Genomic DNA, 57505 nt, shown 5'->3' with positions numbered 1-57505 from the left:
CGCGGCAGAGGTCGTCACCTCATCGGCGGCAACCGCCTGCTCCAGACCGTGAGAATAGGCAAAGCTGCCCACCGGAAAGGCGGGCGACATCCACTGAACCAGCGTAAGAAGGCCGGTCACTCTTCTTCCTCGCCGTGCGAATGTCCGCCGTGGTGGTGCACATGGGTGTGGCTATGGGAGTGCGCGTGGGCATGCGCGTGCCCGTGATCATGGCCATGGTCGTGGTCATGCGAATGCGCATGTCCATGGTCGTGCGAATGGCCGTGATCGTGACCCATCGTGCGCCCATGTCCATAGGCGCCGCCCTCTGGGGTGAAGGGTTCCTCGACCTCGGCAACCATGGCGCCCAGCCCCGCCAGCATCCGGGCCAGAACGTGGTCGCGCTGGATCAGCAGGCGATCTGTCTCGATCTGGCACGGCGTGTGGCGGTTGCCGATGTGCCATGCCAGTCGCGGCAGGTGGTCGCCGGTGACGGATAACAGCCCCTCGGCCGCGGCTTCGACCGCGATCAGGCTGCCGTCCTCCAGAACGAAGGCATCGCCGTCGCCAAGGCTGACCGCTTCGGACAGATCTGCAAGGAAGGACATTCCGCCCGCAGTGGTGAGACGTTTGCGGCGCAGAAGGCGCGCATCATAGGTCATCACCACGCGGTCGGACGGTTCGGCCTGAAGCGGCCCGCGCTGGATCTCCAGCGCCTTCGGAAGCGCACCGCTCATTGGGCACCTCCTGTCGTGCGGACCGTGGTCCGTGCATCCCCTCGCGCCCGTGGGCGCGATAGGCATTGGTCAAGGCGCGCCGTCGGGCGCGACGACCTTAGTTCCAGGCGCGGCCGCTCATGGACAGCTTGGCCAGGCCCTCGCGGGTGTAGCCGCGAACGGCAAGTTGTTCGTCGGTCAGCGAGAACAGATCCTCGTAGCCCGAGGTGCCGAACCGGCGGACGAAGTTGGTCAGGCCCGACCGCAGCGCGGTGAAGGGCAGCATGTAAGTGGTGGTCATCTTGGCGCTCCTGCGCAATACGTGTGCAGTTTAAAAACTGCCCGCTATTTGCACAGTCCGCGACGTTTTGGCTAGGTCCGGGCACGGATACCCGCCTTGCCAAGGCTGCATGGCTCGCGCTCATTGCACCGCCTCTATTCTGATGTGGTTCGTGAAAAGGTCCGGCTCCGCACCCACCGGGCCGCTTTCGGCAAGATACGAGACGCCGAATTCCGTCAGGTAGTAGTAAACATCCTGAAACGGATCTCCAGCGCCGATGTAGACCGCTGTGACGGGGATGTAGTCATAGACGCAGTCCCCGAAAGCGATCCTGTCGGGCTCGCCGAAGCTGTAGGACTGTTCCTCGCCCTCGTCCGCGAAATCGCTTCCGCCAAGGCGCACGTCGACGTCCCAACCCTCGCCCGGCACCGGGTCGGGCATCTCGGCGTCGGACACAGGAAAGTTGACGATCATGCTGGGCCAAAAGTCCACCTGCCCTTCATCGATCGGCCACGATCGGGTCAGGTAAAGCCCGCGCACAAGACGCATCACGACACCGAAGCCTTCGGCATCCTCGAACCGCACGATGAAGCTGCCGTCCTCTTCAAGGCGGATCGTCTCGGTCTCGTTCAGGTCAGAGGTAAGCCGGATGCCCCCGGCTAGGTCAGCCGCAACCGGGCAATCCGCGCCATTGGGAACGCTGGCATCCGGCGGTGTCGCGGGCGGAGGCGCGTTGGATCGCCGCACGCCTTGGGCCGACCCCGGCTGGGCGGCAAGGGAAAGGACAGCGGCAAGAAAGACCGCGGCCAAGTCGTATCGCATGGTATCGCTCCCGTCAGACGGGGCGAGTGTCCGCGCATCCGGGCGCGGACACAAGGGGCCGAACCGGCCTTACATGTAGAAGATGTCGCGGTAGACGTGACGCGGAATATCTTCGCGCTTCAGGCCCATCGCGGACAGTTCCGTGTCGGTTTTCGCGTTCAGCTTCTGGATCTCGCCCATGCGCGACCGGGAAGCCAGGTACGCGTTGAAGCCTTGTCCAAGACTGGCGAAGAAATTGTCCATCATTGCGCGTGCGCTCCGTTCTTCCGGCGTTTCCCGGTGGATGCCGGTTAGCCTGTAAATGTCTGCCAAGGGAAACCTCGCTGGGTGACAGTCTGGTTTCCTCCCTTGATCAAACAAATAACCTCGCTGCGCCGCAGCGACAAATGCTGCCTCTGCGAAGCCGGTATTCGCGAGGGACATGGCAGCGACCCTGACCTATCGTTGCGATGTGACGGGGTGTGTGTGGGTTGGGGGGGGCTTGGTCGGGGTGTGGATGGGGTGAAACCCCATCCTACGGGGATGGCATCGTCGGTGGGGATTTCGATGGGGTCAAACCCCATCCTACGGCGATGGTATCGTAGGATGGGGTTTCACCCCATCCCGTACAACATCACCAAGCACGCCGGATAGGGTCTCACCCCATCCCCCCGACGCCCGTTCAGAACATGAAATACCGCTGCGCCATCGGCAGTTCTTTCGCCGGTTCGCAGGTCAGAAGCTCGCCGTCGGCGCGGACCTCGTAGGTCTCGGGGTTCACCTCCATCGACGGGGTGGCCGCGTTCATGACCATGTCGGACTTGCCGATCTTGCGGGTGTTCTCGACCGCGACCAGTTCCTTCGCGATACCCAGCTGGCCGCCCAGCCCGTTCGCGACCGCCGCCTGGCTGGCGAAGATCACCGCCGAGTTCTCGACCGACCGGCCGAAGGCGCCCCACATGGGCCGCGAGTAGACCGGCTGCGGCGTCGGGATCGAGGCGTTCGGATCGCCCATCTGCGCCATCGCGATGCTGCCGCCGATCAGCACCATCTCGGGCTTCACCCCGAAGAAGGCGGGCGACCACAGCACGAGGTCGGCGCGCTTGCCCGGCTCGATCGAGCCGATCTGGGTCGAGATGCCGTGCGCGATGGCCGGGTTGATCGTGTACTTGGCGATGTAGCGTTTGACCCGCACGTTGTCGTTCGCGCCGGTCTCGTCGGCCAGACGGCCGCGCTGTTTCTTCATCTTGTCGGCGGTCTGCCACGTGCGGATGATCACCTCGCCCACCCGGCCCATCGCCTGACTGTCGGACGCGATGATCGAGAAGGCGCCCATATCGTGCAGAATATCCTCGGCGGCGATCGTTTCGCGGCGGATGCGGCTTTCGGCGAAGGCCACGTCCTCGGGGATCGCCTTGTCCAGATGGTGGCACACCATCAGCATGTCGAGGTGTTCTTCCAGAGTGTTCTGCGTGAAGGGCCGCGTCGGGTTGGTCGAGGACGGAAGCACGTTCTGCTGTTCGACCACCTTGATGATGTCGGGCGCGTGCCCGCCGCCCGCACCCTCGGTGTGGAAGGCATGGATGGTCCGGCCCTTCATCGCCGCGACGGTGTTCTCGACGAAACCGGATTCGTTCAGCGTGTCGGTGTGGATCATCACCTGCACGTCCATGTCGTCGGCGACGGACAGACAACAGTCGATGGCGCCGCGGGTGGTGCCCCAGTCCTCGTGCAGCTTCAGCGCGCAGGCGCCCGCCTCGACCATCTCGACCAGCGCGCCGGGCTGGCTGGCGTTGCCCTTGCCCGCGAAGGCAAGGTTCATCGGAAACGCGTCCGCCGACTGCATCATCCGCGCCAGATGCCACGGCCCCGGGGTGCAGGTGGTGGCCAGCGTGCCATGCGCGGGGCCGGTGCCGCCGCCCAGCATCGTGGTCAGGCCAGAGTGCAGCGCGTCGTCGATCTGCTGCGGACAGATATAGTGGATGTGGCTGTCGAAGCCGCCAGCGGTCAGGATGCGCCCCTCGCCCGCGATCACCTCGGTCCCCGGGCCGACGATGATGTCCACGCCGGGCTGGGTGTCGGGGTTGCCTGCCTTGCCGATGGCGGCAATGCGGCCATCCTTCAGGCCGACGTCGGCCTTGTAGATCCCGGTGTGGTCGACGATCAGCGCGTTGGTGATCACGGTGTCCACCGCCCCGCCCGCGCGGGTGACCTGAGACTGGCCCATCCCGTCGCGGATCACCTTGCCGCCGCCGAACTTCACCTCTTCGCCGTAGGTGGTCAGGTCCTTCTCGATCTCGATGATCAGGTCGGTGTCGGCCAGACGCACGCGGTCCCCGGTGGTGGGGCCGTACATGTCGGCATAGGCGGCGCGGGAAATGCGGGTGGGCATGGTCTCTCCTCGTGGCAGTCGGCATCGGCGGCCAGCCGACGTCAGGATGCTGCCCGTCAGCTTGCCGATCCGGCGCGCCAAGGCAAGACGGGGCCACGGTTTTTCCGCCCCAAGACCCGGCACGGTGCGGAATTTCCTGATCCGGCGCGCGATTTCTTGGCGTTTGGCGGACCCGCCGAAGCCTTTCGGCGCCCTTACCCAAGGCCCCTGACGCCCCGCCGCCCGCGCCTCCGCATCGGGATACACGCCGCGTGTCGGCCAACCGAAACGCACCGCTCGAACCAAGTTGACGAGGCGTAAGTTTTCAAGTTACACTTACGGCATAACCGACTGGAAACAATCAAATAGTATTGCAGGACCGCGCCAGTCCGAGCCTGCACGTCTGGGAGGACACTGACATGCATAGCCGGATCCTGGCTGCGGTTTGCTTCGCGGCAACCGCCGGGACAGCCATTGCCGAACCAAGCGTCGAACGCGGTGAATATCTGGTGCGCGGACCGATGGGCTGCGGCAACTGCCACACGCCGATGGGCCCCGAAGGCTACGTGCCCGACATGGAACTGGCCGGGCGCCTTGTGGAACAGAACGACATGTTCACCGCCATCGCCCCCAACATCACGCCCGCGGGCCCCGTCGGTGACTGGTCCGACGAGGAACTCGCCCGCGCCATCCGCGAGGGGATCCGCCCCGACGGTTCGATCATCGGCCCGCCGATGCCTTTCGTCTTCTACCGGGGGATCGGCGACGACGATCTGATGTCGGTGGTGATGTTCCTGCGGACCCTCCCGGGCGTCGACAACGACGCGGGCAAGTCGACCTACAACATCCCCCTTCCCCCGGCCTATGGCCCGCCGGTCGAAAGCGTCACGCCACCCGAAGCCGCCGTGACGGTGGAATACGGCGAGTACGTCGCGGGACCGCTGGCGCATTGCATGGAATGCCACACGCCGATGGGACCGCAAGGCCCGATGGTCGACACCGATCTGGGACGCGGCGGGTTCGAATTCCACGGGCCGTGGGGCACCTCTGTTGCCAGCAACCTGACGCCGTCCGAGGACGGGATCGCGGGCTATTCGGATGACGAGTTGAAAGCGATGATAACCGAGGGCGTTCGCCCGGATGGTAGCCGGATGCTTCCGCCGATGCCCTATGGCCACTTCGCCGCGATGACGGACACCGACCTTGATGCGGTGGTGGCCTACCTGCGGCAGCTGCGCCCGCTGGCCGACACGGTGGAGTGATCCGAAGGCGGGTGCTCGCGCCCTGCCGCGACATGCCATTCTGCCTGCGAAACAGGCGGGCTGCCCGTGCGGCGGCCCGTGCTGCGTCCCTTCGGGCCCGGCTCCGGTGTTTGTGATTGGACAGCACGCGGGACGGCTTTGCAGGATCAACCCATGCGATACCTCCTGTGCCTTCTTGCCCTTCTGACCGCACCTGCCGCCCATGCGCAGGACTGGACGGACGGCAAGACCGAGGTGGACCTTGAACTGATCCTGATGGTCGACGTCAGCCGCTCGATGTCCCCGCGCGAGTTGGAGATCCAGCGGCGCGGCTATGCCGAGGCGCTGAATTCCGACGAGGTGTTCGAGGCGATGCAGTCCGGCCTGTTGCTGCGCGTCGCGTTGTCTTACGTCGAATGGGCCGGCTGGGGCGCGCAGCGGATCATCGTCGACTGGCGTCTTTTGGAGACCCGCGAGGACCTTGCCGCGTTTTCAGAGACGCTGACCTCCTCCTTCAACCCGTCGCTGCGGCGGACCTCGATCTCGGGCGCGCTCCTTCATGCGCGCGACAGCCTGGAGGACAACGAATTCATGGGCTTGCGGCAGGTCGTTGATGTATCGGGTGATGGACCCAACAATCAGGGCTGGGAAGTCCTGCGCGCCCGCGACGAGGTGATCGCCGAGGGCATCGTGATCAACGGCCTGCCGCTGATGACGCGCGAAGGCATGGGCGCGAACTGGAACATCGACGATCTCGACGCCTATTACCGCGACTGCGTGATCGGCGGCCCCGGGTCTTTCGTGATCCCGGTCTGGGACTGGGACGATTTCGCCGCCGCCGTGCGCCGCAAGCTGGTGCTGGAAATGGTATCGCGCCCCGGCCCGCCCGACGCCCCGCGCATCGAGAAGGTGGTCGAGGACAGCACCGACTGCCTTGTGGGCGAGAAGATGTGGCGCGAGCGGAACGGCGCCTGGATGCCCTGACGCGCGCCGTTCCCCCGGCGCGATGCGGCCCCGCACCCGGCACGATCCCGCGATGACCCGGCCCCGCCGTACAACCGACCCTTGCGCCCGCGCGCCTGCCTCGGCAAAAGGCTGGGCATGAGCACCGGACGCCTGACAATCGACCTGAACGCCATCACCGAGAACTGGCGCGCGCTTGACGCGCTCAGCCCCTCGACGGTGGAAACCGCCGCCACCGTGAAGGCGGACGCCTACGGCCTTGGGATAGCGCCCGTGGCGCGGGCGCTTGCCGCTGCCGGAGCGCGGACATTCTTCATCGCCACCGCAGAGGAAGGCGCCGCGCTGCGCGAGGCGCTTGGCCCTTCGGCGCGGATCTTCGTCTATGGCGGCCACATGGCAGGCGACACCGACACGATCGGCGACCTTGGTCTTGTGCCGATGCTGAACTCGATCGAGCAGATGACCCGTCACTTCGAGTCGCTGCCCGGACTGCCCTTCGGCGTCCAGTTGGACAGCGGCATGAACCGTCTTGGGATGGAGCCCGCCGAATGGGCCGCCGTGCGCGACATCACAATGCGGCAGGGCCCGCAACTGGTGATGAGCCACCTTGCCTGCGCCGACGAACCGGGGCACGAGATGAACCGGACCCAGCTGGCCAATTTCCACGAGATGACCCGCGGTCTTGGCGTGCCCCTGTCGATCTCGGCCACCGGCGGCACGCTGCTGGGGCCGGACTATCACTTCGACATGGTGCGTCCCGGCGTCGGCCTGTACGGCGGGATGCCGTTCGAAGACGCCGCGACCGTTGTGCGCCTGTCGCTGCCGGTGATCCAGGTCCGCGAAGTCGATGCGGGCGAGCCCGTGGGCTATGGCAACAGCTGGATCGCGGACCGCCCCAGCCGCATCGCCACCGTGTCGGCAGGCTATGCCGACGGCGTCCACCGCGCGCTCGCCGGCAAGGGGATCGCGATGTACCACGGCGCCACGGCCTGCCCCATCGTCGGGCGGGTGTCGATGGACCTGATCACCGTGGACATCACCGACCTTGACGGCGACCCGCAGGCGCTGGACCTGCTTAACACCATGCAGCGGATCGACGATCTGGCGGATGCCGCGGGCACCATCGGCTACGAGATGCTGACCGCGCTTGGGCCGCGCTACGTCCGCCGCTACACCAGCGCGGCTGCATGAGCCTGCTGTCGCCCGTCGCGGCCGTCGGCCGATCCACGCTGGCGCTGATCGCCGCCATCGGGCGGCTGGCGATCTTCGTGGGCGGCACCCTGTCCCACCTTGTCCGTCCGCCGTTCTACTGGCGCGAGTTCCTGTCGCAACTGCTGTTCATCGGCTATTTCAGCCTGCCCGTCGTCGGCCTGACCACGCTGTTCACCGGCGGCGCCTTGGCGTTGCAGATCTACGCCGGCGGCGCCCGCTTCAACGCCGAGGCCGTGGTGCCGCAGATCGTGGCGCTTGGCATGGTCCGCGAACTTGGCCCTGTGCTGGGCGGCCTGATGGTCGCGGGCCGCGTCTCGGCCGCCATCGCCGCCGAGATCGGCACGATGAAGGTGACCGAGCAGATCGACGCGCTGGTAACGCTGTCCACCCACCCGATGAAGTACCTGACCGTGCCGCGCGTGCTGGCCGCCACCGTGGCGCTGCCGTTCCTTGCCGCCGTCGGCAATACCATCGGCATCCTCGGCGGCTACCTCGTCGCGGTCCTGCGGCTGGATTTCAACGGCGCGACCTACGTTCAGACGACGGTGAATTTCCTGCAGGCGGGCGACGTGATCTCGGGCCTTGTGAAGGCCGCCGTCTTCGGCTTCATCGTCGCGACGATGGGCTGTTACCACGGGATGCGCTCGGGCCGTGGCGCACAGGGCGTGGGCCGCGCGACCACCGACGCCGTCGTCTCGGCCTCGGTTCTGATCCTTGCGTCCAACTTCCTTCTGACAGGGCTGTTCTTCACCCAATGATCGAGCTGCGCGACGTCCACAAGGCTTTCGGGCCCAAGAAGGTCCTTCGGGGGGTGAACCTTGAAGTCGACCGGGGCGAGTCGATGGTGATCATCGGCGGCTCGGGCACCGGCAAGTCGGTGGCGTTGAAATGCGTGCTGGGCCTTGTCACACCGGACAGCGGCCAGATCCTGCTGGACGGCGAAGACGTCACCAAGGCGCGCTCCAGCCGCGAACGCGACGCCTTCCTCGCCCGCTTCGGAATGCTGTTTCAGGGCGGCGCGCTGTTCGACTCCATGACCGTCTGGGAAAACGTCGCCTTCCGCCTGCTGCGCGGGTCGCTGAAACGGCCCAAGGCCGAGGCGCGCGAGATCGCGATCGAGAAGCTGCGCCGCGTCGGCCTGTCGCCCGATGTCGCCGACCAGTTCCCTGCGGAACTGTCGGGCGGCATGCAGAAACGCGTCGGCCTTGCCCGCGCCATCGCCGCCGAACCCGAGATCATCTTCTTCGACGAACCCACCACCGGGCTCGACCCGATCATGTCCGGCGTCATCAACGAGCTGATCCGCGAAATCGTGGTCGAGATGGGCGCGACCGCCATGACCATCACCCACGACATGACCAGCGTCCGCGACATTGCCGACAAGGTCGCGATGCTGCACGGCGGCACGATCCACTGGACCGGCCCCGTCGCCGAGATGGACAGCGCCGACGACCCGTACCTGCGGCAGTTCATCACCGGCGCGGCCGAAGGGCCCATCGAAGCGGTCCGCTAGGCTTCGCCGCATCGCGGCGCGCCGTTGCACCCCACCGGCAATCCGGCTATCCGTGCCCTCCAAACGACACTGGAAACGGAGACCGGCACCATGACCACCTCGCACGGGACAGGCCCCCTTCGCCTTGGCATCGCGGGTCTCGGAACCGTCGGCGCCGGCGTCATCAAGATCATCCAGCGCCGCGCCGACCTTCTGGCCGCCCGCACGGGCCGCGAGATCCAGGTCGTCGCGATCTCTGCGCGCAACCGCGACAAGGACCGCGGCGTCCGCCTGTCCGGCTACGACTGGGAAGACGATCCCATCGCCCTTGCCCGCCGCGATGACATCGACCTGTTCGTCGAACTGATGGGCGGCTCGGACGGTCCCGCCAAGGTCGCGACCGAAACCGCCATCGCCACCGGCAAGGACGTGGTCACCGCCAACAAGGCGATGCTTGCCCTGCACGGTCAGGCATTGGCCACCGCCGCCGAAGAGGCGGGCGTGGCGCTGCGGTTCGAAGCCGCCGTCGCCGGCGGCATCCCGGTGGTCAAGGCGCTGACCGAGGGGCTTGCCGGCAACGAGGTACAGCGCGTCATGGGCGTGATGAATGGCACCTGCAACTACATCCTGACCCGGATGGAAAGCGCGGGCCTGCCCTATGACGAGGTGTTCGAGGAAGCCAACGCGCTTGGTTATCTCGAGGCCGACCCGACGCTGGACGTGGGCGGCATCGACGCCGGTCACAAGCTGTCGCTGCTGTCCTCCATCGCCTTCGGCACGCAGGTCGACTTCCCCGCGGTCGAGTTGGAAGGCATCCAGCGGATCGAGTTCGCCGATATCGAACAGGCCCGCGACATGGGCTATCGCATCAAGCTGCTGGGCGTCACGCAGATGACCGGGCGCGGGCTGGAACAGCGCATGTCGCCCTGCCTTGTGCCCGCCGACAGCCCGCTGGGGCAGCTGGAAGGCGGCACCAACATGGTGGTGCTGGAAGGCGACGCGGTGGGCCAGATCGTGATGCGCGGCGCGGGCGCGGGCGAAGGCCCGACCGCCAGCGCGGTGCTGTCCGACATCCTCGACATCGCGCGCGGCATCCGCGTGTCGACCTTCGGCCAGCCCGCCAGCTCGCTGCAAAAGCCAAAGCCCGCCAAGGCCGCGGCCCCGGCGGCGTTCTACCTGCGGATGCAGCTGCAGGACAAACCCGGCGCGCTGGCGCGGGTGGCGACGGCCCTTGGCGAAGCGGGCGTCTCGATCAACCGGATGCGCCAGTACAGCCACCACGCCGAGGGCACCGCCCCGGTGCTGTTTGTGACCCACAAATGCCCGCGCGCGGCGCTGGACGCGGCGCTGTCGGGCATGAGCCGGACCGGCGTGGTCGAGGGCGAGCCGGTGGCGATCCGCATCGAAGAGGTCTAGGACCACACCCAGGCCAGCCACGGAAACGGCGCGCCGGTCCCGATCGGACCGGCGGGCAGACACAGCAGCAGGGCGGCGCGCCCGCCCCGCTGCGGCAGGTCCCGCCCCAGCGCCAGCCGCTGGAACGACAGGTTGGCCAGCAACGCCGCGAAGGCCAGCGCCACCCAGCGGCTCACATCCCACCCCACCACGTTCAGCACCAGTGGGCACACCGCCGCCAGCACCAGCAGGTCGGGCCGCCGCCCCCGGTACATGGCCGCCAGCACGGCCCCAAGCGCGGCCCAATACAGCGCCAGCAGCGCATACTGCCAGACCGCAAGACCAAGGTTCGGGTCCAACAGACCCCTGCCCCAGACGTGGCCCGCGATCCCCGCCGCCGTTTGCTCGGCCACCTCCGAGTTGCCGAACAGCAGCACGGCCAGCGCCGCGATGCCCGCCAGCAACAGCGGCGGCACCAGTCGGCGCCGCTGTCCCAGCGCCCAGCCCCCGGCCAGCACCAGCGGCACGCCGAACACGGCAAAGCCCTCGTGCAGCAGGATCGCCACCGCGCAGACCGCCCCCGCCAGCCACGCCCGGTGCCGCGCCACGGCCCACAAGGCCAGCGCCAGCAGCAGATACAGGAACGGATCGAACCGCCCCGCCTCGAACCCCGCCTGCACCGCGCCCAGCGGCCCGACCGCAACGGCGCAGCGCAGCCGGTTCACCAAGGCCCCCGGCGCCGCGTCGTGCGGCAGCGCCCGGTCCAGCAGCAGCACCAGCGCCAGCAGGGCCGCCGCCGCCAGCACCAGCATCACCGCCACGACACCGGCGGTCGGCAAGACCGACACCAGCGGACGCAGCACGGTGCCCACCACGGCGCGCTTCGCAAAGCCGTGGTCGATGTAGTTCACCGCGTAATGCGTCAGGTAGAACGCGCGCCACGTATCCGGGCCGCCATCGCGCAGCATCGCCGCCACCCGCTCGGCCGCCCCCGCCGCGAACATCGCGCAGGACAGCGCCACCATGTGGCGCGACACGATATCGACCGCACGTCGCATCCGGATCTCCCTTAGCCTCCAAACGCAGTTAGACGATCCCCCCCGCCGGTCCAGCGCGCCTGATGCTTCTTCTCTTCCGAAATACCTCGGGGGAGCCGCGCAACGCGCGGCGGGGGCAGCGCCCCTGCCCGCCTACCGATGTGCACCCACGTCAACTTGCACGATCCAAAAAGGGCGATTGTTGCCGATGTTAGCGACGAAACTGGCGCCCGCGCGCCTTGTCCTGTCATCTATTGCTGCTACCAATGCAACTGAACAAGTTGAAAGAACGCAGGTTTCCAATGCCGAACAAGAACAACGACATCGTCTTCCACGACCGCATGCTCTCGCTGGGGCTTGCCCGCGTGTCCGAAGCCGCCGCGATGGCCTCGGCCAAGCTGATCGGGCGCGGCGACGAGAAGGCCGCGGATCAGGCGGCGGTGAACGCGATGCGCGACCAGCTGAACCTGCTCGACATCAAAGGCGTCGTGGTGATCGGCGAAGGCGAGCGCGACGAGGCGCCGATGCTGTACATCGGCGAGGAAGTCGGGTCCGGCAACGGCCCCGAGGTGGACATCGCGCTGGACCCGCTGGAAGGCACCACGCTGACCGCCAAGGACATGCCCAACGCGCTGACCGTCATCGCGATGGCGCCGCGCGGCACGCTGCTGCACGCCCCCGACGTCTACATGGACAAGCTGGCGATCGGTCCGGGCTATCCGCAGGACGTGGTCAGCCTGCAGATGTCGCCCGCCGAACGGGTACAGGCGCTGGCCAAGGCGCGCGGCTGCGACCAGTCGGACATCACCGTCTGCGTCCTGGAACGCCCCCGGCACGAGGACATGATCGCCGAGTTGCGGTCGACCGGAGCCGCGATCCGGCTGATCACCGACGGCGACGTCGCCGGCGTGATCCACTGTGCCGAGGCGCATATCACCGGCATCGACATGTACATGGGTTCGGGCGGCGCGCCCGAGGGCGTGCTGGCGGCGTCGGCGCTGAAATGCATGGGCGGCCAGATGTGGGGTCAGCTGCTGTTCCGCAACGACGACGAAAAGGGCCGCGCCGCGAAGGCCGGGATCAAGGATCTCGACCGGATCTACACCCGCGACGACATGGTCACGCAGGACGTGATCTTCGCCGCCACCGGCGTCACCGACGGGTCCATCCTGCAGGGCCTGAAGCGCGAGCCGGAGTTCCTGGAAGCCGAAACGCTGCTGATGCGGTCGAAGACCGGATCGGTGCGCCGGATGCGCTATCGCAACCCGGTGTCGCGCCCCGCGACCGGGCGCTGACGCCGACGCGGTTGCGGGGGCTCTGCCCCCGCCGCTTCGCGGCTCCCCCGGGATATTTCAGGACAGAAGAAGCCCGGTCAGCCGATCCGGCAGTAGGCGGCCATTTCCGTGCAAAGGTGATCGAAGGTGACGCGCATCCGCGCGTCGCCGCGCAGGTCCTCGTGCATGGTGACCCAAGTCTCCAACGGGATCGCGACCCGGTCCGCGAACAGGCGGATGAGCCGTGGCGCGCGGGTGGCAAGGCCCAGTTGGCAGATGCCGATGCCCAGCCCCTGCCGGATCGCCTCGATATGGGCGATCTGGTTGTCGAGCCGATACGCGAAGCCCGCGCGGTCAAGCGGGAAGCCCGACGTCTCGAACCCCTTCAGCGCGGACAGGTCCCGGTCGATGCCGATCAGGTCGTGCGCGCCGAGATCCGCCGGCGAGGACGGGGTGCCGCGACGGTCGAGGTAGTCGGGATGCGCGAAGGCGCCAAGCGTCACATCGCCGACCCGCTTCGCCACCAGCGCCGACTGGACCGGGCGCACCATCCGGATCGCGATGTCCGCGTCGCGCCGCAGCAGGTCGCTGGGCGCGTTCGACAGCGCCAGTTCGAACTGCAGGCCCGGGTGGGCGGCGCGAAGATCGCGCAGCAAGGCGGGAAGCACGAAGGCCCCGATCACGTCGCTGGCGGCGATGCGGATCGTGCCGGTGAGCGTTTCGGCGTCTCCGTCCGCCGCGCGCATCGCGGCCGCCGACGCCGCCGCCATCGCCTGTGCGTGGGGCACCAGCCGGCGCGCGCGGTCTGTCGGCCTTAGCCCTTGCGGGGACCGGGTGAACAGCGGCGCGCCCAGCGACAGTTCCAGCTGTTCGATATGCCGCGCCAGCGTCGGCTGGGTCAGCCCCAGCGCGCGGGCGGCGGCAGACAGGCTGCCGTGATCCACGACTGCTAGAAAAGACCGGAAGTGATCCCAGGCGGGCGCTTTGTTCATATATTTTCGTATAGCAAAGCCACACATTCTGGCAATTTCTTTTACCTCGAGCTGGCGCCATCTGTCGGGTCATTCAGGAATGGAGACCGAGATGACCGAAACGACTGGAAAGACCGCGTTGATCCTGGGCGCCACCGGCGGCGCAGGGTACGAGACCGCGAAGGCACTGGCGGCGCGCGGGTGGCGCATCCGGGCGATGCACCGCGACCCGCAGAAGGTGTCCGCCCTGCTGCCCGATGCCGCGTGGGTCCCCGGCGACGCGATGCGGCAGGACGACGTTGTAGCGGCGGCCGTGGGCTGCGACGTGATCTTTCACGGTGTGAACCCGCCGGGATACCGCGACTGGGCCGGGCGCGTGCTGCCGATGGCCGAGGCCACGATCGCCGCCGCCCGCCGGACCGGCGCGCGGATCGTTCTGCCGGGCACCGTCTACAACTTCGGACCCGACGCCTTCCCGCTGCTGCGCGAGGACGACGCGCAGGCCCCGGCGACGCGCAAGGGCCGCATCCGGGTCGCGCTGGAACAGCGGCTGCACCGCGCCGCCAAGGCCGAGGGCGTGCCGGTGCTGATCCTGCGCGCGGGCGATTTCTTCGGGCCGCATGTGTCGGGCAACTCGTGGTTCACCAGCGCCTTGGTGAAGGCGGGCCGGCCCGTGCGGTCGGTGCTGTATCCCGGCCGCCCCGACATCGGCCACGCCTGGGCCTATCTGCCGGATTTCGCCGAAACCGTCGCGCAGTTGGTCGCACGGGACGACCTGCCCCGTTTCGCGCGGTTCCATCTTGGGGGCCACTGGTTCGACCGCGGCGTCGAGATAGCCGAGCGCCTGCGCGTGGTGGCCGGCGTCCCGGATGCACCGATCCGGCGGATGCCGTGGGCGCTGTTGCCGCTGCTGGCGCCGTTCTCGGTCACGCTGCGGGAACTGCGCGAGATGCGGTATCTCTGGCAGGTGCCGGTGCGTCTGGACAATGCCGCGCTGGTCGACCTCCTTGGGTCCGAGCCGCACACGCCGATCGACACCGCCCTGCGGCACGCGTTGCAGGGGATGGGCTGCCTGCCCCCTGCGGTCACTTCCGACTTCGCTGCGGCGTGAACAGGGGTGGGCCCAGCGGCACCTCGTGCGGGCTGTCGTCGAGGTGAAACTGCAAGCCGTGGCCCGCGCCCTCGGGCGGCAGGGCGCGGCCCTTCTCGATGCGCAGCGGCGGCGAGGCGACACCCAGTTCGGCCAGCCCCGCACCCAGCACGTTTTCCAGCACCAACGCGTTCGGCACCGCTGGCAGCAGGTGAACCGCCCATTCCGCCATGTAATGCGGCGCCACCGGGCGGCCCGCCGCCTCGGCCAGCCGCGCCGTCGCAAGCCACGGGGTGATGCCGCCGATGCGGGCAATGTCGGCCTGCACGATGTCCACCGCGCCTGCCTGAAGATAGTGGGCGATGTCCTCGGGGGTATACAGCGACTCGCCCACCGCAACCGGGATGCCGCAGCGGCGGCGCAGGGCGGCATGGCCCGCGATATCCTCGGCGGGCAGCGGCTCTTCCAGCCATTCCAGCCCGAAGCGATCGAAGGCCCGGGCGCGGCGCACGGCCTCTTCAAGGTCAAAACCCATGTTGGCATCCACCGACAGGCGGTCGTCCGGCCCGATCGCCTCGCGCGCGGCGGACAGGCGGGCAAGGTCGTCGGCGATGTCGGGCAGACCCACCTTGATCTTGAACCAGCGATAGCCCTCGGCCCGAAGCTGGGTCAGCCGCTCTGCCAGCGCGTCCGGCGGGGCGAGGTCGATCAGCGACGCGTAGGCGCGGATGCCGGGCGTCTCGGCGCCCGCCAAGCGCCACAGCGGCTGGTCGTCCGCCTGCGCGCGCAGCTCCCACAGGGCGGTGTCGATCGCCGCAAGCGCCAGCGTCGTCGTCGCCCCGAAGCCGGTGCGGTACAGGTGGCCCCGCATCCAGTCCCACAAGGCCGCCGCGTCGCCGCCATCGCGGCCCACCAGATGCGGCAGGCAGTCGTCGCGCAGCATCGCCGCCACAGCAGAGCCGCCGACACCGGCGGTGTAGGACAGCCCTGTCGCCTCGTGCGCGTCGGTGCGCAGGGTGACGGTGATCAGCTCGACATGGCTGACGACGTGGGTCGCATCCTCCAGCCGGGTGACGGGCGGTACGCGGAACAGGCGCACCCGCGCATCGCGGATCGTCATCTCTGACATGTCAGTGTCCTCCCTCTTCACATGTTGCGCCTTAACGGGACGTCCGGGAAGCCCCCGCTTGCCAATCCCCGCGCGGCTTGCGACATCCTTGGCATGGGTGATTTTCTGAACGTATCCGCCTCGCTGACCGGACGCCGCTGGGTCGGTCTGTCGGTCGAGGCCGAGCGGCTGGCCGAGGCGATGGCGCAGGACTCGCGCCTGCCCCTGTCGGTCTGCCGCACGCTGGCCCGTCTGGGCGTTCCCGCGCAAGACGCCGCGACCTACCTTGCACCGGCGCTGCGCGACCTGTTGCCTGATCCGCTGACGCTGAAGGACATGGGCCCCGCCGCCGCCCGCTTCGTCGCCGCCGTCAAGCGACGCGAGCGGATCGCGGTCTTCGCCGATTACGACGTGGATGGCGGCACCTCGGCCGCGCTGCTGCTGACGTGGCTGCGCGAGATGGGGCTGGCCGCGACGCTGTACATCCCCGACCGCATCGACGAGGGCTATGGCCCGAACGTGACCGCGATGGAGGCGCTCGCGCGCGACCACGACCTGATCGTCTGCGTCGACTGCGGCACCCTCAGCCACGAGCCCATCGCCGCCGCCAAGGGCGCCGATGTCGTGGTTCTGGATCACCACCTTGGCGCCGAGACGCTGCCGCCCGCACTGGCCGTGGTGAACCCGAACCGGCAGGACGAGGATGGCGACCTTGGCCACCTGTGCGCCGCCGCCGTCGTGTTCCTGATGCTGGTGGAATCAAACCGCCTGCTGCGCGCCGAGGGCGTGAAGGGCCCGGACTTAATGGGCTATCTCGACCTTGTGGCGCTGGCGACCGTGGCGGACGTGGCGCCGCTGATCGGTGTGAACCGGGCGCTGGTGCGGCAGGGGCTGAAGGTCATGGCGCGGCGCGCGCGGCCGGGGCTGGTGGCACTGGGCGACGTCGCGCGGATGGACACCGCGCCGACGCCCTATCACCTTGGCTTCCTGCTGGGCCCCCGGGTCAATGCCGGCGGGCGGATCGGCGCGGCGGACCTTGGCGCCCGGCTTTTGTCCACCGCCGACCCGCACGAGGCGCAGGCCTTGGCCGAACGGCTGGATCAATTGAACACCGAACGCCGCGAAATCGAGAATCGCGTGCGCGACGCGGCGCTGGAACAGGCGGCGGAACGCGGGCTGGACGGCCCGCTGGTCTGGGCCTCGGGCGAAGGCTGGCACCCCGGCGTGGTCGGCATCGTCGCCTCGCGCCTGAAAGAGGCCACCAATCGCCCCGCCATCGTCATCGGCACCGAGGGCGGCATCGGCAAGGGGTCTGGCCGGTCGGTGTCGGGCATCGACCTTGGCGCGTCGATCCACCGGCTTGCGGCCGAAGGGCTGCTGGAAAAGGGCGGCGGCCACAAGATGGCGGCAGGCCTGACGGTGGCAGAGCCGAAGATCGAGGCCGCGATGGAACGGCTGGGCGAGATGCTGGCGAAACAGGGCGCCGCAGACATCGGCCCCCGCGACCTGAACGTGGACGGCATTCTGATGCCAGGCGCGGCGACGATCGAGCTGATTGAGCGACTCGAGCAGGCGGGACCCTTCGGCGCCGGCGCCCCTGCCCCGCGATTCGCCTTTCCGGACGTCGCCATCGGCTTTCGCAAACGGGTCGGAGAATCGCATCTGAAGCTCAGCTTCGGCGACGGCATGGGCGCGAAGATCGACGCCATATGCTTTGGCGCCTTCGACGGCCCGCTTGGCCCGGCGTTGGAAGATCACGGCGGCGCGCGCTTCCATCTGGCAGGCCGTCTGGAGATCAATCACTGGCAAGGAAGACAGACGGTTCAGCTGCGTCTGGAGGATGCCGCAAGGGCAGATTGAAAAAGGTGCCGAAAGGCGAAAAAACCCTCTTGCGGCGACTGCGGACCTCAACTAGATAGCTCCCCACGCCACGGCATGGCCCGTTCGTCTATCGGTTAGGACGCCAGGTTTTCAACCTGGAAAGAGGGGTTCGATTCCCCTACGGGCTGCCACTTATTCCCGAAGAGCCTTATTTTACTGGCACCTGAGTCATCAGGTGTCCCACGGCTTTGGTTGCGTGGGACACCTCGTGCCTGACGAGCCTTCTCCGCACGATCGAAGCCGGACTCGGCAAGGCGCTCGCGGTCGACATCCTGGACGTAGGGCGCCGCCGACTTGAAGTCGGAGTGCGACAGTCGGGCGGCGATTTCGAAGACGTTCGCGCCGGACTGAGCCAGCTCATGCGCGGTCGCTTTGCGAACACCGTGCTGAGACCGGGCGGCACGCTTTTCGACCACCTTCTCACCCGTCTTCTTGTCCTCTACCTCGACGTCACGAGTCAGGCCGGCTTGTTCCACCCACTTTGCAATCCTGTTGCTGAGAGAGTTCTTGGACTCGAACGGCCGTCCGTGGGCGGTCAGGATGAAAGCATCTTCATGCATATCACCCAGTTCCAATTCTTCGACGAGTTCACGCATCATGGGCACCAGGACATATTTCGAGCCCTTCTTCTTCGGTTGCCACCCGAGGTAGGCGCGTCCGTCCTTGAGCTTGATGTTTTCTGGGCCGATGTCGAACGTATCGCCAATGCGTCCGGCCATGTTCTTGGCCAAGTAAAACCAGCGACGGGCCATTGTTCCACGACCGTGCTTCGCAAGGAATTTCGATTCGTCTGCTTCGGACCAGACCTTCGCGCCGCCCTTTCCTTTGTGGGGGCTGGTGACCCTGTGAACTGCAGAATCCCTCGGAAAGCCGTGATCCTCGCCCCAGAGATACGCGGCCTTCAATGCCTTCAGACATGTCTCCGCCGCACCAGTCCTGGGACCGAAACTGTTCCTGATAAGTAGGAACGCATCTTTGGGCATATCGACATGCAAGGCCCCCATGCGGCGGCCCTTGTGTTCAACTTTGCAGGCTTGCGTGAGGCCACGTACCCTGCTGGCCATAGTGTCCTTCGACATGGTCCCAGCGTTGACCATGTCAGACATGGCCGCTGAATACCTTTCACGAAGTTCATCGAGCGTTGCGCGAGCCGCTTTCTGGGGAGGCTGAACCTGAAGCTTCTTGCCACGCCGTGCGGCGTCGTAGTGGACCTCGAAGTCGGGGTGACCAGGTGCGACTGCCAGCGTGATACGTCGCTTCTTGTTACCAAGGACACGAACACGCCAACGCGGATTTCCGGCAGGCGTCTTCTCTGGCAGCAGGCCCGGGTAATCCACTTCCAGTTTCATTTCACGTCCTCGAACTTCTCGGGTTCATCTTCACCAACCAAAGCCGCCCTTTCAATTGCTCCGCAGGCGGGGATAATATCGACCCAGAATGAGCCATCGGGATCGACGCGCACATGGCCGGGTGTCAGACCCGCCGCGACAATCGCATCGAGAGCGTTGGCCATCGAGGCCTTGGATAGTTTTGCAGCAGGCATGTCTGGCTCCTCATTTTCGAGGAGATGCGGCGGTTTCCCGTCGCTCGGAGATGATCTTGACCAGGGTTTGATATCTGGAGTTGACCGGGGGCTGGATCGAGAGAAGGACCCGCGACTGAGTATGCAAACGCGGGCCCCGGGGACGCATCACATGCGCCGTGCGGCTTTCGCGAGGTCGCATAGACGCGCGGCATACCAGCGGAGTCCGGCGTCGATGTTGAGGCGCTTGTCAGCGTCAGCGGGCGACAAGTGAATTTCCTCAGCCCGTAGCGACAGCAGCGTGTCGCATGCTTCGTCGAGAGCGATCTGCAGTTCTGGTTCTGCACCTCCGGGCGCGAGGCAGCGCTCTATTGCAGCCCGCAACGCCGGCCCCGGGCCGGTCGGAAAACGCCGGAGAAGATCGTCGAGGCCTGTCCCGTGCCGGGCGAGAAAACTGCGCGTCAGGCGATGAGCTGTCGCGCGCGGCACGCCGGTCTTCGGATCGATGGTGATGAGTTCTTGTCTACCCATTCCGGGTCTCCCTGGCATCCGATGGGCTGCCCAATGCAGCCCGGAACTTTGTCGGTGCCGTTTTCTTCAAGACCCCGCCAGCAGGAGGTTCGGCGGGGCTGATCACTCGCGAGTACTTCGCCGGTGATCCTCGAGGGCATGCGCGGATGTTCCGGTCCGCTCGGTACATGCCCTTGATCGGTTCGGGCCTTCGTGGGGCCGCGACTTGCGAAGCCGGTCTCGCAAAAAAGACCGGCTTCGGAAACCGCGGCGCTGCGTCTCGGCGCTATTCCGAGAGGCCCATCTCACGGAAGTATCTCACCGCCGCGAGGCTTTCGTGGGCAGAAAGGTCCGCGGCAAACACGATCGTGCCTGGCGATGTCCACTTGGCACCAGACGTGCTTGTGAAGTAGCCCAGCACGCCGAGGCCCTTGACTGCGGTTCTGATGATCGAATCCTCGTCGAAGGGATGCTCGGTTTCCGCGACACCGACTTCCAGGGATACTCCCATGGCCTCGTAGAATTTCGCCACAGCGACGAGGGTGTATCGCGGCCGGCCGGGGTGTTTGTGCTCGCACCAGGCTTTTACCTGGCCAAGGTCACGCGACAGCTCAGTGCGCATCATCGCCAGCTTCGGATCCCAGGTCATCGGATGCCTCCTTGTCTCCGCGTCTCACCGAGATGGCGCGGCAACAAGGAGGCATCCGGCGAACGTTTTCCCGGCTTCGCCTTGCCTCCCACTCCTATCGATCATGTCTGTCCGACGGGAGAGGTCCAGGAGAGGGGCACCCTTTCTTGGCCGCGCGGGACGCGAGCAGGATGGGGTGTCGGGGAAGGAGTGCGGAACGACCTTCCTCGACCCGTCGGAGACGCCAGGGGGGTGTGCAGAGGGGGGAGTGGCGAACGACGACCCCTTGCCCGCCGGAGGCGCCTGAGAGGGTCACAGGGAGAGGCGGCGAGCGCTCTCCCTCCTGGGGTGTCCAGAGGGGGCGCAGCGCCCCTTTGGCCGGCGGTGTGTATGGAGCAAGCGCAGCGCAGAGTAATACACATAGTCGGTCCCTATGTGTATCGAGGAAGCCGATCCCGGTTGGCCTGAATACCGCCCGCCCGCGCCAGCGGGACCCATTTCCGCTTCACCTGAACCTCGGAAGGTGGAGCAAATGGAAGGACCTCAATTCGCGCATATCGAAACCTATTCTGCGAAAGGCAAGTCGGCCGCCAGTCCGGATGAGTTCTTCGGCAAGCGCAAGAATGGGCAGAAGGCTTGGACGGCACAAGAGATCATCGACGAACTCGAGCGCCTCGAGCACGCATCCCAGCATGTCATTCCCGGTCGTCCGGGCCCCGAGGTCATTCCCGGAGACGTCGACAATTTCGTCGATCTGCGGGAGGCACAAAGAAGGGCGGCGGCCGTCAAGACCACGGTCTCCTATGAACAACCTGATGGGTCGGTCATGCTGCGCGAACGCAAGATCCGTGCCGACACCGCCTCGATTTATGCAAGCGTCGTGTCCTTGCCGGTTCGAACAGAGGAAGCCCTTTCGGATCCGGTGGTGCGTGCTCGCGCGGCAAAGGTTCTCCAAAAGGCGATCAAGCACGACCGCGAACGGATCGAGAAAGCCGGGGGGCGTTTCATGATGGCGGTGGTGCACTGGGACGAAGAATTTCTGCACGCTCACATCATGGCGCTGGACCCCGAGCGCGGTTCGGTGAAGCATCTGCATCCCGGACATGCCGCGAAGGGTCGGGTTTTCACGGAAGCCGAAGGCCGCAAGCTCTCGAAGCGCCATGTCAACAAGCTGGGAAACATTGCCTACTGCGACGCCATGCGAGGATGGCAAGATGATTTCTACGCGGCCGTGTTCAAGGATGCCGGGCTGCTAAGATATGGACCGAGGCGTGAGCGCCTGAGCACTTCGGACTACAAGCGGGCGAAGGAGTCCGCGAGACTCCGGGCCGAGGACGAGCAACGGCGCACGGAGCTCGAAAATGCCGAGATGCGCATCACCGACGAACTCGAACGCGCGAAGGTCGTCGCCGCGACGGCGGAGCAGAAAGCGGAGGCGATCGACGCAGGCACCGCTGCCGTTCTCGACGAGAAGATCGCATACAGGCCTGCGACCTCGGCGAAGTCGGAAGGACTTAATTTCGGCCCGAATGCGCCCTCCGACCCGAAAGACCGCAATCAACTCGCGCGGCGAATTCAGCCGGCCTTCGATGTCGTCGTGAAGTTCGCAAAGAAACTGGCGTCGGTGAACCAGATGAAGACTTCTGCCGACAGAAGGGTGGCCGTTGCTGACTCGATGCTCGAGAATGTTCGCGCGAACCAGGCGCGGGTCGAAGACCGCGAGATCGAGGTGGATCGGTCCGAGACCCTATTCAACTGGAAATCCCGAGCTCTCGCTAAGGTCGTGAGCTCCATGAGAGGCTGGGTGCCGAAACCCGTACAGTTCGTCGTCGACGCGCTTGAGCGAGGAGAGGACCCGGTTGCCGAGAAGACGGCCGATGCCTTCCCGGGCGCCTGGAGCATTCCGAAAAATGCGGACCGAAGTGCGCTGCAGCTCGAGCTGGACGACATGACCAACGCATCCCTCTCGAACTGCTTCTCCGCGACGCAGGACGCATTTCTGTTGACCGACGGCGACAGTGATGGTGCGCTGCAAGGCACGTACGCGACTGCCGTCAGGTTGCTCTTCCACGAGGCGAGGCAGCGCGGTCTGGATCTTGAAACCGGACGCCATGATCCCGCGAAGGCTCTGAGCAAGGATCGCGCCCACCTGCACATCGATACGCCGCCGAAGCCGATACGGGTGAAACGCAAGGTTCGGGTTCGCCAGCTCGTCCGATAAGATCATCTTGGGGGCATTATTGGGAGCCGCCACCGGGCGGAGTGCCGCCCGGGGGCCAGCTAAGAGTCCGTCAGCAGTTTCCTGACCTGGGATCCGGCCAGAGATTCTGAGCGAAATCACTCGGCCGCGATGGGCTCGGGATCACCGTGCTTCTTCTCGCCAAGCTTGTCGTTGGGAAACATGTCCAGCTGGTTGTCGACGTTCTCCTCGGTCGCCGGCGGTGTGTCGTCGGCATCATCGGTCGGGTTCTTAGTCTTGCGAGGCGCCTTCGTCCGCTTCACCCGGCTGACGATGTCCTTCTCGCGCTCCATCAGACGCCCGTTGAGACGCGCGATTTCAAGCTGCGCGTCGTGCAGAGTGGCCTGGGCTTCGTCGAGCCGCTTTTCCAGGTCTTGGACCCGCATCTCCGCGTCGTCCCGCTCGTCTTCGACCAGCGCGCAGTTCGCGAGCGCCTCGTCGACTTCGCCTTTGAGGCGCTCGAGTTCGACGGCATGCGCCCGACGGTCCGATGCTGCGATCTCGTCCGCGAGTTCCCAGGACATCTGCCACATGGCGGCTGCGGCATCGCGAAAATCCTCGGGCATCTCCGGGGCGGCCCGGGCCGCCTGTTCCTTCGCCGCGATCTCCGCGGTGATCTGCTTCACCTTCGGAGAGATGTCCCGAAACGATCCGCCTCCGAGGAGGTCGCGCACCGCTTGGTTCGTGACCGGCTTGCCGTCGGCGGTAAGCTGTTGGATTGCGTCACGGACCTGCTTTTCCAGGGACGTGTTGTTCTTCTTTTGGGCCATGTCCGGCTCCCATTTTGGTAATGGTAAGCGCCGGTAATACCGTTACCTCGCGCTACCGCCCCGACGGGGTGGTGCTGAGGAGATGGGTCTACTTCTAATAGGCAAAAAACGCCGAAAAGAAAAAAGTCGGCCCGCCGACAGCCTTTCTTTTTTGCCTCCTGAAGGAGATGATCGAGGGCCCGGAGCCGTGTGACGCTGCCTCCCTCGGTCGAGCATCGCAGAGTCCGGTGTCCCTCTTCCGGTCACATGGTGCTTCCCGGGTTCGACGAAAAAGAAAATGCCGGGTTTCGCAAAAGTATACTTTGCGCCAGCATTCGAACCTCCGCACTGGGAGAATTGATCCCAACCCTTTTTCCGACGATAAATGGCGCAAGCAAATCAACCGACTGGCGACCCAACGCCAGGGAAGGGACGGCAGATGACCATCGAAAAGACGCTCTTCGCGGCGGCCGACAAGATGCGCGGGTCCATGGATCCGGGCGAATACAAGCACGTGGCCTTGGGCCTGCTCTTCCTGCGCTACATCGGCACCGCCTTCCAGCGGAAGTATGACGAGCTCCTGCCCGAGGGTGAGGAGGTTGCCGAGGATGTCGACGAATACCTCGCCGACGGTATCTTCTGGGTGCCCGAGGCGGCGCGCTGGAGCACGTTGGCCGCGAACGCCAAGGATAAGGGCATCGGGGTCAAGGTCGATAACGCCATGCGTGCGATCGAGGCCGACAACGAGCAGCTCAAAGGCGCGCTCCCGAAGGTCTTCGGGCGCGAGTCTCTCGACCCCTCCATCGTGACCGGCTTAGTCGACCTCTTCTCGAACATCGAGTTCGACGGCACGCCCCGGGACTTCGACCTGATCGGCCGCATCTACGAGTATTTCATCTCCGAATTCGCCAGCAACGAGGGCAAGCGGGGCGGCGACTTCCACACGCCGAAGCCGATCGTCGAGCTCATCGTCCAGATGATCGAGCCCGCGCGCGGCCGCCTGTATGAGCCCTGTCATGGGTCGGGCTCCTTCATGGTCCAGTCCGAGAATTTCCTCGAGGCGCACAAGTATCGCCGGGCCGACCTCGCCATCTACGGGCAGGAGCGGAACCACACGACCTACGGCCTCGCGCGGATGAACCTCGCCATCCGTGGGATCGTTGCGAACCTGCAATGGAACGCCGAGGGCACGCTCCTCCGCGATGCCTTCCCGGACGAGAAGTTCGACTACGTCATGGCCAATCCGCCGTTCAACATCTCCGACTGGTCCGGTGACATCCTGGCGGAGGACCGTCGCTGGAAATTCGGCACACCTCCGGTCGGCAACGCCAACTTCGCCTGGATGCAGCACATCTACGACAAGTTGGGCAGCACCGGCATCGCGGGTGTGGTCATGGCCAACGGCTCCATGTCGTCCATGTCGAGCGGAGAGGGCGACATTCGCCGCGCCATGGTCGAGGCCGAGGCGGTGGACGCCATGATCGCCCTGCCGGGACAGCTCTTCTACGGCACCCAGATCCCGGCCTGCATCTGGATCTTGGCGAAGGATAAGTCGAACGGCGTGGCGAAGGACGCCAAGCTGCGTGACCGGCGCGGCGAGGTGCTGTTCATCGACGCCCGCAAGATGGGCGCGCTGGTGCCGGGATCGCGCAAGCAGAAGGAACTGTCGCAGGAGGAGATCGCGCGCATCGCCACCGCCTACCACGCCTGGCGTGGAGAGCCGGACGCGGGCGCCTATGCCGACGAGCCGGGCTTCTGCAAGGCGGCCTCCATGGAGGAGATCGCGAAGCACAACTACGTCCTGACCCCGGGCCGCTATGTCGGCGCCGGCGCGGCCGAGGAGGACGGCGAGCCTTTCGAGGAGAAATTCGTCCGGCTGACGGCAGAGCTTCGGGCACAGTTCGCCGAGGGGCGGCGGCTGGAGAAGGAGATCGAGGCGCGGCTGGAGAGCCTGTCGTGACGGTCTCTGCCGCTATTGGGGAATTGCCCGACCACTGGAAGACCGCACGCTTGAAGGATCTGACATCCAAGATCGGAAGTGGTGCGACTCCGAGAGGGGGTGCAGCCACATACCTCCCGGCACGCATAGAGCACTCGTTGATCCGAAGTCAGTGCGTCCATGACCGGCAATTCGATCTCGACGCCCTTTCGTTCATCTCTCCCGAACAGGCTAAGGGCCTCCGAGGCGTCGAGGTGCGCAGTGGTGATCTTCTTTTGAACATCACCGGGGATGGCGTCACGTTTGGTCGTTGTTGCCTTGCTCCTGACGCTGCCCTCCCCGCAGTCGTCAACCAGCACGTGGCGATCATTCGTCCTGATCGTGCGAGACTGTCGCCTGGTTTCTTGCTGAGCTTTTTAACGCATCCAGAAGCAAAGCCATACATAGAGAGCTTCAACGCCGGTGGCTCGAGGCGGGCTATCACCAAGGGGCACATCGAAAACTTCGAGATACCATTGCCTCCGATAGCCGAGCAGGAGGCAATCGCGGCTCTACTACAGGCCCTCGACGACAAGATCGAGCTGAACCGCCGGATGAGCGCGACGCTGGAGGAGATGGCGCGGGCGCTCTATCGGTCCTGGTTCGTGGATTTCGACCCCGTCCACGCCCGCGCCCTCGGCCAGTCCCCCGCCCACATGGACCCCACCGCCGCCGCCCTTTTCCCCGACAGCTTCGGCCCCGACGGCCTGCCGAAGGGGTGGGAACGAAGGTCCCTCGATGATATCGTAGATTTTCTGAACGGCGCGGCCCTACAGAAATTTCCGCCCGAGGACGGAGCAGAGAGCCTGCCTGTCATCAAGATCGCGGAGCTTCGGTCTGGCATCACCTCAAAGTCCGGCCGCGCCGGGCTTCAGGTCCCGGAAAAATACAAGATCAGCGATGGCGATGTCTTGTTCTCGTGGTCGGGTTCGCTGCTTCAGAAGGTATGGACAGAAGGCCCCGGCGCGCTGAACCAGCACCTGTTCAAGGTCAGCTCCGAGGTCGTCCCGAAATGGTTCCATTTCTTCGCGGTAGATCAGCACATGGAGGAGTTCCGACAGGTTGCCGCGTCGAAGGCAACAACGATGGGCCATATCCAGCGGCATCATCTCAAAGAGGCGATGATTGCGATGCCGGAAGACGATGCTGTCGTTGCCGCGGCGGGAGAATTGATCGGCCCCGCCTTTGAACGTGCAATTTCCGCCGACCTTGAAAGCCAGACTCTGGCGACCCTCCGCGACAGCCTTCTGCCGCGCCTCATGTCCGGCGAACTCCGCATCCGCGAGGCCGAGAAACGGGTCGAGGAGGTCGTCTGATGAGCGTGGCGGCCGGGGATCTGCGGGCCTATCTACGCCTCTTGGCGGGCCAGATTTGGCATGATCAGGATGATGCTTTCCACCATGGCCTCACCCTGCAGGAAGAGACGCTCACCGAAACGTTGTTGTTAAAAATGGCGAGGGACTTCTCGCCTCTTGGGCTTGAGGTCCTGATGTTCAACAAAGGCCAGGAGGGCGAGAACGGCGCCGACTGGGAATGGTTCTTCGATGGTCCGGAGTGTTCAGTCGGATTCCGTATTCAGGCGAAGGTATTGAAGCGGGGCGAGGGCTCGCCGGGAAAATACGCGCAACTGGGCAAGCCTGCGGGTCAGACGCAAAAACTAATCGATGACGCCAAGAAATACGGGCTGAACCCGATCTACATTTTCTACAATCACCGATGGGTTCAGAATCATCATCTTTTCGGTCCGTCGGTTCAGCCGGACTGGTTCGGCAGAAGCTGTTGGGGGTGCTCGGTCGCGACCGCAGAGTTCATCAAGGGCATATCGGACACAAAGGGTAACCCGGATAAGAACCTCGCCACCGTGATCAAGGGATCGCGGCCGTGGCACCGATTCTTCCGGCTCGGAAAGACTTGCGGGACGCAGAAAGCCACCGAGCATATGCCGGGCGGCCAAGAATTCCGACCGAGATCGCCCACGCCCGAGTGGGTTATCATGCTTCGCGAATTTCGAAGTGCCAATGAGGAGGTCAGGCGAGAGACGATGGACCGTGTCCTGACTGACCGCGATGTTCAGGGCGTTGCCCTGATCACTTCCCGGCAGGAAGGCTGACCCATGTTCCAGATCGACCGTTCCGCCAACCGCCTGCGCAAGCTCGAGCGCACCAGCTTCTCCGAGGTCGGGTTCCGGGAACGGGAGCATCTCCAGGAATGGCTGGCCACCATGCCGGACGCGCTCTGCGAGGCGATGAGCGAGGGCGAGGACGGCCTGCTGATCATCCAGAAGGAGTTCGATGGGTTCGACGGCACCCGGGAGCGCCTCGACCTGCTGGCGCTGGACCGGGCCGGGCAGCTTGTCATCATCGAGAACAAGCTGGACGATTCCGGCCGGGATGTCGTCTGGCAGGCCCTGAAATACGCCGCCTATTGCTCAAGCCTGAAGAAGGCAGAGATCGTCGGCATCTTCCAGCAGTATCTCGACCGCCAGGGCGGCGGCGACGCGGCCGGGCTTATCTGCGACTTCCTGGGGGAGGACACGCTGGATGAGGTCGTCCTGAACGACGGCACCAACCAACGCGTCGTCTTCATCGCGGCGAATTTCCAACGCGAGGTCACGGCGACGGTGCTCTGGCTGCGCGAGCACCAGATCGACGCGCGCTGCGTCAAGGTCGTGCCCTACCGGTTCGGCGAGGAGATCTTCGTCGACCTCCAGCAGGTGATCCCCACGCCCGAGGCGGCCGACTACATGATCCGCATGGCCGAGAAGGACAGCGAGGAGAAATCGGCCAAGGGCGCCCAAAAATGGAGCCACCAGATGCGGCTCGAGTTCTGGGAGCAGGCTCTGGAGGCGCTCCGCGGCGCCGGCCTCGAGCGATGGCAGAACATCACGCCGTCGCGGGATCACTGGTTGAACTCCAGCATCGGCGTCTCGGGCGTCACGCTGACACTGATCTTCCTGCGACACGAGGTGCGGGTCGAGTTCCAGTTGAACCGATCCGACCGTGACGAGAACAAGTGGCTCTTCGACCAGCTTGCCGAGAACAGGGAGACGTATGAGCAGACCGTCGGCGAGGAACTCGAGTGGCGCCGGATCGACGACAAGAAGGTCAGCATGGTTGTCTGCAAGACGCCGGTCCAGGGCTACAGCAAGGAGAACTGGCCGGAGATGATCGCTTGGCTGGTGGACCACTACCGGAAGATGGATGAGGCCTTCTCCGAGCCCGTGCGGGGGCTGGCGGCGCGCATGAAGCCAGGTGGAGGCTCCTGATGGCCTGGAACTCGGAATCCGACCTCGAAGACTGGATGATGGGGAAGCTGGCCGGGCTGGGCTATGCCGCCGACTCCGGCGCCGAGATCTCGCCCGAGAAACGTGATCCGGAGCGCCGAAGCTTTCACGAGGCGATCCTGAGAAAGGTCTTCGAGAAGGCCGTTCGGCGCCTCAATCCCGGGCTGCCCGACGGCGCCGTCCAGGAGGTGATGGCCCGCGTCACCGACGAGGTCTTCGCCGGTGACCTCATGGCCGAGAACCGCCGCCTGCACGGCCTGATGACCGGCGGCGTCCCGATCACATACTTCAGCCAGGGAGAGGAGCGCCATGAACGGGCGCGCCTTGTGGACTGGGGCGATCAGGACAACGCCTGGCATGCCTTCAACCAGGTCGACATGGTCGGGCGGAACCCGCGCATCCCCGACATCGTGATCTACCTGAATGGTCTGCCTCTGGTCGTGGTGGAGCTGAAGGGCACCGAGGGCGCCGATATCGAGGCGGCCTTCAACCAGATCGAAACCTACAAGGCGGACATCCCGAACCTGTTCCGGACCTCGGTCTTCTCGGTGATCTCCGACGGGCTGAACGCCCGATACGGCACTCTCTCGGCTGGCTTGGACCGGTTCATGCGGTGGCGGACCATCGACGGCGAGACCATCCTGTCGGAGCGCGAAGGTCTCGCTCTGAATACGCTGACCAAGGGTCTGCTGAACCGGTCCGTTTTGCTCGACATGTTGCGCTGGTTCACGGTCTTTGAGGACGAGGGCAAGGGGCCGATCAAGAAGGCGGCCGGCTATCACCAGTTCCACGCGGTCCGGAAGGCCATGGAGTCGATCCTCGGGGCCCGAGGTGACGATGGCAAGGGCGGCGTCATATGGCACACTCAGGGCTCCGGAAAGTCGCTCTTGATGACCTTTCTCGCCGGGCGCGCCATGCACTTGCCGGAGCTGGAGAACCCGACTGTTCTGGTCCTCACCGACCGCAACGATCTCGATAACCAGCTGTTCGCCACGTTCGGCCGATGCAAGGACCTTCTCGGCGAGACGCCGGTGCAAGCGGACAACATCGAAGAACTGAAGGCCCTGCTGAACCGGCAGGTCGGCGGCATCGTGTTCTCGACGATCCAGAAATTCCGGCCGGAGCGCGGCCAGGACTTCCCGGAGCTCACCGACCGCTCCAACGTCATCGTCATGGTCGACGAGGCGCACCGGACACAATACGGGTTCGAGGCCAGGATGGACCAGAAGACCGGCGAGGTTCGCCATGGTCTGGCCCATCACCTCCGCACGGCCTTACCGAGGGCCGTCTACGTCGCATTCACCGGCACACCGGTCGAACTGGTTGGCGCGAACACGCGATCAGTGTTCGGCGACTACATCGACGTCTATGACATCACTCAGGCGGTCGAGGACGGCGCGACCGTGCCGATCTACTACGAGGGGCGTGTGGCCCGCGTGGACATCGCCGAGGATCTACGCGACAGCCTCGACGAGGAGTTCGAAGAGGCGACCGAGGCACTGGCTGAGGATGAGGCAGGGGCCGCGGCCAAGAAGTGGTCGCAGATCGAGAAACTGGTCGGCGCTGGTCCGCGCCTGGATGCAGTCGTCGCCGACATCCTCGAGCATTTCGACGCCCGCCTCGAGGCCATCGACGGCAAGGCGATGATCGTCTGCATGAGCCGCCGTATCTGCGTCGAGGTCTACGAGCGCATCGTCGCTGCCCGCCCTGATTGGCATTCGGAAACCGACGAGACCGGCGCGGTGAAGGTCGTCATGACCGGAAACGCCACCGATCCGCAGAATTTCCAGCCCCACATTCGAAGCAAGGCGAAGCTGGAAGGCCTCAGGAAAAGATACAAGGATACGGGCGACCCGCTGAAGTTGGTGATCGTCCGTGACATGTGGCTGACCGGCTTCGATGCCCCTTGCATGCACACCCTCTACGTAGACAAGCCCATGAAGGGGCACGGATTGATGCAGGCGATTGCCCGGGTGAACCGGGTCTTCGCCGGAAAGCCCGCCGGTCTCGTCGTCGATTATATCGGCCTTGCGGCCGATCTAAAGAAGGCACTCGCGCATTACTCGCAGGGAGACCAGGCCCAGACGGGCGTCGACGAGCGCGAGGCCGTCGCAGCCTTCCTGAGTGCGCTGGATGTCGCGCGTGGATTGTTCCATGGCTTTGATTACTCCCGAGTCCTCGGTGGCACGGCGGCGGATCGTATCGAGATTCTGCCAGCGGCGGCAAACCATGTTCTCCATCATGCGCGTGCCGATGGGCAGGAAGATCACAAGGACTTCGGCAAGCGGTTTCTGGATGCCGTTGCAGCGCTCGCCAAGGCCTTCAAGCTGGCGGCAGGGTCGCCGGAAGCCAAGGAGCACACCGAAGAAGTGGCCTTCTTCTTGGCTGTGAGGTCCGCCCTGCAGAAACTCGATGTGAAGGGCGGCGGAGGGCGGAAGTCCTCACCGGACTTCGCGATAGAACAGTTGCTGAACCGGGCTGTCGCCTCGACCGAGGTCGTGGACATCCTCGAGGCGTGCGGTTTCGACCGCCCCGATATCAGCGTTCTATCCGAGGAGTTCCTCGTCGAGATCCAGCACATGCAGCACAAGAATCTCGCCGTGGAAGCCCTGAAGAAGCTTCTGAACGGCGAGATAAAGGCGCGGACGCGGGGCAATATCGTGCAGAACCAGAAGTTCTCCGAGCGGCTCACCAACGCGATCGCGCGATATCACAACCGGAGCGTGGATGCTCTCCAGGTGATCCAGGAACTCATCGGCATGGCCAAGGACCTAAGCGCCGAGCCCGAGGACGACATGTCGGAGGCGGAGCGAAGCTTCTATGACGCTCTGGCACAGAACGAGAGCGCGGTGGATGTCATGGACAACGACCAGCTAAAGGTCATCGCAGCCGAGCTCGTCAGGTCTGTTCGGGAAAATTCTGGCGTGGACTGGTGGCAGCGCGATGACGTGCGCGCAAAGATGCGCGTGGCCGTGAAGCGGATTCTCCGGCGGTATGGATATCCCCCGGACTTGCAGGCCGAGGCCGTGAAACTCGTCATCAAGCAGGCTGAGGCCCTGGCACGCAGGATGTAGGCGTCGAGATCGCCGTCCGACGTGCCGAGGCCGATTTCCGGTTATTGGGGGGTTCTACCTCAGTTTCTGCGTTTCTCCCGGTTCTCTGGCAACAATATCGAGACAATCCAGAGGGTTGTAGCCCAACGCCTTCCACTTCTGTGGCGATGTCCGGGAGTTTTGCGGCCGTTTCGGATCATATCGTGGCCCGGCAGGACGGTCTTTCGGATGTCGGAGTCGGAATTTCCCGTGGCATGGCAATCTTCGTGGCGTTGTCGGACGATTCTGTGTGATCCGCTGCCAGTTATTCGGTGGGTTCTGCATTTTTTGCGGCGCTCGATCGGAACCATCTCCTCTCCAACGAAAATAGGAGAGACCGATGTCCAAACCCAGCGAATTCCTCTGTACCGAGCGGTGCATCCAGCACATCGAAGACGCCCACCTTCCCCTCTATGCTCTGCGACTTGTCCATGCCTGCCACTACTTTGTGGATCAGACCCCAGGGCTTTCCATGCAGAACATGGCCCTGCACCAGGACAGACACTACACCGTGCGCTGCCAGACCTTGCTGGAGGTGACCGGGACGCCAGAGGCGAACGACTTCGACATGATCAGGGAGGGAGTCGAGGAGCTTCAGGGCTGCAAGATCTTCAATTATCTTGATCTTCATGAGAGCGGACGAAAGCTGACGTTTCACTTCGCGAATAGATATCCTGACGACGCCGTGAGAAAGAAGAACGACAAGTTCGCGTTCGTGGACGTTGATCAGGTGCGAACTCTAAGGAAACCGGAGCAAATCCAATTCTATACGCGATCCGCGATGGTTCTGCGGAGCGATTATCCGAAGTTCGTCCTTCCATGGAAACAGTCCAGGGATGGGGCTTGGCTAAAAGTGAAGAAGCGATGGTTGACGGCTGCACGGCAAGTCGGGTTGAGACTGGGGGTGGACTGTGTCCTGATTCCGCAGATCAACGTCGAGACTGACGAGGTTTCCCAGGTGCAGGTCAAACTGGTGCCGAAGGTTTCGCCGTGGTCACCGGGCAAACTCTTTCCTCGTGACGGACAAGGAGTCGCCCTGGTGATCAATGGCAAGAGCGAAACGCTCTCTCGGCCCGAACTGCGTGCACGGCGGAACTGGCGCCGGGCGGATCAGGCGTAGGTCGGCCGTGGGACACCCTTCTGGCAAGTCATTGAACTCCATAAGATTGTCTGAGCGAGTTCGTGGGACACCAAGACAAGCAAAATCAATCACTTAGGATCGAGGTCGGAATCCCCTACGGGCTGCCACCTTTTCCCCGTAGTACTCTGAAACGTCTACGAAAAGGTCCGTTACAATTGGGCGCATTCCCAAGAAGATCCTCCAAACTGATGGCGCACGACCGCCAATTTTGCTGTTCGTCGTGGAGCATCTACGCCGGTTCGCGGAACTCGCGGCCCTTTTGATTTGCGAACTTGCGCATCGTTACCGCTTCGGCACTTCGCCCACCGTGTTTTCAACGAGGGCTTTCTGAACCCGCTTTCGCACCAACGCGCGCATCGTGCATACGAAAGAACGACCTTCCACTGACAGCAAGAGCCCGACACGGCCACCCGGTTCGCTTGGGCTTAGCGCGGCACCTTAGTGCTGAATTGGCCGTCAACATGGGGTCGATGTCATCTCTCGTCGTCGCCCTTTCCGCTTGCTTCGACATTGCCGACAATGGCTTGCCCCCTCCTGGATGGTTACCCTCCCCTCACGGGCCACTTGCTGTCCCGTTGACGGGTTGTCTTCTGCGATTCCTTAACTGCGTCGAACGTTTGTAGGGCATTCGGTTAGCGTCGTGGGTCGACGAAGGGCCATTTACGGATCGGCAAACGCGATCCCGAGTAATGCTATCCCATTAGAAGTTATAACAAATACATCCCATCGACTGACCTCACACCCTTTTGCCCGTTTAGCCAAAACTCGGAGGTGCACCACAATCGTGCGAGTTGGCGGAGCGCGATACACGTCACAGGAAAATTGCCGGTCGGAGCAAATGTCACCCATTCGCTACGTGCGGCCTAACCTCGCCTTGCATCCTAGCTTTGCTGACTAGAAATCGCGAGGATAGCGCCTGGCAGTCTCAATGACCGGAAAATCCGCAGCACTCAAATTGCGCGGCCAGTTCTTTGGTCGCCTGCATTCAGCCGATGCACAAGGTCGACGATCCCCGCCGTCGCGGTCTTCGAGTAGATCGCGCTCAGATGGGTGCGGACCGTGGTTTCACGCAGTGCCAGCTGCTGCGCGATGGCCTTGGGCGCCATGCCCTGCCCGACCAGCGAGCAGATGCGGAATTCGCTGCGGCTGAGCCCGGCGGGGTTGGACACGTCCATGATCGGAAGAGAGGCCGGCTTGGGCGCGGCTTCCAGATCCTTCGGCACGGCCGCAAGGATCAAAGCCTGCACCACGCCCATCGCACGCCGCGACCAAGTGTCCGTGAGAACTTGTGCAAGGTACGAGACAAGGCTTTCCGTCCGGCTTGCGGGCGCGGCGGAGAACTGAAGCTCGAGACAATCGATGAACCCGTTCGCGCGGCCGATGACGATGGTGATCGCTTCCGCGACGCCGTCCCGGGCGCCGGCGTGACGGGGCATCCCGTCTTGAGACCGGCTTTCAGACAAACGCCAGACCGACCCCGCCTGCGCAGAACTCAGGTAGCTGCCCAGAACCCTGTCGGACAGAACCTCTCCTACGGCGCTTCTATACAGCGCGTTGGTTTCACGCTGGGTCAGAAGCACGCGGCGGAAGGTGCCGGATTTGGGGTCTCCGCGGACAAGCAGCGCGGCGTCCGCAGTGAACAGGTGCATAAGAGCGCAAATGGCTTCGTCTAGGTCGCCCCGTCCCTGAACGGCTTCTGTCCAGGAAACTGCGATGCCTAACATGGCACGCACTGGAACTTGGCCTTGGGTGGTTGAACCTCGCAATTCCGAGATCATATCAACTTACCTACCAGCAATCGGCCAAAAACCCGGCCGTACAAATAAATCGGTCTGGAATTCATTAATTTGAATGAACGTCACGTCAATTACACATGGTAATTACCCACAGATTGACGCCTGATCCGTCAACAAACCACGGAATTGGTGCGGCACTGTAAACCTAGCGGCGCCTCTCTTTTAACGTTTAGCGTTGAGGCGGCGCCGATTCCGCGAATACGGCGCCCGGCATGCCGAACCGAATCCCCCGTTCCGCCCTCTTTCTGCCCGAATCGCGATGCGCTGCCGATTCGTGGACGGCGATCCATTTCACACCTGTCGCGGTTTTTCCCGGCGAGGCAATCTGCCGAAAGACCCCTACAACCTGGCCGCGAAATCCTCGGACAACTGTCGAATATTCGGCGGGCCATCAATCTCGTTAACTTTATGGCAAGGAATTCGACGCTGCTGCTTTCGGGTTCCGCTTACCGGGTCAATCCTGGCCCATCCATTGCACCTTTTGGGGGAAGACCATGAAAATCGTTAAGAAAATCAAAATGTTCTCGAAAGACGAAAGCGGCGCTGCGATCGTCGAATACGGCCTGGCCCTGCTGGTTGTCGCCAGCATCGGCGTGGGTGCCTTCAGCGCGCTCGGCACCACCACCGACGCCAACGTCGATGCTGCTTGTGCCGCCGTCGGCGCGACCTGCTGATCTAACAAGACCGCACTGCGTCAGCTGCCGCCGGCGCAGTGCGTCCCTTCCGGGGCGCCGACCGCCCCACCCCGAGACACCGAGGAGACACCCATGCGACTGAAGCCCTTCCTGACTGCCGTGACCGGAGTCCTCGTCGCTGGGGGATCGGTCGTTATCGCGAAACAGGCCATGTTCGATGACCAGCTTGCCGCCGAGGCCGCCGCGGCCCAGGTCGAGTTTGTCGAGATCTACGTCGCCCGCCAAGAGATCCCGTTCGGTCAGCCGATCGAACCGCATCTGGTGACGACTCAGAAGTGGCCCAAGGAATTCCTGCCCGTCGGCGTCTTCGCCGACGCAGACACGCTGTTCCCGACTGTCGAGGAAGGCCCGCGCCGCGCGAAGGGTCAGTTCTTCGTCGGGGAAGTCATCCTCCGTACCAAAGTTTCCGAGCACGGCGACAAGGTGACCATCGTCAGCAAGCTGGGCGAAAATACCCGCGCCATGGCGATCAAGGTCGATGCCGTTACCGCCGTCGGCGGCTTCGTGACACCGGGCGACTTCGTCGACATCGTATTGACGCAGGGCAGCCAGACCGAGCTGCGCGCTGTCACCATTCTTCAGAACGTCCGCGTCATCGGCGTCGACCAAAGCTCGGAAGAGCAGACCGACAAGCCGTCCGACGTGCGCACCGTGACTGTCGAGGTCACGCCGGAACAGGGTCAGCGCCTTGCGCTCGCGCAGAAGGCCGGCACGCTAAGCCTGACGCTGCGCACCCTCGACGGGGTCGAGGACCGCCCGCTGGACATGGTCGAGCTTCGCGACCTTCTGCAAATGAAATCACCCATGGAAGAAGACGAGCGCGCGCCGACGATCACCGTGCGGCGTGGCAACACGGCGGAGCTTGTCCCGCTGAGCGGCCCGGCTTCGAACAACTGATCGGCCGCACCCGGCCGCCTGCAACCGAAACCTTTGGCAAAGGAACGCGTCATGCCCATCTCGACCGCAGCACGCCGGTTCCTTCGCTCCGAAGACGGCACCATCGCCCTGATCTGGAGCTCTGCCCTGATCGTCTTCATCGGCTTTCTTGCGCTGGTGTTCGACGTGGGCCGGCTGGGCGCCACGCAAAGCGAGCTTCAGTCCTTCGCGGACCATGTCGCGCTGACCTCGGCCGCTGAACTCGACGGCACCGCCGACGCGATCGATCGCGCCACCGCCGCCGCCGCCAATCTGATCTCGGACACCGAAACCTTCGGCGATGGCGACGGCGTCCTGTCCGGCGCGCTGGATTATACGCTGACCTTCCACTCGGCCCTTCCCGAAAGCGACGCGACGCCGATGGGCGCCGACGCGACCAACGATCCGCGCCTTGCGCGCATCGTCGAGGTCAACGTGACCCCGCGCGCCCTGTCGATGTCCTTCGCCCTTGCCGTCGAGCGGATGCTGGGCACCGCCGACGACGCGGACACCGGGACGGCCACCGTGGGCGCCACGGCGGTCGCCGGGTTCTCGATCCAGGCCTGCGACATCAACCCGCTGATGTTCTGCCTGCCGTCCGACTGGGAAGACACGCTGGACATCGGCGACCTGATCCTTCTGCGCAGCGGCGGCAAAAGCGCCGCTTGGGGTCCCGGCGACTTCGGCTTCATCGATCTAGACCTGTTCGACGACCCGAACGGCGTCTGCGCGGACGAAGGCGGCAACAAGCTGGCCTGCCTGATCGCGGCGCAGGAAGGCATCACTGCCTGCGTCAACACCGACGGCACCATCGAGCTTGAGCCGGGCCAGAAGGTCGGGATCACCAACGCCGCGTTCAACGTCCGGTTCGACATCTTCCGGTCGGTTCTGAACGGCGAAAAGAACAACCCCGACTTCGCGCCCGCCCCGAACGTCATCAAGGGCATCAAGCCGAAGGGTGGCGGTTCTTGCATTCAGGGCAACGAGGAACTGACCGGCGATACGATGGGCCTGCCCCGCGACACCTGCATGCCCAACTGCGGCCGCTTCGGCGACGGCGTCTGGGACCGGCAGGCCTATCTGAACGCCAACCACGATCTGGATGGCGACCCGGCGACGCCCGCCACCGACGCGCACCTGCCGGTGCTGACCGGCGACGACGCCGTGTTCGCCGGAACCCGCTATGGCATGTACCTGCGCGAGATCGCCTACGCCAATTCCAACCCGCACTCCGATACGGGCAATGGCCCCTACTCGATCCTCGACCCGGACCTGTCCGAAAACGGCCGCCCGCAGTGTTCCAGCCAGATGTCGAACGACCCGCTGCGCCGTGTTGTCGTGGCCGCCGGAGTCGACTGCGCCGCGAACCCGATCGGCGGCGCCGCCAGCGGCATCCCGGTCGAACGCTACCTTGCGATGTTCCTGACCGAGCCGGTCGGCGACGATGCCGGCTCGCCGCCCAGCTTCGACATCCACGGCGAGTTCCTTGGCTTCGCAGATAGCTCGGGCACTGAAGAAAGCGCGTTCGGCGGGATCTTCCGCGATGTCGTGCAGCTGTATCGGTAGAGGGCGGGATGAAAACGCGTCTCCTCTCTTCCATCCGCCGCTTCGCCCGCGAGGATCGCGGTGCGGTGCTGGTGGAATTCGCGCTGGTCATGCCCTTCATGATCCTGGTCTTCGCGCTCAGCATCGAAGCGGCGCGGATGCTGTGGTCTTACCAGTCCGCGATCACCGGCGTGCGCGAGGCGAGCCGCTACGTCGCACGGTCCGTTCCCGGTAACATCTGTTCCACCGGCGGGTCGCTGAACGCCATGTCGGCGCAACTGAAGACGATGGTCGAACGCAGCATCGACGGAGAGATCCTGTTCCCGTCCGCCGTCACCGTGAACACGGTCGTTCCGGGTCTGACCTGCGTGAACGGCAACTATCGCTCGGGCACCGTGTCCATCGCCACGGTCACCGCGAACGTCACGATCGATTTCCCGCTGCGCGGCATCCTCGACATGTTCGGCGGCGGCCTTGGCGGCGTGACCACCGACATCGCCGATCAGGCGCGGATCTTCGGCCAATGACCGCGCCGCGCTTCATATCCCGCCTGCGCCGGTTCGGCCGCGACACGCGCGGCGGCGTGCTGGTCGAATTCGGCGTCGTGATCACGCTGTTCTGCGTCCTGTTCTGGGTCGCGTTGGATTTCGGCCGCTTCGCTTACACCCGCGTGCTGGCGCAGAAGGCCACCGACCTCGCGGCCCGCACCGCCGTGGTGCGCGCCGCCGCCTGCGCCGGTCTCCCCGCCACCAACGTGCGCGGGCCTATCGGGGGCGTGATCCCGCCACGGTTCGGCACCTCGTGCAGCGCCGACACCGATGTCTGCGCGACGGTCGACGCCGTGAGCTGCGTGGGCGACGCCAACAACGCGACCGCGCAAGAGATCTGGACCCGCATCGCGCCGATGCTGCCGCCCGATGCCAGCATCGACAACCTGCAGTTTACGTACAGCTTCGATCAGAACCTTGGCTTCCTTGGCGGTCCGTACACGCCGATGGTCACGGTCGAGATCGACCTTCCCGACTTTCAGTTCATTTCCCCCGTCGCCCCGCTGATGCGCGACGCCGACGACCCCACCACGGGTGCGACCGTCGGGCGTGGCCTGTTCAGCGTTTCGCTTCCGGCGGAAGACCTTAGCTCAGGAGAAGCAGGATGACCTATCACACGCGCATCATGCAGCACGCGGACATGGCCCCTGTCCTGGCGCTTTCGCCGCGCGAGGGCTTCATCGAGACGCTGATCGAGAAACTCGGCCCCGACCAGGTGTCCGAGATCAGCGACACCGCCCTGCCCGCCAGCCTTGGTGGCCGCCCCGTCACCGTGCTGGTGGACGCCGACCCCGAGCTTCCCGATCTCGCTGACTACATCTCGTCCCTGCGCGATACCTGTGGCGACGCCGCGACGATCATCGCGATGGTGCCTGCACACAGCGCCTTCGACTTCGCCCGCCGCCTGAAGAAGGCCGGCGCGCATGACGTTCTGCCCGACGACCTGTCGGCGGAAGACCTTCGCGAACAGATCGCGCAGGTGGCCGAGTCCTCGGCGCCGGTCGCGGCCACGCGGGCGGTAACGGCGATCCCCGGCCACGTCATCGCCGTCACGCAGGCGCGCGGCGGCATCGGGTCGACGACCGTGGCCGTGAACCTTGCCTGCGGGCTGGTTGGAAAGCCCGGCAAGTTCTCGAAGAAAGGCCCGGCGAAGCGGGTCGCGCTTGTCGACTTCGACCTGCAATTCGGCAACGCCAACGTGTTCTTCGATCTCGAGGACAATGGCGGCCTGCTGCGGATCATCGACGCGCGGCAGGTGCCCGACGCGCATCAGGTGCGCAGCATCATGCAGTCGCACAAGTCCGGCGTCGACGTGCTGTGCGCCCCCGACCGCTTCGTGCCGCTGCAATCGGTGTCGCCCGACACCATCGCGGCGCTGCTGTCGGTGCTGCAGGACGAATACGATTATGTCGTGGTCGATCTGCCGCGCGCGATGATCGACTGGATCGAGCCGGTGCTGAAGGCCGCGTCGATGCTGATGCTGGTCACCGACACCAGCGTGCCCTGCATCCGACAGGCGCAGCGGATCATCAATTTCTTCCACGAGGACAACGTCGGCCTGCCCGTGCAGGTCGCCGTCAGCCGCGAGAAGAAGGCCATGTTCAAGCCCGAACACGTCCGCGAAGCAGAGCGCATCCTCGACCGGCCCTTCGCGAACTGGCTGCCGGACAATGCCGCCGCCTCGCGCAAGGCGGTGGACTACGGCAGCCCGGTGCTGCTGACGCAGGCCAAGACAGATCTTGCCAAGGCGATGCGCAAGCTCGCGGACAGTGTGGAGGCCGCGATGCTGGCCCCCACGTCGAAGAAGAACGCTTAACAGGGGGCGGAGACGCATGTTCAAGGAATTCAAAAGCAGGCCCCGCCCGGAGACCGAAAAGGTCGTTCCGATGCGGCTGACGCCCGAGGCGATGGCCGATCCGGTGGCCGAACAGGACACGGTCGACAAGGAACTGCAGGCGCATCTCGAGCTGAAAAGCCGGTTGCACGTCGCCCTGCTGGACCGCCTGAACCTTGCCGTGATCGACAAGGTCGAAAAGGCCGAACTGAAGCGCCAGATCGGATCGCTGCTGTCCGGGCTGGTCGAGGCCGAGGGCGTGTTCCTGCGGGCCGACGCCTTCTCGCGGCTGGTCGAGGAACTGATCCACGAGGTGATGGGCCTTGGCCCGCTAGAGCCGCTGCTGGAAGACCCGACGATCAACGACATCCTCGTGAACAGCTTCGACCGGGTCTATGTCGAACGCTTCGGCAAGCTGGAAAAGACCGCTGTCCGGTTCCGCAACGAACGCCACCTGCTGCGGATCATCGACAAGATCGTCTCGCGCGTTGGGCGCCGGATCGATGAATCGCAGCCCTGGGTGGACGCCCGCCTTGAGGACGGCAGCCGGGTGAACGCCATCGTGCGCCCCTGCGCCGTCGACGGGCCGTCGCTGTCGATCCGGAAATTCTCGCGCTCGCCGCTGTCGCTGGATCGCCTTGTCGAACGCGGCGCGCTGGACGGACGGGCCGCCACCTTCCTGCAGAACCTTGTGGAGGGCCGGATGAACATCCTGATCTCGGGCGGGACCGGGTCGGGCAAGACGACGATGCTGAACGCGATGTCGTCCTTCATCAACGGCTCGCACCGGATCGTCACCATCGAGGATGCCGCCGAACTTCAGCTTCAGCAGGACCACGTCGTTCGTCTGGAAACCCGCCCCGCCAACGCCGAGGGCGTCGGCACGGTCAGCCAGCGCGATCTCGTCCGCAACGCCCTGCGGATGCGGCCCGACCGCATCATCGTGGGCGAGGTGCGCGGCTCGGAATGTTTCGACATGCTGCAGGCGATGAACACCGGCCACGACGGGTCGATGACCACGGTGCACGCGAACTCTGCCCGCGACGCCCTTGGCAGGGTCGAACAGATGGTCACCATGCTGGGCATCGACCTGCCGCTGCGCACGATCCGCGCACAGGTCGCGTCGGCGGTGAACATCGTGGTCCAGCTGAACCGTCTCGACGACGGCTCGCGCCGCGTCACCAGCATCTCGGAAATCACCGGGATGGAAGGCGACGTGGTCACGATGCAGGACATCTTCGTGTTCCGCCGCAACGGCCGGTCCGAAGACGGCCGCGTGCTGGGCGACTTCATCAGCACCGGTATCCGGCCCCGGTGCCTTGAGCAGCTTCAGGCCTTCGGCTGCCACATCGATCCGTCGATCTTCAAGCGGGAGACCGTGTCATGAACCTGAACCTTCCCGACTCTGCGATCGGCATCATCGTCTATCTCACGCTGTTCGTCGGCGTCCTGCTTCTGTTCGAAGGGATGCGCGCTTGGCTGTCGCGTGCCGAAAGCCTGACCGAGGCCCGCAATCGCCGGATGCGCATGGTCAAGGGCGGCAAATCCACGGACGAGGTTCTGAGCCTGCTGAAAGACCCGGATTTCGCCACCGCCAAGGGGGCCGGAAGCCCGATCGCCCGCCTGAAGAAGCTGCTGCGCCAGTCCGGCCTGCGCATCAGCCTTGGCGTGTTCGGCCTGTTGCAGGTCATGCTTGGCGCCGCGCTGTTCCTGCCCGCCTCGCGGTTCCTTCCGCCGCTGCACGCGGGCGGCATCGCTGCGCTGGTCGCCGCCGTCCTGCCCCTGCTGGTTCTGGTGGCGCTGAAGGAAGAGCGGTCGAAGAAGCTGACCAAGCAGCTTCCCGACGCGCTGGACCTCATGGGGCGCGGGCTGCGCGTCGGCCATCCGCTGGCCGCCACGATCGCAAGCGTGGCCGAGGACATGCCCGACCCGATCGGCACCGAATTCGGCATCATTCAGGACCAGATCGCCTATGGCGACGAGATGACCGCCGCCTTCCACGAATTCGCCGAGCGCGTCGGCAGCGAGGACGCCCGTTACCTTGCGGTCAGCATCGGTATCCAGCACGGCACGGGCGGCAACCTTGCCCGCGTGCTGGACATCCTGTCGACCGTCATCCGCGACCGCCAAGCGATGACCAAGAAGATCAAGGCCGTGTCCTCGGAAGGTCGCCTGAGCGCGCTGATCCTGACCGTTCTGCCGGCGATCATCTTCATGGCGATCCACACCTCGACTCCAAGCTTCTACGGCGACGTCATGGACGACCCGCTGTTCAAGCCCTTCGCGGCCGCCATCCTTGGGCTGGTCATCTTTCAGGGGCTGCTTCTGCGCCGCCTCGTCACGTTCAAGTTCTGACCGGGAGGCGGGTACATGGAAATGTTCTACACGCTGATTGAGGACCTGCAGCGGACCGTCGAGGGGATCGACATCTCGACCCAGGCGCTTGCGCTGTCGGGTCTGGCCGCCGGGATCATGCTGCTGTTCCTTGCCCTTGCCAGCCTTGCCCGCAAGCCCACCGCCGTCGTGCGGATGCAGGCCGGCGCCCAGCGGATGCAGTCGCGGGGCCGCGCCGATCTGGTGCAGCACGACAACTTCGACCTTGGCGGCCTGCTGCGCGCCTTCGTGCCCTCGTCGCAAAGCGAACGCACCCGGATCGCCCGCCGGATGCGCAAGGCGGGGATCACCCGGTCCGACGCCGTCTACATCTACTACGTGGTTCGCGCGCTTTTCGGCGTGGCGCTGCCCGCCGCCTTTGTCGGTCTTTGGATGATCCCGACAGAGACGCTGTCGTTCCTGCCGGTCGCCCCGCGCCTGAACGAGCTTAACCTGCTCACAGTGTTCCAGATCGCCGTCGCGCTGTCGGTCGCGGGGTTCTATGGACCGGTCGTCTGGCTGACCGCCCGCATTCAGGACCGCCGCGAACGGATCCGGCTGGGCCTGCCCAACGCGCTGGATTTCCTGCAAATCTCGATCGAGGCCGGGCTGGGCTTTGACGCCGCGATCCTGCGGGTGTCGCGCGAACTGTCCACGACCGCGCCGGACATCGCGCAGGAATTCATGATGATGGAGCTTGAGATTCAGGCCGGTAAGGACCGCGATGCCGCCTTCCTTGAAATGGCCGACCGCTGCGACATCGACGAGATGAAAAGCTTCGCCAACGTGATCCTGCAGGCCACCCACTTCGGCTCCAGCGTTGCGACGGCCCTGACCACCTATGCCAAGGGCCTGCGTCAGGACCGCGAGCTGCGCGCGCAGGAAAAGGCCAACCGCCTGCCTGTTCAAATGTCCGCCGTCATCGCGCTGTGCATGATGCCGGTGCTGCTGATGATCTGCCTCGGCCCGATGCTGATCCGCTGGATCACCGTGTTCGGGTAAGGAAAGTCCCTTGGTGGCGTTGGAGCTGTAGACGCTCCGCCGCCGACCTCCGAGGCAAGGAGGCGCATACACGCGGCGGCCCCTCCCGATAAGCGTCGCCATGATACGGTTTCACCGAACCAGACCCATGTAGTTTTGCGCAGCAAAATCGGACGGAAGAAACCTGGGGCAAACCAACCTGTGGAGAACTGCAAGTTTCATTGCAGAAACGGGAATTTCGCCGTCCCCTCTGCTGCAATCTCAGCCGACATCGCCCCGACCGCCCTGACCTCGCGGCACCTGCGACACGACGAAACCGTCAAGAAACCTTAACATATCGTTCGGTTTCCCGTCACATACCGCCTCTATCCCGACCACCGGAACAACGTGCAACCCAAATTGCAAAAAGGTGGTCCCCATGGACAGAAAACTTACCCGTATCGCCGGGCTCGGCCTTGTTGGCCTGCTTGGCTCGACCTCTCTCGCGGCGGCTGACGTCACCGTCGAATTCTGGCACAGCTTCGGCGGCTCGTCCGGCGACGCGCTGGCCGAGATCATCGCCAACTTCGAAGAGGCCAACCCCGGCATCACCATCGAAGCCGAGCATGTCGGCAACTACAACGACATCGTCGCTCGCCTGCAGGCCGCCATCCCCGCTGGCCGTGGCCCCGATGCCGTCATCATGGAAGTCACCCGCTACGGCCTGTTCGCCGACCGTGGCGTTCTGATGGACCTGACCGACTATCTTGAAGCGGATCCGCTGAAGGACGAACTGTTCGACTTCGCCCGCGAGGTCGGCGTCTTCGAAGGCAAGAACTACATCGTGCCCTTCAACAGCTCGACCCCGGTGACCTACGTCAACAAGGACATCTTCGAGCGCGCAGGCCTGTCGGAAGACACGCCGCTGACCACCTACGACGAGATCCTTGCCGCCGCGCAGCAGATCCAGGACGAACTGGGCGACGAAGGCATCTACGGCATCGCGGCGCCTGGCCAGTTCGCGCGCTGGGGCCTGATCATGGACAACGACAGCGACCTGATCGACAGCGTCTCGGGCGAAATCCTGATCGACGCGCCGAACACCATCGAGGCCTACGAGTGGATGGCGTCGCTGGTGCATGACCACGGCGTCGCGTCCGCCGACAACGTCACCGACGAGAAGACCGGCCGTGATGCGTTCTTTGCCGGCAATGTCGGGATCATGCTGAACTCGACCGGCAACTACCGCCAGTCCAAGGCGTCGCTGGGCGATGACCTGATCGTGCGTCCGCTGCCCTGCAACAAGGTTTGCGCCGCGCCGATCGGCGGCGCTGGCATCGGCATCCTGTCGACGGCGGACGCCGAAGTGCAGGACGCGGCCTATGAGTTCATCAGCTTCGCTGCATCAGCGGAATCGAACGCGATCTGGTTTGCTGGCACCGGCTACATGCCGATCAACCGCAACACCGCCGAGCAGCCTCTGGCCGCCGAGACGCTGGAAAACGAGCCGGGCATCCGCGTGTCGATCGAACAGCTGGACGTCGCCCGTGGCCGTCCGCGCCCGCCGGTCGTGACCTGGATGCGTGCCACCGAGTACGACATGTGGCAGGCGATGGCGCTGGGTCAGCGCGAGGTCGAGGACGTTCTGACCGACTTCGCCGAACGCACCCGCAACGAAGCCGGCCGCATGGGCCAGTAAGCCCGTCCGAGCCACCGGTGAGGGGCCCCGCCACGGGGCCCCTTGCCCGTCCGGTCCCACGGACCCTGCGCCCAAGGCACATTTCCCGACATGCTTCGCAAACTGACCCCGTACCTGTTCGTGCTGCCGCTTCTCGGCTTCATGGCGGTCTTCACCTACATCCCGATCCTGCAAAGCGTGAACCTGTCGTTCCGCGAGTGGGATTTCATGTCGCCGACCAAGCCCTGGGTGGGGCTCGACAATTACCGGCTGCTGCTCAGCTCGCGCGATTTCTGGAACTCGCTGAAGGTCACCGCGGTCTTCGCCCTGATCTCGGTGCCGCTGCGGTTGGCGCTGGCGCTGGCGGTGGCGTCCTTCCTGATCCGCGAGACGCCGGTCTCCCGCATCACGCGCGGCGCGATCTTCCTGCCCGCCGTCACCTCGACCGTGTCGATCGCGGTGGTGTTCTCTTGGGTGTTCTCGACCGATTACGGCGCGATCAACGGCTTCCTGCAGATGCTGGGCTTCGACAAGGTGCCGTGGATGCAGGACCCGCAGCTGGCGCTGTACGTGATCATCTTCGTGAACACGTGGAAGCAGCTGGGCTACGACGTGATCATCTACACCGCCGGGCTTCAGGCCATTTCCATGGAATACTATGACGCGGCGGCGGTGGACGGCGGGGGAAGGTTCCACGTGTTCCGGCGCGTGACCTTCCCGCTGGTGATGCCGACCACGTATTTCCTGCTGGTGATCTCGGTGATCGACGCCTTTCAGGTGTTCACCATCGTCGACGTGATGACGCGCGGCGGGCCTGCGGGCGCGACCGACATGATCGTCAACATGCTGTACCGCGTCGGCTTTACCCTGTTCGACATCGGTACCGGGTCCGCGCTGGCCGTGCTGCTGTTCATTTTCCTGATCGCGCTGGCCGTCGTGAAGGCCCGCGTGATCGGCCGGAGGGTTCACTATGACTCGTGAAACATCCGCCCGCGCGCTGTGGATCATCAACGGCCTGACCCTGCTGGCCGCCGTGATCTTCCTGTCGCCGGTGCTGTATTCGATCTGGATGAGCTTCCAGACCTCGGATGCCTATTACTCCGGCGGGGTCGAGTTCACGCTGCGCAACTATGACGTCGCGGTCGGGCAGTACAACTTCGCCCGCTACCTGCTGAACTCGGTGATCGTGTCGGGGATCGTGACGCTGCTGGGCATCTCGTTCGCCACGATGGCAGCCTTCGCCTTTGCCCGGTTCGAGTTCCGGGGCGGCAACCTGATGTTCGGCGCGGTGGTGGCGACGCTGATGATCCCCAGCCACATCACGCTGATCCCGAACTACCTGACATTGGCCCGCGCCGGGCTGCTGGACAGCTACGCGGGGCTGATCCTGCCCGCGATCTCGTCGGGCTTCGCAGCCTTCTTCCTGCGCCAGTACATCCGCGGCATTCCCCGTGCGCTGGACGAGGCGGCGTATATGGACGGCGCAACGCCGCTCAAGGTGCTGTGGCGGGTGATCGTGCCGATCTCGAAACCGGCGATCTTCTCGATGGGGCTGCAGTTGTTCATCGCCGAGTGGAACAACTACATCTGGCCGCTCGTCGCAATCAGCGAAAGCGACCTTTACACCCTGCAGATCGGGCTGGCGCGGCTGTACCGCGTGAACCCGGGCGAGGACGTGATCGACTGGCCGCTGGTGATGGCGGCGTCGACCATCACCATCCTGCCGGTGCTGGTGGGCTTCGTGTTGGTCGAACGCCACCTTGTGCGCGGCATCACGATGGGGGCGGTGAAATGAGCGCCCCTACCCCGAACATCAAGAAGAAGAAATCGCAATGACTGATCTTCCCCCCCTCACCCGCATCGCCTCGCACCGGGGCGGCACGCTGGAATTCGGCGACAGCACGCCGCACGGCTTCCGCACCACCGCCGCCATGCCCGTGGACGAGGTCGAGTTCGACGTCCACCCCACTGCCGACGGCGCGATCATGGTGCATCACGACGCCACGCTGGACCGCACCACCGACGGCACCGGCGCGATCCGCGACCTGACCGAGGCCGCCGTGCGCGCCGCCGTCATCGACTATTCCGGCGGGCAGCACCCGATCTCGCTGGCAGAGCTGTGCGACATCTACAAGGACAGCCACGTCACCCTGCGCTGCGAGATCAAGCCGGGACCGGGCGGCGTGGCCTATGCCGATTTCGCCCACCGCGTCGTGGCCGAGATCGACCGTTGCGGGATGCTGGCCAACACCGGTTTCACCTCGTTCCTCGTGCCGACGCTGGACGAATTGCGCGACCTCACCGACCGTCCGTTGTTGTGGCTGGTCAGCCCGCCGGTGCTGACCCAGCTTGGCGCCAGCGCCGTGGCAGAACTGGCAAAAGCGCATGGCATTCCCGAAATCGGCGTGAACGTCGACACCGCGACCGAAACGCTGCGCGACCACATCCGGGGTGCGGGGCTGGAATTCGGCTGTTGGGCCGCCCACACGGCGGACCAGGTCGACCACGCCTTGCGGCTGGGTGCCAAGGTGTTCACCACCGACCGCCCCAGCCTTGCCATCGCCCGCCGCGAAGCGTTCCACAAGGAGACCGCAGCATGAGCTCGATCACCCTTCGCAACATCCGCAAAAGCTATGCCAACGGTCCGCAGGTCCTGCATGGTGTCGACCTAGACATCGGTGACGGCGAATTTGTCGTCATCGTCGGCCCCTCGGGCTGCGGCAAATCCACCCTGCTGCGCCTGATCGCGGGGCTGGAACGCTGCGAGGACGGCGAGATCGTCATCGACGGCCGCCAAGCGAACGCGCTTCCGCCGCAGGACCGCGACATCGCGATGATCTTCCAGAACTACGCGCTGTACCCGCATATGTCGGTGCTGGAAAACATCGCCTTCGGGCTGGAACTGCGCAAGGTTCCCCGCAAGACGCGCGAGGCACGCGCCCGTGAGGTGGCCGAGACGCTGCAGCTGACGCCCTACCTTGACCGCAAGCCCGGTGCGCTGTCGGGCGGCCAGCGTCAGCGGGTGGCGATGGGCCGCGCGATGGCGCGCGATACCTCGACCTTTCTGATGGACGAACCGCTGTCGAACCTCGACAACGCCCTGCGCAACGCGATGCGGACCGAGATCAAGACCATTCACCAACAGCTGGGCGCCACCATCGTCTTCGTCACCCACGACCAGACAGAGGCGCTGTCGCTTGCCGACCGGATCGCGGTGATGAAGGACGGCCACCTGCAGCAGTTCGACACGCCCGCCGCGATCTACGACCGGCCCGCCAACCGCTTCGTCGCGTCCTTCCTTGGCACGCCGAAGATGAACTTCGTCACCTCCGACTCGGTCACGGGCTGGACCGGGCGGCGCGGTGTCGAGGTGGGCCTGCGCCCCGATACCTTGCGGCTGCACCGCAAGAAACCGGGCGCCGCGTCGATCGAGGCGCGGTTGACCCTGACCGAGATGACCGGATCAGAGGTCGTGTTGCACTGCCAGACCCAGTCGGGCGCCATGTCCGCCATCGCCCATCGGGGGCAGGAGTTGCCCGCCCCGGGTGACAGGATCTGGCTGGAATACGACGTCGCCGCCGCACACCTGTTCGACATGCAAAGCGGCGCGCGCGTCTGACGCGGTGCGCCGCCGGACTGGACCACGCGGCCCGTTCAAGGGACCATTGCCTCGATGCAAAGCCACGACACCACGTTCCTGAACGACCTCATCACCCGCCATTCGGATCAGTTGACCGAGGCGGACACCCGTATCCTTGACGTGATGGTTCGCGACCCGATCCGCGCGGCGATGGAGAACGGCAAAGAGGTCAGCTTTCGCGCCGGGGTGCATCCCGCCTCGGCGGTGCGGCTGGCGCGACGGCTGGGGTTCGGCGGCTACCCCGAGTTCCGCGCCTTCCTTCAGCAGCGGCTGGTCGAGGGCAACGGCGAGTTCGAGGACCCGACCGCCCGCATTGCTGCCCGATTGGCCAAGGCGGGCGAAGGCGGGCTGTTGGCTTCGGTTCTGGACAGCGAGATCACCGCGCTGGAGGTCCTGCGCGCCAGCGTGACCGACGCCGACATCCGCGGGTTTTCCGAGGCGCTGCTGGGCGCACGGCGGGTCTTCCTGTTCGGCCAGAGCCATGCGGCGCCGCTGTGCCACCTTGTTGCGCTGCGATTACGCCGGTCGGGCTATGACGCGGTCGACCTGTCGCTGATGCAGCATCAGTGGCTGGAACAGGTGGCGGGCATGACTTGCGACGACGTGCTGTGGCTGGTCAACTTCCGCAAGGTGCCGGCCGCGGTTGCGCGGATCATGCAGGTCGCCGCCACGCGCGGCGCGACGACGCTGGCGCTGACCGACAAACGCGGCGCCGCGCTGGACCCTGCCCCCGACCACCACATCGCGGTGTCGCGCGGCGAGGCGGGCGAGTCGCAAAGCCTCGTGGTGCCGATGACGGTGACGAACACCGTGATCCTGGACCTCGCAACCATCGACGACGGCCGCACCATGCGCGCGTTGGCCGAGTTCCGCGACATGCGCGAACGGCTGGCGCCGTATTGAGCGCCCCTTCCGCGCTCACCCCCGCTCGGCCAACCGCCAGGCGTCACACTGATGAGCCTTCTTCATGTGTGTCAGTCGCTGAGCCGGGATAGTCCCGGCGGGGTGATCGGCTACCTCGCTTTCATGACCAAAACGGAACGGCGCGATGCTTTGGCTGCGACCCACGCGGCCTGTCTGAGTATCCCGAGGGGTTCGGGGATGGACTGGCATGGGCCGGCATCCCGGCTGTCCGCGCCGCCGTTCCAGAACTGCAAGAGGACATGAGCTTTGCCCGACAACCCCATGACGTACATCCGATAATGACCTGCACTGTGTGCGACGCCCTGCCGGGACTTCCGGCTTGGACCGCCAAGCGCCCCTGTCCCTCGTCAAAGGTGATCCGGCGTCAGGCGGCGGAACCCGAGCCGCTTGGGTGACGTTCGCACAGTAACAGCGCGGGCCACGGGCCCGGCCCCACCGACCTGCCTCACTCCGCCGACCGCGCGCAGAACCGGACAGGTCGCCCGCACAGCCATTGCCGCCGGGATTCGCCGGTGAACTCAGCCAATAGGACGATCTATGTCTCCTCCCATCGACTTCGAACTGCGCCGCCGCACGCTTCTTGCCGGCACCACCGCCACCGCTCTGGCCGCCGGTCTTCCCCGCTCGGGCGCGGCCCAGACCGACTCCGCGCCGACCCCGGCCGGGCCCGACAGCAGCACCGTCAAGCTTACCGTCAACGGCGAACAGCGCGAGGTGACCGTCGACAACCGCACCACCCTGTTGGACGCTTTGCGCGAACACCTGCAGCTGACCGGCACCAAGAAAGGCTGCGACCACGGCCAGTGCGGCGCCTGCACCTGCACCGTCAACGGCGCACGGGTGAACAGTTGCCTGTCGCTTGCCGTGATGCATGACGGCGACGAGATCGAAACGATCGAGGGGATCGGCACGCCCGAGACTCTTGACCCGATGCAGGCCGCCTTTGTCGAGAACGACGGCTTCCAGTGCGGCTATTGCACGCCCGGACAGATCCAATCCGCCCGCGCCGTGATCGAAGAGATCCGCGCCGGCATTCCCAGCCATGTCACCGGCGACCTGACCGCCGAGATCGCGATCACCGACACCGAGATCCGCGAACGGATGTCGGGCAACATCTGCCGCTGCGGGGCCTATGCCAACATCCTCGCCGCCATCACTCAGGTCGCGGAGGAAAGCGCATGAGACAGTTCAGCTACGAACGAGCGACAGACGCCGCCGACGCCGCCGCGCGCGCGGCCGAGGTGACCGGCGCCAAGTTCATCGCCGGCGGGACCAACCTGCTGGACCTGATGAAGCTGGAGATCGAAACCCCGGTCCACCTGATCGACGTCAACGGCCTTGGGCTGGACGAGATCACCGAAACCGACGACGGCGGCCTGCGCATCGGCACGCTGGTGACCAACACCGCCCTGTCGGCCGACACGCGCATTCGCCGCGACTATGGCGTGCTGACCCGCGCCATCGCGGCGGGCGCGTCGGGCCAGTTGCGCAACAAGGCGACGACCGGCGGTAACCTGCTGCAGCGCACGCGGTGCCCGTATTTCTATGACACCGCCCAGCCCTGCAACAAGCGCGCGCCCGGTTCGGGCTGTGCGGCGCTGACCCAGGGCGCCTTCAGCCGCCAGCTTGGCGTCATCGGCACCTCGGACGCCTGCATCGCCACGCACCCGTCCGACATGGCCGTTGCCATGCGGGCGCTGGACGCGGTGGTCGAAACCGTGACCCCCACCGGCATGACGCGCCGCATCGCGCTGGAAGACTTCCACCGCCTGCCCGGCGACACGCCCGAAGACGAGACGGCGCTGATGCCGGGCGAGCTGATCACCCATGTCACCCTGCCCGCTCCGGTCGGCGGCACGCATGCCTATCACAAGGTCCGCGACCGCGCGTCCTATGCCTTCGCGCTGGTCTCGGTCGCGCTGATCCGTCAGCCGGACGGCACCGGACGCGTGGCCCTTGGCGGCGTCGCGCCCAAACCGTGGCGATCGGCCGAGGCCGATGCAGAGCTGCCGAACGGCGCGTCTGCGGTAATGGCCCGCCTGCTCGACGGGGCACGCCCGACTGAGGAAAACGCGTTCAAGATCACCCTGGCAGAGCGCACGCTCGCCGCCATGCTGAAGGAGGCCTGAGATGCAGTTCAACGAACCCGCAGGCACCAATCTGTTCGATAGCGCGACGGTCGTCGGCAAGAAACAAACCCGCATCGATGGTCCGCTGAAAGTGTCGGGCCAGGCGCCCTATGCCTATGAACGCCACGACGTCACCGAAGGTAAGCAGCTGGTTGGCTATCCCGTCGGCTCGACCATCGCCCACGGGCGCATCACCGCGATGCGGACCGAGGCGGCGCTGGCCGCCCCCGGCGTGATCGACATCGTCAGCACGCTGGACCACCCCGACATGCCGAAGCCCGACATGAACGTCGCGCCGCTGTTCGGTGGGGATGAGATCTGGCACTATCATCAGGCCATCGCGGTCGTCGTCGCCGAGACGTTCGAACAGGCCCGCGCCGCCGCGGCGCTGATCGAGGTGGACTATGACGTCACCGAGGGCAGCTTCGACCTAGAGGCCGCTTGGGCCGAGCAACAGGGCGACTATTCGGACCCCGACAACCGCACCGGCGATTTCGAAGGCGCCTTCGCCGAGGCCGAGGTTACGCTGGACCGCGAATACCGCACCGCCGCCCACAGCCACGCGATGATGGAGCCGCACGCATCCATCGCGGAATGGCGCGATGGCAAGCTGAACGTCTGGACCTCGAACCAGATGATCGCGTGGAACAAAGCCTCGCTTGCTACGACGCTGGAGATCGACGAGGACGACGTCCGCGTCGACAGCCCGTACATCGGCGGCGGCTTCGGCGCGAAGCTGTTCCTGCGCGCGGATGCGGTGATGGCGGCGCTGGCGGCCCGCAAGGTGGGTCAGCCGGTCAAGGTCACCCTGCCCCGTCCGATGGTGATGAACAACACCACGCACCGCGCGATGACGATCCAGCGTATCCGGATCGGCACCACCCGCGACGGGCGCATCACCGCGATCTCGCACGAGGCGATCTCGAACACGCTGCCCGGCGGCACCGGCGAGAACGCCACCGCGCAAACCCGCCAGTTCTATGCGGGCGACAACCGGCTGATCGTGACGCACCTTGCCGAGATGCACCTGCCCGAGGCGAACGCGATGCGCGCGCCGGGCGAGGCTGCGGGGCTGATGGGGCTGGAAATCGCGATGGACGAGATGGCGGCAGAGCTGGGCATGGACCCGGTCGAGTTCCGCGCGATCAACGACACCCAAGTGGACCCGGAAAACCCGGATACGCCGTTCTCGGAGCGGCATTTCGTAGAGGCCCTGCGCACCGGCGCCGACGCGTTCGGCTGGGCCGACCGCAACACCGCCCCCGGTGCGACGCGCGATGGCGACTGGCTGATCGGCCACGGTGTCGCGGGCGCGTATCGCGGCGGACCGGTGATGGCGTCGGGCGCGCGGCTGCGGCTGCAACCCTCGGGCATGCTGATCGTCGAGACCGACATGACCGACATCGGCACCGGCAGCTACACCATCCTTGCCCAGACGGCGGCCGAGACGATGGGCCTGCCGCTGGACAGCGTCGAGGTGCGGCTGGGCGACAGTGACTTCCCCGTCTCCGCCGGGTCCGGCGGCCAGTGGGGCGCCGCGTCGTCGACGGCGGGGGTCTACGCCGCGTGCTTTGCCCTGCGCGAAGAGATCGCAAGCCGCATGGGCGTGAACGATGTCGAAACGCTGACCTTCGCCAATGGCGGCGTTACGACCGGCGACAAGCAGACGACACTTGCCGAACTGGCCACCGACGGCGAGATCGTGGTCGAGGACAGCATAGCCTTTGGCGACTTCCGCGACGAACAGGTCGTTTCGACCTTCGGCGCGCATTTCGTCGAGCTTGGCGTGCACGCTCTGACGGGCGAGATCCGTCTGCGCCGGATGCTGGCGGCCTGCGACTCTGGCCGCATCCTGAACCCGATCACGGCGCGCAGTCAGGTGATCGGCGGCATGGTCATGGGCGTCGGCGCGGCGATGATGGAAGACGCCGCCGTCGACCACGCCCGCGGCTACTTTCCGGCGCATGACCTTGCGGGCTACGAGGTGCCGGTACACGCCGACATCCCCGAGCAAGAGGTCATCTTCCTTGATACGCTGGACGCCGTTTCGTCGCCCCTGAAGGCGAAAGGCGTCGGCGAGCTTGGCCTGTGCGGTGTGGCGGCGGCGATTGCGAATGCCGTTCACAACGCGACCGGAGTACGCATCCGCGATTATCCGGTGACGCTGGACCGCTACTTGGACCAGCTTCCCGCCGTCTGACACCGAACGCCCCGCCAGCCCCGCGCTGGCGGGGCGTTCAGCTTATGCGTGCAATTTTTCGCCTATGCTCGCGCATTTTTATGAAGCATTCCTGGAACGTGGTAATCTTTACCTTGCGTCATTGATTGATCGGCGCTGAAACCAAATTCTTGGAGCAAGTAATATGACAATAACGATAACGGTGGATTCAAGCACGGCCGTCGAACTTGCGGATGAAGAGCGGCTTTACGTATCTTCCGACGCAGAGCTGGTTGTTGCCTCGGGCCATGCGGTCCAACGCTCAGAGACCCCCTTCAACGGCCACGAGGTGGCCATTGATGGCAGTGTCATCGCGGTAACCGGAAACGCGATTCGCCTGTTCGACGACGAATCTAACGTGGGCGACAACCGTCTCGATATCGGCCCGGATGGGATTGTGCGATCGCTGAATATTACCGGCAACTCCGCAATCTACATGATCGGCTCGGACAGCTTCCTTCAGAACGCTGGCGATGTTTCGGGCAACTGGGCGGCGTATCTTGTCGATTACGACAACGGGATTGTCGAAAACCACGGCAACATGCTGGGCATGTACCAGTCTGCGATTTACCTGACGGGTTCCGCGAACGTTTCCGTCACCAACACAGGCCTTGCGTCGGGCGGCGGCGGCGTCGAATTCATCTCGTCATACGGCTCTGTCCACAACAGCGGTGAGATCCGAAGCACGGACGAGAATGTGGCAGGGGTCGAGGCCGACGCTGCCAACGACTCTATTGAGGTCGTCAATACCGGCCTGATCGCGGGGCCCGTGTTGTCGGTGCGACTAAGCATTTTCAGCGACCGGCTGGTAAACGCCGGCACCCTTGCCGGCGACGTCGAGCTTGGCGACGGCAACGACGTGTTCGACGGACGCGGAGGGACCGTGGTCGGCTGGGTCCTTGGCGGCGGCGGTGCGGATACATATTACGTCGATGACAGCAGCACGGTGCTGTTCGAAGCCCCCGGCGGCGGCGTCGATGAGGTGAACGCCGAGACGGACTTCACCCTTGGCGGCTTTATCGAGAACCTGCGCCTGCTGGGCAGCGGCGACTTCGCGGGCACCGGCAACAGTTCGCAGAACGGCATCTATGGCAACTCGGGCGACAACATGCTGTTCGGCGACGGGTCGCGCGACACCATGGAGGGCGGCGCCGGATCGGACACGATGGACGGCGGGCGCGGCAACGACCTGATCTACGGCCAAACCGGCGATGACGAGATGACGGGCCGCGCCGGTGCCGACATCATGGAGGGCGGCGAAGGCGACGACCTGCTGTTCGGCGGGATCGGCAACGACACGATGGACGGCGGCGACGGCAACGATACGCTGAAAGGCGGGCTTGGCATCGACGAGATGTCCGGCGGCAGCGGTCAGGATGATTTCGTCTTCACCCGCGTGTCGGACAGCGCCTCGGGCGCCGAGGATACGATCCTTGATTTCACCGTGGGCGAAGACGTGCTGGACTTCACCGGTCTTGTCGCGGGGACGCTGACCGTCAGCATTCTTGGCAGCTACACCGGTTCGCCGGGACTGCGCACCACCGAGGGTGGCGGCAACACCACCGTCTGGGTCGATGCCGACGGCGACGGCAGCACCGACATGCGCGTTCTGCTTGCGGGCACCACCGGCGTCACTGAAAGCGATTTCCTTGTCTGATCGCACGGGCTGACCCGCGCCTCCCGCACCGAAACCCTTTGCCTGTCCCGTCCGGGGCAGGCAATCTTGGGTCAAAGGGAGGACACCATGACAACCGAGATCGTCATCACCGGCGCGGCGCGCACCCCGATGGGCGCATTTCAGGGCGCGCTGTCGCAGCAGACCGCGACCGCGCTTGGCTCTGCGGCCATCCGGGCGGCGCTGGACCGTGCCGGCGCGCAGGCCGGCGACGTGGACGAGGCGCTGATGGGCTGCGTGCTGCCCGCCGGGCTAGGACAGGCGCCCGCGCGGCAGGCGGCGCTTGGCGCGGGCCTGCCCGAGGCGGTCCCCTGCACCACCGTCAACAAGGTCTGCGGTTCCGGCATGAAGACGGTGATGTTGGCGCATGACGCGATCCTGACCGGCAGCGCAGGCATCGTTGTCGCCGGGGGCATGGAAAGCATGTCGAACGCGCCGTACCTGCTGGAAAAGGCGCGCGGCGGCTACCGGATGGGGCATGGGCGGGTGGCCGATCATATGTTCCTCGACGGTCTGGAAGACGCCTATGACAAGGGCCGGTCGATGGGCACCTTCGCCGAAGACTGTGCCGAGCATTACCAGTTCACCCGCGACGCGCAGGACGGCTACACGCTGGACTCGCTCGACCGCGCGAAGGCGGCGATTTCCGGCGGCGGGTTCGCGGCCGAAATCGTCGCGCTGGACGGCGTGGCCGAGGACGAACAGCCCTCGCGCGCGCGGCCCGAGAAAATCCCGCAGCTGAAGCCCGCCTTCCGCGAGGGCGGCACGGTCACGGCGGCGACCTCGTCGTCGATCTCTGACGGGGCTGCGGCGCTTGTGCTGGCGCGGCGCGACGTGGCCGAGGCGAAGGGCATGGCCCCGGTGGCGCGCATCCTTGGCCATGCAAGCCACGCGCAGGCGCCCGCGTGGTTCACCACCGCGCCGGTCCACGCGATCCGCAAGTTGCAGGACCGGCTAGGATGGACCTCGGGCGATGTCGATCTGTACGAAATAAACGAGGCCTTCGCGGTCGTGGCGATGGCGGCGATGCGCGAACTGGACATCCCCCGCGACCGGCTGAACGTGAACGGCGGCGCCTGTGCGCTGGGGCATCCGATCGGCTGCTCGGGCGCGCGCATCCTTGTGACGCTGGTGCACGCGTTGCAGGCGCAGGGGCTGAAACGCGGGATCGCGTCGCTGTGCATCGGCGGCGGCGAGGCGACGGCCGTGGCGGTGGAACTGGTCTGAGGCCCGTGTCGCCGGTTGCATAAGCGGCCCGGCGGCGTCAGCCTGTCGAAAGGGGCCAAAGGGCAATTGGCAGTGGGTGGCGCGAGTCCGGGGACACCGGCGCCGCAAGGGAGGAACGGATGACGGCATGGGGAGCGTTGGATCGCGGCGGGCCGCTGGCGGGCGTGAAGGTGCTTGATTTCTCGCGCATCCTGTCGGGCCCCTATGCGACGCTGACGCTGGCTGACATGGGCGCGGACGTGATCAAGGTCGAACCGCTTGGCACCGGCGACGCGACGCGGGATTTTCCGCCGTTCAAGGGGCCGCTCAGCCACTATTTCATCGCGTTGAACCGGGGCAAGCGCAGCATCGCGCTGGACCTGAAGGACCCGCGCGGCTTGGGCGTGGCGCGGGCG

General features: G+C 65.2%; 51 protein-coding genes, 1 tRNA gene and 1 pseudogene (2 of these 53 cut by a window edge). 38 read left to right on the top strand and 15 right to left on the bottom strand.

What is annotated here, in order from left to right:
* The 6 genes from P1K30_RS01290 to ureC form a co-directional block, all read right to left on the bottom strand.
* Positions 1–90, bottom strand: partial view of an urease accessory protein UreF gene (locus tag P1K30_RS01290; RefSeq protein ID WP_275631550.1) — the 5' portion only. 507 nt of this gene lie to the left of the window's left edge; 90 of the gene's 597 nt are visible here — the first part of the coding sequence; the start codon lies at positions 88–90; its stop codon lies beyond the left edge, outside the window.
* Positions 91–116: 26 nt separating this feature from the next.
* Positions 117–716, bottom strand: coding sequence for an urease accessory protein UreE (ureE, locus tag P1K30_RS01285; protein ID WP_275630859.1), 600 nt, complete (start codon positions 714–716; stop codon positions 117–119).
* Positions 717–813: 97 nt separating this feature from the next.
* Positions 814–996 (bottom strand): hypothetical protein, encoded by a 183-nt coding sequence (locus P1K30_RS01280; RefSeq protein ID WP_275630858.1) that lies wholly within the window; start codon positions 994–996, stop codon positions 814–816.
* Between the two features lie 120 nt (positions 997–1116).
* Positions 1117–1797 carry a hypothetical protein gene (locus tag P1K30_RS01275; protein WP_275630857.1) on the bottom strand — a complete coding sequence of 227 codons (681 nt, stop codon included), beginning with the start codon at positions 1795–1797 and terminating at the stop codon, positions 1117–1119.
* A 69-nt stretch (positions 1798–1866) separates the two neighbouring features.
* Complete coding sequence (locus tag P1K30_RS01270; RefSeq protein ID WP_275630856.1) at positions 1867–2043, bottom strand: hypothetical protein; 177 nt, start codon at positions 2041–2043, stop codon at positions 1867–1869.
* A 415-nt stretch (positions 2044–2458) separates the two neighbouring features.
* Positions 2459–4168 (bottom strand): urease subunit alpha, encoded by a 1710-nt coding sequence (gene ureC, locus P1K30_RS01265; protein ID WP_275630855.1) that lies wholly within the window; start codon positions 4166–4168, stop codon positions 2459–2461.
* A gap of 398 nt (positions 4169–4566) precedes the next feature.
* On the opposite strand from ureC, the gene P1K30_RS01260 reads away from it, so the two are divergent.
* The 6 genes from P1K30_RS01260 to P1K30_RS01235 all read left to right on the top strand — a co-directional run bounded on the left by P1K30_RS01260 (position 4567) and on the right by P1K30_RS01235 (position 10471).
* Positions 4567–5409, top strand: a complete 843-nt coding sequence (locus P1K30_RS01260; protein ID WP_275630854.1) for a c-type cytochrome — start codon at positions 4567–4569, stop codon at positions 5407–5409.
* A gap of 153 nt (positions 5410–5562) precedes the next feature.
* Positions 5563–6372: a DUF1194 domain-containing protein gene (locus tag P1K30_RS01255; protein WP_275630853.1), complete on the top strand. Its 810-nt coding sequence runs from the start codon at positions 5563–5565 to the stop codon at positions 6370–6372.
* Between the two features lie 117 nt (positions 6373–6489).
* Complete coding sequence (gene alr / locus P1K30_RS01250; protein WP_275630852.1) at positions 6490–7542, top strand: alanine racemase; 1053 nt, start codon at positions 6490–6492, stop codon at positions 7540–7542.
* Entirely contained in the window at positions 7539–8321 is a 783-nt protein-coding gene (locus P1K30_RS01245; RefSeq protein WP_275630851.1) for an MlaE family ABC transporter permease, read from the top strand. Before alr ends, P1K30_RS01245 begins: the two co-directional genes overlap by 4 nt.
* Positions 8318–9076, top strand: a complete 759-nt coding sequence (locus P1K30_RS01240; RefSeq protein ID WP_275630850.1) for an ABC transporter ATP-binding protein — start codon at positions 8318–8320, stop codon at positions 9074–9076. The genes P1K30_RS01245 and P1K30_RS01240 overlap by 4 nt, the downstream gene beginning before the upstream one ends.
* 90 nt (positions 9077–9166) lie before the next feature.
* Positions 9167–10471, top strand: a complete 1305-nt coding sequence (locus P1K30_RS01235) for a homoserine dehydrogenase (RefSeq protein ID WP_275630849.1) — start codon at positions 9167–9169, stop codon at positions 10469–10471.
* Here the strand turns inward: P1K30_RS01235 and P1K30_RS01230 are convergent.
* Entirely contained in the window at positions 10468–11508 is a 1041-nt protein-coding gene (locus tag P1K30_RS01230) for a hypothetical protein (RefSeq protein ID WP_275630848.1), read from the bottom strand. The genes P1K30_RS01235 and P1K30_RS01230 overlap by 4 nt on opposite strands.
* A gap of 281 nt (positions 11509–11789) precedes the next feature.
* Here P1K30_RS01230 and glpX point away from each other — a divergent pair, with 281 nt between their 5' ends.
* Positions 11790–12782, top strand: a complete 993-nt coding sequence (gene glpX, locus P1K30_RS01225) for a class II fructose-bisphosphatase (protein WP_275630847.1) — start codon at positions 11790–11792, stop codon at positions 12780–12782.
* A gap of 77 nt (positions 12783–12859) precedes the next feature.
* Here glpX and P1K30_RS01220 read toward each other — a convergent pair whose 3' ends face one another.
* A complete protein-coding gene (locus P1K30_RS01220) occupies positions 12860–13753 on the bottom strand; it encodes a LysR family transcriptional regulator (protein WP_275630846.1) in 894 nt (297 codons plus the stop codon).
* Between the two features lie 91 nt (positions 13754–13844).
* Between P1K30_RS01220 and P1K30_RS01215 the strand changes: the two genes are divergently transcribed.
* Positions 13845–14843 (top strand): NAD(P)H-binding protein, encoded by a 999-nt coding sequence (locus P1K30_RS01215; RefSeq protein ID WP_275630845.1) that lies wholly within the window; start codon positions 13845–13847, stop codon positions 14841–14843.
* Here the strand turns inward: P1K30_RS01215 and P1K30_RS01210 are convergent.
* On the bottom strand, positions 14818–15951 hold the full coding sequence (locus tag P1K30_RS01210; RefSeq protein ID WP_275630844.1) for a mandelate racemase/muconate lactonizing enzyme family protein: 1134 nt from the start codon (positions 15949–15951) through the stop codon (positions 14818–14820). The two genes, P1K30_RS01215 and P1K30_RS01210, sit on opposite strands and share 26 nt — an antisense overlap.
* Positions 15952–16044: 93 nt before the next feature.
* Between P1K30_RS01210 and recJ the strand changes: the two genes are divergently transcribed.
* Both recJ and P1K30_RS01200 read left to right on the top strand, forming a co-directional pair.
* On the top strand, positions 16045–17790 hold the full coding sequence (gene recJ, locus P1K30_RS01205) for a single-stranded-DNA-specific exonuclease RecJ (RefSeq protein WP_275630843.1): 1746 nt from the start codon (positions 16045–16047) through the stop codon (positions 17788–17790).
* A gap of 77 nt (positions 17791–17867) precedes the next feature.
* Positions 17868–17942: transfer RNA gene (locus P1K30_RS01200), tRNA-Glu, on the top strand.
* Positions 17943–18140: 198 nt separating this feature from the next.
* Here the strand turns inward: P1K30_RS01200 and P1K30_RS23975 are convergent.
* From P1K30_RS23975 to P1K30_RS01180, 4 genes and pseudogenes are all read right to left on the bottom strand, one after another.
* Positions 18141–18530: pseudogene (locus P1K30_RS23975) on the bottom strand (hypothetical protein); the annotation flags it as partial.
* Positions 18531–19156: 626 nt separating this feature from the next.
* Positions 19157–19354, bottom strand: a complete 198-nt coding sequence (locus P1K30_RS01190; RefSeq protein WP_275630841.1) for a hypothetical protein — start codon at positions 19352–19354, stop codon at positions 19157–19159.
* Between the two features lie 147 nt (positions 19355–19501).
* A complete protein-coding gene (locus tag P1K30_RS01185) occupies positions 19502–19864 on the bottom strand; it encodes a hypothetical protein (protein ID WP_275630840.1) in 363 nt (120 codons plus the stop codon).
* A 265-nt stretch (positions 19865–20129) separates the two neighbouring features.
* Positions 20130–20492 (bottom strand): hypothetical protein, encoded by a 363-nt coding sequence (locus tag P1K30_RS01180; RefSeq protein ID WP_275630839.1) that lies wholly within the window; start codon positions 20490–20492, stop codon positions 20130–20132.
* Positions 20493–21003: 511 nt separating this feature from the next.
* On the opposite strand from P1K30_RS01180, the gene P1K30_RS01175 reads away from it, so the two are divergent.
* A complete protein-coding gene (locus P1K30_RS01175) occupies positions 21004–22692 on the top strand; it encodes a hypothetical protein (RefSeq protein ID WP_275630838.1) in 1689 nt (562 codons plus the stop codon).
* 116 nt (positions 22693–22808) lie between these two features.
* Here P1K30_RS01175 and P1K30_RS01170 read toward each other — a convergent pair whose 3' ends face one another.
* Complete coding sequence (locus P1K30_RS01170; protein WP_275630837.1) at positions 22809–23480, bottom strand: DNA-binding protein; 672 nt, start codon at positions 23478–23480, stop codon at positions 22809–22811.
* Positions 23481–23898: 418 nt separating this feature from the next.
* Here P1K30_RS01170 and P1K30_RS01165 point away from each other — a divergent pair, with 418 nt between their 5' ends.
* The 6 genes from P1K30_RS01165 (at position 23899) to P1K30_RS01140 (ending at position 32932) form a co-directional block, all read left to right on the top strand.
* Positions 23899–25419, top strand: a complete 1521-nt coding sequence (locus tag P1K30_RS01165; RefSeq protein WP_275630836.1) for a type I restriction-modification system subunit M — start codon at positions 23899–23901, stop codon at positions 25417–25419.
* A 137-nt stretch (positions 25420–25556) separates the two neighbouring features.
* Entirely contained in the window at positions 25557–26753 is a 1197-nt protein-coding gene (locus P1K30_RS01160; RefSeq protein WP_275630835.1) for a restriction endonuclease subunit S, read from the top strand.
* Positions 26753–27547, top strand: a complete 795-nt coding sequence (locus tag P1K30_RS01155; RefSeq protein WP_275630834.1) for a DUF6615 family protein — start codon at positions 26753–26755, stop codon at positions 27545–27547. The genes P1K30_RS01160 and P1K30_RS01155 overlap by 1 nt, the downstream gene beginning before the upstream one ends.
* A gap of 3 nt (positions 27548–27550) precedes the next feature.
* Positions 27551–28702: a DUF4268 domain-containing protein gene (locus P1K30_RS01150; RefSeq protein WP_275630833.1), complete on the top strand. Its 1152-nt coding sequence runs from the start codon at positions 27551–27553 to the stop codon at positions 28700–28702.
* Positions 28702–31794, top strand: a complete 3093-nt coding sequence (locus tag P1K30_RS01145; RefSeq protein ID WP_275630832.1) for a type I restriction endonuclease subunit R — start codon at positions 28702–28704, stop codon at positions 31792–31794. The genes P1K30_RS01150 and P1K30_RS01145 overlap by 1 nt, the downstream gene beginning before the upstream one ends.
* A gap of 358 nt (positions 31795–32152) precedes the next feature.
* Positions 32153–32932, top strand: a complete 780-nt coding sequence (locus P1K30_RS01140) for a hypothetical protein (protein ID WP_275630831.1) — start codon at positions 32153–32155, stop codon at positions 32930–32932.
* A 971-nt stretch (positions 32933–33903) separates the two neighbouring features.
* On the opposite strand, the gene P1K30_RS01135 is transcribed toward P1K30_RS01140, so the two are convergent.
* Positions 33904–34602, bottom strand: a complete 699-nt coding sequence (locus P1K30_RS01135) for a helix-turn-helix domain-containing protein (RefSeq protein ID WP_275630830.1) — start codon at positions 34600–34602, stop codon at positions 33904–33906.
* Between the two features lie 641 nt (positions 34603–35243).
* Between P1K30_RS01135 and P1K30_RS01130 the strand changes: the two genes are divergently transcribed.
* From P1K30_RS01130 to P1K30_RS01030, 21 genes are all read left to right on the top strand, one after another.
* The gene (locus P1K30_RS01130; protein WP_275630829.1) at positions 35244–35423 is read left to right on the top strand and encodes a Flp family type IVb pilin; all 180 of its coding nucleotides are present in this window, start codon (positions 35244–35246) and stop codon (positions 35421–35423) included.
* A gap of 93 nt (positions 35424–35516) precedes the next feature.
* A complete protein-coding gene (gene cpaB, locus P1K30_RS01125) occupies positions 35517–36341 on the top strand; it encodes a Flp pilus assembly protein CpaB (RefSeq protein ID WP_275630828.1) in 825 nt (274 codons plus the stop codon).
* 51 nt (positions 36342–36392) lie between these two features.
* Entirely contained in the window at positions 36393–37925 is a 1533-nt protein-coding gene (locus tag P1K30_RS01120; RefSeq protein WP_275630827.1) for a pilus assembly protein TadG-related protein, read from the top strand.
* Between the two features lie 8 nt (positions 37926–37933).
* Positions 37934–38431: a TadE/TadG family type IV pilus assembly protein gene (locus P1K30_RS01115; RefSeq protein ID WP_275630826.1), complete on the top strand. Its 498-nt coding sequence runs from the start codon at positions 37934–37936 to the stop codon at positions 38429–38431.
* Complete coding sequence (locus P1K30_RS01110) at positions 38428–39060, top strand: TadE/TadG family type IV pilus assembly protein (RefSeq protein ID WP_275630825.1); 633 nt, start codon at positions 38428–38430, stop codon at positions 39058–39060. The genes P1K30_RS01115 and P1K30_RS01110 overlap by 4 nt, the downstream gene beginning before the upstream one ends.
* Complete coding sequence (locus P1K30_RS01105) at positions 39057–40268, top strand: CpaE/TadZ family protein (protein ID WP_275630824.1); 1212 nt, start codon at positions 39057–39059, stop codon at positions 40266–40268. Before P1K30_RS01110 ends, P1K30_RS01105 begins: the two co-directional genes overlap by 4 nt.
* A 16-nt stretch (positions 40269–40284) precedes the next feature.
* Positions 40285–41673: a TadA family conjugal transfer-associated ATPase gene (locus P1K30_RS01100; protein ID WP_275630823.1), complete on the top strand. Its 1389-nt coding sequence runs from the start codon at positions 40285–40287 to the stop codon at positions 41671–41673.
* Positions 41670–42641: a type II secretion system F family protein gene (locus P1K30_RS01095; RefSeq protein ID WP_275630822.1), complete on the top strand. Its 972-nt coding sequence runs from the start codon at positions 41670–41672 to the stop codon at positions 42639–42641. The genes P1K30_RS01100 and P1K30_RS01095 overlap by 4 nt, the downstream gene beginning before the upstream one ends.
* Before the next feature lie 15 nt (positions 42642–42656).
* On the top strand, positions 42657–43661 hold the full coding sequence (locus P1K30_RS01090; RefSeq protein WP_275630821.1) for a type II secretion system F family protein: 1005 nt from the start codon (positions 42657–42659) through the stop codon (positions 43659–43661).
* Positions 43662–44058: 397 nt separating this feature from the next.
* Positions 44059–45318 carry an ABC transporter substrate-binding protein gene (locus tag P1K30_RS01085; RefSeq protein WP_275630820.1) on the top strand — a complete coding sequence of 420 codons (1260 nt, stop codon included), beginning with the start codon at positions 44059–44061 and terminating at the stop codon, positions 45316–45318.
* 90 nt (positions 45319–45408) lie between these two features.
* On the top strand, positions 45409–46278 hold the full coding sequence (locus P1K30_RS01080) for a carbohydrate ABC transporter permease (RefSeq protein ID WP_275630819.1): 870 nt from the start codon (positions 45409–45411) through the stop codon (positions 46276–46278).
* Positions 46268–47092 carry a carbohydrate ABC transporter permease gene (locus tag P1K30_RS01075; RefSeq protein WP_275630818.1) on the top strand — a complete coding sequence of 275 codons (825 nt, stop codon included), beginning with the start codon at positions 46268–46270 and terminating at the stop codon, positions 47090–47092. The genes P1K30_RS01080 and P1K30_RS01075 overlap by 11 nt, the downstream gene beginning before the upstream one ends.
* Positions 47093–47129: 37 nt before the next feature.
* Positions 47130–47897, top strand: coding sequence for a glycerophosphodiester phosphodiesterase family protein (locus tag P1K30_RS01070; protein ID WP_275630817.1), 768 nt, complete (start codon positions 47130–47132; stop codon positions 47895–47897).
* Positions 47894–48916 carry an ABC transporter ATP-binding protein gene (locus P1K30_RS01065; RefSeq protein ID WP_275630816.1) on the top strand — a complete coding sequence of 341 codons (1023 nt, stop codon included), beginning with the start codon at positions 47894–47896 and terminating at the stop codon, positions 48914–48916. The genes P1K30_RS01070 and P1K30_RS01065 overlap by 4 nt, the downstream gene beginning before the upstream one ends.
* A gap of 54 nt (positions 48917–48970) precedes the next feature.
* Complete coding sequence (locus tag P1K30_RS01060) at positions 48971–49840, top strand: MurR/RpiR family transcriptional regulator (RefSeq protein ID WP_275630815.1); 870 nt, start codon at positions 48971–48973, stop codon at positions 49838–49840.
* A 558-nt stretch (positions 49841–50398) separates the two neighbouring features.
* Positions 50399–51043 (top strand): aldehyde dehydrogenase iron-sulfur subunit PaoA, encoded by a 645-nt coding sequence (gene paoA, locus P1K30_RS01055; protein ID WP_275630814.1) that lies wholly within the window; start codon positions 50399–50401, stop codon positions 51041–51043.
* Positions 51040–51990, top strand: coding sequence for an FAD binding domain-containing protein (locus P1K30_RS01050; protein ID WP_275630813.1), 951 nt, complete (start codon positions 51040–51042; stop codon positions 51988–51990). The genes paoA and P1K30_RS01050 overlap by 4 nt, the downstream gene beginning before the upstream one ends.
* 1 nt (position 51991) lies before the next feature.
* Positions 51992–54190, top strand: a complete 2199-nt coding sequence (gene paoC / locus P1K30_RS01045; RefSeq protein ID WP_275630812.1) for an aldehyde oxidoreductase molybdenum-binding subunit PaoC — start codon at positions 51992–51994, stop codon at positions 54188–54190.
* Between the two features lie 163 nt (positions 54191–54353).
* Positions 54354–55865 (top strand): calcium-binding protein, encoded by a 1512-nt coding sequence (locus tag P1K30_RS01040; protein ID WP_275630811.1) that lies wholly within the window; start codon positions 54354–54356, stop codon positions 55863–55865.
* Positions 55866–55952: 87 nt separating this feature from the next.
* Positions 55953–57110: an acetyl-CoA C-acyltransferase gene (locus P1K30_RS01035; RefSeq protein ID WP_275630810.1), complete on the top strand. Its 1158-nt coding sequence runs from the start codon at positions 55953–55955 to the stop codon at positions 57108–57110.
* 119 nt (positions 57111–57229) lie between these two features.
* On the top strand, positions 57230–57505 hold the beginning of the coding sequence (locus tag P1K30_RS01030; RefSeq protein WP_275630809.1) for a CaiB/BaiF CoA transferase family protein. It continues 975 nt past the right edge of the window; only the first 276 of its 1251 coding nucleotides appear in the window; it begins with the start codon at positions 57230–57232; the stop codon falls past the right edge of the window.

This window comes from Psychromarinibacter halotolerans (assembly GCF_029168315.1).
GTDB classification, from domain to species: domain Bacteria; phylum Pseudomonadota; class Alphaproteobacteria; order Rhodobacterales; family Rhodobacteraceae; genus Psychromarinibacter; species Psychromarinibacter halotolerans.
This window is presented reverse-complemented; position numbering and strand designations above follow the sequence as displayed.

Bases quoted from the DNA above. Each gene is read 5' to 3' on its own strand.
- P1K30_RS01090 (WP_275630821.1), top strand. From the start codon at position 42,657: ATGGAAATGTTCTACACGCTGATTGAGGACCTGCAGCGGACCGTCGAG.
- P1K30_RS01100 (WP_275630823.1), top strand. From the start codon at position 40,285: ATGTTCAAGGAATTCAAAAGCAGGCCCCGCCCGGAGACCGAAAAGGTC.
- P1K30_RS01180 (WP_275630839.1), bottom strand. From the start codon at position 20,492: ATGACCTGGGATCCGAAGCTGGCGATGATGCGCACTGAGCTGTCGCGT.
- ureC (WP_275630855.1), bottom strand. From the start codon at position 4,168: ATGCCCACCCGCATTTCCCGCGCCGCCTATGCCGACATGTACGGCCCC.
- P1K30_RS01145 (WP_275630832.1), top strand. From the start codon at position 28,702: ATGGCCTGGAACTCGGAATCCGACCTCGAAGACTGGATGATGGGGAAG.
- P1K30_RS01080 (WP_275630819.1), top strand. From the start codon at position 45,409: ATGCTTCGCAAACTGACCCCGTACCTGTTCGTGCTGCCGCTTCTCGGC.
- P1K30_RS01155 (WP_275630834.1), top strand. From the start codon at position 26,753: ATGAGCGTGGCGGCCGGGGATCTGCGGGCCTATCTACGCCTCTTGGCG.
- P1K30_RS01240 (WP_275630850.1), top strand. From the start codon at position 8,318: ATGATCGAGCTGCGCGACGTCCACAAGGCTTTCGGGCCCAAGAAGGTC.
- paoA (WP_275630814.1), top strand. From the start codon at position 50,399: ATGTCTCCTCCCATCGACTTCGAACTGCGCCGCCGCACGCTTCTTGCC.
- P1K30_RS01165 (WP_275630836.1), top strand. From the start codon at position 23,899: ATGACCATCGAAAAGACGCTCTTCGCGGCGGCCGACAAGATGCGCGGG.
- glpX (WP_275630847.1), top strand. From the start codon at position 11,790: ATGCCGAACAAGAACAACGACATCGTCTTCCACGACCGCATGCTCTCG.
- P1K30_RS01255 (WP_275630853.1), top strand. From the start codon at position 5,563: ATGCGATACCTCCTGTGCCTTCTTGCCCTTCTGACCGCACCTGCCGCC.
- paoC (WP_275630812.1), top strand. From the start codon at position 51,992: ATGCAGTTCAACGAACCCGCAGGCACCAATCTGTTCGATAGCGCGACG.
- recJ (WP_275630843.1), top strand. From the start codon at position 16,045: ATGGGTGATTTTCTGAACGTATCCGCCTCGCTGACCGGACGCCGCTGG.
- P1K30_RS01175 (WP_275630838.1), top strand. From the start codon at position 21,004: ATGGAAGGACCTCAATTCGCGCATATCGAAACCTATTCTGCGAAAGGC.
- P1K30_RS01140 (WP_275630831.1), top strand. From the start codon at position 32,153: ATGTCCAAACCCAGCGAATTCCTCTGTACCGAGCGGTGCATCCAGCAC.
- P1K30_RS01260 (WP_275630854.1), top strand. From the start codon at position 4,567: ATGCATAGCCGGATCCTGGCTGCGGTTTGCTTCGCGGCAACCGCCGGG.
- P1K30_RS01115 (WP_275630826.1), top strand. From the start codon at position 37,934: ATGAAAACGCGTCTCCTCTCTTCCATCCGCCGCTTCGCCCGCGAGGAT.
- P1K30_RS01150 (WP_275630833.1), top strand. From the start codon at position 27,551: ATGTTCCAGATCGACCGTTCCGCCAACCGCCTGCGCAAGCTCGAGCGC.
- P1K30_RS01070 (WP_275630817.1), top strand. From the start codon at position 47,130: ATGACTGATCTTCCCCCCCTCACCCGCATCGCCTCGCACCGGGGCGGC.
- P1K30_RS01245 (WP_275630851.1), top strand. From the start codon at position 7,539: ATGAGCCTGCTGTCGCCCGTCGCGGCCGTCGGCCGATCCACGCTGGCG.
- P1K30_RS01170 (WP_275630837.1), bottom strand. From the start codon at position 23,480: ATGGCCCAAAAGAAGAACAACACGTCCCTGGAAAAGCAGGTCCGTGAC.
- P1K30_RS01130 (WP_275630829.1), top strand. From the start codon at position 35,244: ATGAAAATCGTTAAGAAAATCAAAATGTTCTCGAAAGACGAAAGCGGC.
- P1K30_RS01270 (WP_275630856.1), bottom strand. From the start codon at position 2,043: ATGATGGACAATTTCTTCGCCAGTCTTGGACAAGGCTTCAACGCGTAC.
- P1K30_RS01105 (WP_275630824.1), top strand. From the start codon at position 39,057: ATGACCTATCACACGCGCATCATGCAGCACGCGGACATGGCCCCTGTC.
- P1K30_RS01185 (WP_275630840.1), bottom strand. From the start codon at position 19,864: ATGGGTAGACAAGAACTCATCACCATCGATCCGAAGACCGGCGTGCCG.
- P1K30_RS01050 (WP_275630813.1), top strand. From the start codon at position 51,040: ATGAGACAGTTCAGCTACGAACGAGCGACAGACGCCGCCGACGCCGCC.
- P1K30_RS01135 (WP_275630830.1), bottom strand. From the start codon at position 34,602: ATGCACCTGTTCACTGCGGACGCCGCGCTGCTTGTCCGCGGAGACCCC.
- P1K30_RS01065 (WP_275630816.1), top strand. From the start codon at position 47,894: ATGAGCTCGATCACCCTTCGCAACATCCGCAAAAGCTATGCCAACGGT.
- P1K30_RS01220 (WP_275630846.1), bottom strand. From the start codon at position 13,753: ATGAACAAAGCGCCCGCCTGGGATCACTTCCGGTCTTTTCTAGCAGTC.
- P1K30_RS01035 (WP_275630810.1), top strand. From the start codon at position 55,953: ATGACAACCGAGATCGTCATCACCGGCGCGGCGCGCACCCCGATGGGC.
- alr (WP_275630852.1), top strand. From the start codon at position 6,490: ATGAGCACCGGACGCCTGACAATCGACCTGAACGCCATCACCGAGAAC.
- P1K30_RS01210 (WP_275630844.1), bottom strand. From the start codon at position 15,951: ATGTCAGAGATGACGATCCGCGATGCGCGGGTGCGCCTGTTCCGCGTA.
- P1K30_RS01235 (WP_275630849.1), top strand. From the start codon at position 9,167: ATGACCACCTCGCACGGGACAGGCCCCCTTCGCCTTGGCATCGCGGGT.
- P1K30_RS01075 (WP_275630818.1), top strand. From the start codon at position 46,268: ATGACTCGTGAAACATCCGCCCGCGCGCTGTGGATCATCAACGGCCTG.
- P1K30_RS01060 (WP_275630815.1), top strand. From the start codon at position 48,971: ATGCAAAGCCACGACACCACGTTCCTGAACGACCTCATCACCCGCCAT.
- P1K30_RS01120 (WP_275630827.1), top strand. From the start codon at position 36,393: ATGCCCATCTCGACCGCAGCACGCCGGTTCCTTCGCTCCGAAGACGGC.
- P1K30_RS01040 (WP_275630811.1), top strand. From the start codon at position 54,354: ATGACAATAACGATAACGGTGGATTCAAGCACGGCCGTCGAACTTGCG.
- P1K30_RS01085 (WP_275630820.1), top strand. From the start codon at position 44,059: ATGGACAGAAAACTTACCCGTATCGCCGGGCTCGGCCTTGTTGGCCTG.
- P1K30_RS01280 (WP_275630858.1), bottom strand. From the start codon at position 996: ATGACCACCACTTACATGCTGCCCTTCACCGCGCTGCGGTCGGGCCTG.
- P1K30_RS01215 (WP_275630845.1), top strand. From the start codon at position 13,845: ATGACCGAAACGACTGGAAAGACCGCGTTGATCCTGGGCGCCACCGGC.
- ureE (WP_275630859.1), bottom strand. From the start codon at position 716: ATGAGCGGTGCGCTTCCGAAGGCGCTGGAGATCCAGCGCGGGCCGCTT.
- P1K30_RS01095 (WP_275630822.1), top strand. From the start codon at position 41,670: ATGAACCTGAACCTTCCCGACTCTGCGATCGGCATCATCGTCTATCTC.
- P1K30_RS01275 (WP_275630857.1), bottom strand. From the start codon at position 1,797: ATGCGATACGACTTGGCCGCGGTCTTTCTTGCCGCTGTCCTTTCCCTT.
- P1K30_RS01190 (WP_275630841.1), bottom strand. From the start codon at position 19,354: ATGCCTGCTGCAAAACTATCCAAGGCCTCGATGGCCAACGCTCTCGAT.
- cpaB (WP_275630828.1), top strand. From the start codon at position 35,517: ATGCGACTGAAGCCCTTCCTGACTGCCGTGACCGGAGTCCTCGTCGCT.
- P1K30_RS01110 (WP_275630825.1), top strand. From the start codon at position 38,428: ATGACCGCGCCGCGCTTCATATCCCGCCTGCGCCGGTTCGGCCGCGAC.
- P1K30_RS01230 (WP_275630848.1), bottom strand. From the start codon at position 11,508: ATGCGACGTGCGGTCGATATCGTGTCGCGCCACATGGTGGCGCTGTCC.